This window comes from Ramlibacter sp. G4-7, from assembly GCF_057784995.1.
Genome location: NZ_JBYNTT010000007.1, coordinates 1 through 53,682, shown reverse-complemented (window position 1 = coordinate 53,682; position 53,682 = coordinate 1). Strand labels below are relative to the sequence as shown.

The window sequence follows — 53,682 nt, the reverse complement described above, 5'->3', positions numbered from 1 at the left end:
CAAAGCTTGCAACGATCCGTGATCAGAGTGCGTCCAGCGCCCCAGCCCGGCCCTACATTCCGTGTCTATGAAGATCACCTACGCCAGCCTCGGCGGTCACGGGCCGAGCTATGAGATCGAGTCGGATCGGCACGGAAGTTACACCGTGCGATACGAAGGCCGTGTCGTCAAGCGCGTGACCGCCGTGAGCAACTACGTCGGCCGCCCGCGCTTCGGCAGCCGCAAGATGGAGCTTTCCGCCATCGAGGAAGCCAAGGCGGCGATCGACGCGCACCACGCGATCGAAAGCTGAAGCGCCTTCGCCGCGCCGGCCGGTGGCGGTCAGCGCCGCGCCTTGGGCACGAAGCCCACCTCCAGCCCGTCCTCCAGCACCCGCACCGGCCCCGGCTCGAAGCCCATGGTTTCGGGCAGCGCCAGCTCGCGCGGCGTGAACCGGTGCAGCACCACTTCGCCCAGGTCGCGCGTGAGCCGCGGCAGCAGGGCGCGAAGTGCCTGCAGCGCATCGGCGGACGCATCCGGCACGCGCAGGTCCAGGATTTCCGCGTCCAGCGCGCGCAGCGTCTGGTCGCCGGCCTCGTAGCGCAGCGCGAACACCAGGTCCACTTCTCCCGCCAGCGCCTTCTGCAGCGCGGGCCCGCTCGCCTCCAGTTGCAGCGAGGCGCCCAGCTTGTTGCGCGCGGGCAGCAGCAGCAGGCCGGGCGCGCGGACCACCAGTTCGAGCAGGTTCGCCACGCCGCGCCGGATGGGAAAGCGCGTGGAGAGCGCTTCGTAGAGTTGCGCGGCGGACACCTTGTGGCGGGGCAGTGGCGGCGTCTCCTGGGACCACGCACGCAGGGCGGGCGCACAGGCGAGGGCGCCGATCAACAGGCGGCGATTCATCATGTCAGGCGTCCAGTTCGCGGTAACGGCGGAAGATGCCTTGCTCGTTGAACGGGATGCGCCGCTCGCTGGCGAGATAGGCCGCCAGGCGCCGGTGCTGCGGCACGCCGGCGTGCAGCGAAGCTACCAGCGGCGTCTTGCGCAACACGCGCCGGGTCGCCCGGGGAAAGGCGTACAGCAGGCCGTCCACCACCTGGAACAGCGAGAGGTCCACGTAGCTGAGCTTGCCGCCCACCAGGCGCGGCACCTCGCGCCCGGCGTTGCCCGCATTCCGGGCGAGCACCGTTTCGCACCAGCCCAGGAACTTGGGCAGGCGGGCGCGGCGGAAGTCCTCGGCCCGGCGCAGGGCCGCGTCCTTCTGGTCCTCGTAGTAGAGGGCGCTCGCCACGGGGTGGTGGGTGTCGTGCACTTCCGCGACGAGGTCGGCGAGCGTGAGCTGGACTTGGTGCGCCCAGAGCTGGTCCGCCTCGCTGGCGGGCACCAGCCTCAGCCGCGGACCGAGGTACAGCAGGATCGCGGCCGTCTGGCCGATCACCTTGCGGCCGTCGACGAGAAAGGGGCAGGCGAAGGGCGGCCGCTTCACGTCCCCGCCTTCGAGGTAGGCCAGCATGGCATCCACCCCGCCTTCGCCGCGCGCCACGTCCTCGTACTCGGCACCGGCCGCCTCGAGCGCCAGCCGGACGAACTCGCCGCGGCCCTGGATGGTGGGCCAGTAGTGCAGTTGGTAGGGCATGGCAGCACTCTAGCGAGCTCGGATGATTCCGTGATGAACATATCCGGACGACAAGGCAACACTGCGTCGTTCCTGCTGGACCTCGCCGGGTCCCGCCCGCCCGGCCAAGCTCTGGCGCAGCGCGACGCCGTAACATTCCGGCTCCGACAAAGGAGACAGAATGAACGGCGCCAGGAGCCTGGTCGAGACGCTGGTGGCGGCAGGGGTGGACACCTGCTTCGCCAACCCCGGCACCAGCGAGATGCATTTCGTCGCGGCACTCGACCAGCATGCGGGCATCCGTTGCGTGCTGGGGCTGCAGGAGAACGTGGTCACCGGCATGGCCGACGGCTACTTCCGCATCACCGGCAAGCCCGCATGCACGCTGCTGCATTGCGGACCGGGCCTCGCCAACGGCCTGGCCAACCTGCACAACGCGCGCCGCGCGCGCAGCGCCATCGTCAACATCGTCGGCGACCAGGCCACCTACCACCGCCCGCACGACCCGCCCCTCACGGCCGACACGGAGGGCTTCGCCCGCGGCGTGTCGGGCTGGGTGCGCGCCAGCACGCGCTCGGCCGACGTGGGCCGGGATGCCGCGGCGGCCGTGCAGGCCGCGCGCAGCCATCCGGGCCAGGTCGCCACGCTGATCCTCCCCGCGGACGCGTCCTGGGACGAGGGCGGCGCGGCAGCGCAGCCGCTGCCGACGCTTTCGCCCCTGCCACTGGACCCGCACGCGGTGGAGCAGGCAGCGCGCGCGCTGCGCGCGAAGGGCGGCAAGGTCCTCCTGCTGCTTGCCGGGGCGGCCGTGCAGGCCGAGGGCCAGGCGCTGGCCTGGCGCATCGCGCAGGCCACGGGCGCGCAGCTCCTGGCGGACTTCGTCAATCCCAAGGTCGCCCGCGGCCGCGGACGCCTGCAGCTCGAGCGCGTGCCGTACAAGACCGAACTGGCGATGAAGGCGCTCGCCGGCTTCGAGCACATCGTGCTGGTGAATGCGAAAGCGCCCGTGGGCTTCTTCGCCTATCCGGGGCTGCCTTCGATCCAGTACCCGCGCGAGGCGCAGCTGCACGTGCTCTCGCGGCCCGAGCAGGACGCGGTGGCTGCGCTGCGTGCGCTGGCCGAGGCGCTGGACGCACCGCAAGCCGTCCTGCCCGATCCCGGCCCCCGGCCCCAGCCGGCCACCGGCGAGCCCACTTCCGACAAGCTCGCGCAGACCGTGGCGGCGCTGATGCCGGAGCACGCCATCGTGTCCGACGAAAGCGTGTCCTATGGACGCGGCTTCTACAAGAACTCGCACGCGGCGCCGCCGCACGACTGGCTGCATCTGGCCGGCGGGGCCATCGGCGACGGCCTGCCGGTGGCCACCGGCGCGGCGATCGGCGCCGGCGGCCAGCGCCGCGTGATCGGCCTGCAGGCCGACGGCTCGGCCATGTACACGCTGCAGGCGCTGTGGACCCAGGCGCGCGAGAAGCTGCCAGTCACCACGATCGTGCTGAACAACGGCAGCTACAACATCCTGGTGGGTGAATACAAAGGTGTCGGTGCGCAGCCCGGTCCCACGGCGATGCGGATGCTGGACTTGGGCGACCCCGGGTTGTCGTTCGTCAAGCTGGCGCAGGGGATGGGGGTGGAGGCGGCGCGGGCGACGACGATGGAGCAGTGCGCGGATCTGATGCGCTCCAGCTTCTCGCGCGAAGGCCCGTTCGTGATCGAGCTGATGATTTGAGGGCGATGCATGCCACGCCCAGGACCGGCGGTTCCGATACCCGCTCTCCGGTCCACGCTCGCGGTTGATGTAGCGGCTGCTGCCAGCGCCCCGTGTGCAATGACGGGCGGTGAACAAGCGGCCCCGAGGGGTCGATGGTCCGGGTATCCGATCGCAGGGACCATTCGCGGCCCCTGATGCCTTCGTGTGGCGCTTGCCGGCTTCCGAGGCGGGCCCTTCGTTCCGGAACGGACGCTTCATCGCGAGCGTGGACCGGAGAGCGGGTACCCGGACCGTCGGCCCTTGGCGCAGCCGTCGATCAGCAGCGACCCCCCCGAGGGTCTGCCCCAAGAACGTCAACCCCGATTGACGCGCCCGCGGCCCGCTCGCTAGTCTCGCTGCCTTCCACCGGCTAGGAGACAAGATGCGCCTGCTGTCACGACTCGTCCCTGTTCTCGCCCTCGCCTGCGCCACGATCGCGCTGCCCGCGGCGGCCCAGTCCGACTTTCCCAACAAGCCGATCAAGTGGGTCGTGCCTTACCCGCCCGGCGGCAGCACCGACCTGCTTGCGCGCCTCATGGGACAGTACCTGTCCACCAAGCTCGGGCAGCAGATCGTCATCGAGAACCGCGCCGGCGGCGGCAACAACATCGGCACCGAGTTCGCGGCCAAATCCGCGCCCGACGGCTACACCTGGCAGCTGGTGAACCCCGCCAACGCGATCAACGCCTCGCTCTACCCGAAGCTGAACTTCAACTTCCTCGAGGACTTCGCGCCGGTGGCCGGCTTCATCCGCGTTCCCAACGTGATGACCGTGACCAAGAACTTCCCGGCGAAGAACATCCAGGAGTTCATCGAGTACGGCAAGAAGAACCCCGGCAAGATCAACATGGCCTCGTCCGGCGCCGGCACCTCGGTGCACCTCTCGGGCGAGATGTTCAAGCACATGGCCGGCGTCGACATGAAGCACGTGCCGTACAAGGGCGCGGGCCCGGCCATCACCGACCTGATCGGCGGCCAGGTGGACGTGCTGTTCGACAACATGCCTTCCATCATTTCCCACATCCGCGGCGGCTCCGTGCGCGCGCTGGGGGTCACGAGCGCGCAGCGTTCGCCCGCGCTGCCCGAGGTGCCGGCGGTGGGCGAAGTGGTGCCCGGCTACGAAGCGAGCGCCTGGTTCGGCGTCGCGGTGCCCAAGGGCACGCCGCGCCCCATCATCGACCGCATCAACCGCGAGGTGAACGCCGCGCTCGCCGACCCCGCGATGAAGGCCAAGCTCGCGGAGCTGGGCGGCGTCCCCATCCCGGGCACGCCCGAGGACTTCTGGAAGATCCACCGCATGGAGACCGAGAAGTGGGCGAAGATCGTCCAGGTCTCGGGCGCGAAGGCGGAGTGATCAGGCGCGCGCCCACAGGGCGCGCATCACTTGCGTGAAGGGCGCCGTGGGCGGCGCCAGGTCCACGTCCCGTCCGGCAACCACCACGCGCTGCATCCGCGTGGCGGGGGACGAGAAGACCAGCGCGTCGAGCAGGTGATCGTCGGGGATGCCGGCGAGCGCCGGTGCGCTCGTGTCGACCACGCACAGGTCGGCGCGTTGCCCGGCCTGCAGGCCGGCAGCGGGCAGGCCGCAGGCCGCACTCCCTCCCGCCAGCGCGCCTTCGAACAGCACCGCCGCCGTGCTTTGCGCGCGTGCCGCACGCGCGGCCACGTTGCGCTGGCGCAGGACGAACCGCTGCGAGTACTCCAGCAGGCGCAGTTCCTCGCGCCAGCTGCGCGTGACGTGGCTGTCGGAGCCCACGGACCAGCGTCCCCCGGCGGCGAGCCAGGTCGGCAGGTCGAAGACGCCGTCACCCAGGTTGGCCTCCGTGCTCGGACACAGCACGATCGACGCACCGGTGCGCTGCAGCGCCTGCAATTCGGACGGCGTCGACTGCGTGGCATGGACCAGGTTCCAATGCGCGTCCACGTCGGCGTGATGCAGCAGCCATTCGATCGGCCGCAGCCGGTGCGCGCGCAGGCACTCCTCCACCTCCAGCTGCTGTTCGGCGACGTGGATGTGCACGGGCAGTCCGGCCGCACGGGCGGCGCCGGCACATTCGCGCAGGGCGCCTTCCCCGGCGGCGCGCAGCGAGTGCAGCGCGACGCCGGCCGCCAGGCGCGGCGAGGCTTGCGCGCGGATGCCTTCCGCGATGCGCAGCACCGAGTCCGGCGTGGAGGCGAAGCGGCGCTGGTCCGGCCGCAGGCCGCTCGCGCCGAAGCCGGAGCGCATGTACAGCGTCGGCAGCAGCGTCAGGCCGATGCCGGTGCGCTCCGCCGCACGCACCAGCGCGTGCGACATTTCCGCCGCGTCCGCGTAGGCCCGGCCCTCCGCGTCGTTGTGCAGGTACTGGAATTCGCACACCTGCGTGTAGCCGGCAGCGAGCAGCTCGGCGTAGAGCAGGGCGGCGATCGCCTCGAGTTGTTCCGGGCTGATCCGCAGCGCCACGGCGTACATGCGATCGCGCCAGCTCCAGAAATCCTCGCGGCCGGCGGCGCTGCGCTCGGTCAAGCCTGCGATGGCGCGCTGGAAGGCGTGGCTGTGCGCGTCGACGAGTCCGGGCAACACCGGGCCGGACAGCGGTTCCGCACCCGCCGCCTCCGCGCCCGTGCGCACTTCCTGCCAGAAGCCGTCTTTGGCCACCAGCAGCACGTCGCGCGCCCAGGCGCCGTCGACCCAGGCCTGCGCGGCGAAGAAGCGGCGCGCTTCAGCCATGAAGCTTGTTGCAGGCGTCGAGCGCCGCTTCCACCATGCCGCGCACCACCGGCTGCACGCGCGCGGCCTGATCCGGCTCGTAGTTCCAGGGCGGCGCCTCGCGCATGTAGACGTACTGGCACATCTCCAGTTGCACGGCGTGCACGTGTTCCGCCGGCCGGCCGTACTGGCGCGTGATGTAGCCGCCCTTGAAGCGGCCGTTGAGGACGTGCGTGAAGCGGGGATCGCGCACCGCCGCGGCCTCGACGGCGCGTGCGATGGACGCGTCGGCGCTGCGGCCGTCCGCCGTGCCTATGTTCAGGTCCGGCAGGCGCCCTTCGAACAGCCAGGGGATCTCGGCGCGGATGCTGTGCGCGTCCCACAGCAGCACGTGGCCATGCTGGCCCCGGATGCGCTCGAGCTCCGCGCGCAAAGCCTGGTGGTAGGGCTGCCACCAGGCCGTGCGGCGGCGCGCCTTCTCTTCCGCGGTGAGCGCATGGCCTTCGCGATACAAGGCGTCGCCGGTGAAGAAGCGCGTGGGACACAGCTCGGTGTTCGAGGCGCCCGGATACATGGGCGTGTCGTCCGGCGGCCGGTTCAGGTCGATGACGTAGCGCGAGACGGTCGGCTGCAGGATGCTCGCGCCGAGATCGCGCGCGAAGGCGTACAGGCGGTCCAGGTGCCAGTCGGTGTCTTCCACCTCCAGCGCACGCTCGACGTAGTCGCCGCGCAGCTCCTGCGGGATCTCGGTGCCCATGTGCGGAATGCTCACCAGCAGCGGTGCGTTGCCGCGGTGCAGGTTGAAGGTCATCGTTCGGTTCCTTGGACGAAGGTGGCCAGGCGCGGGTTGGCGCCCAGGGCGTAGGCGAGTTCGGCCGGGGAGCGTGCGTCCCACAGCACGAAGTCGGCGCGCAGGCCGGGCGCCAGCACGCCGCGGTCCGCGAGGCCCAGCGCGCGCGCGGCATTGCGCGTGACGCCGGCGAAGGCTTCCTCGGGCGTCAGCCGGAACAGCGTGCAGGCCATGTTCAGCATCAGCAGCAGCGAGGTGCAGGGCGAGGTGCCCGGATTGCAGTCGGTGGAGACGGCGATCGGCACGCGGTGCTCGCGCAGCAGCGCGATCGGCGGCAGCTTGGTTTCCCGCAGGAAATAGAAGGCGCCGGGCAGCAGCACGGCGACGGTGCCCGCATCGGCCATGGCACGTGCGCCGCGTTCGCTGAGCCACTCCAGGTGATCGCAGCTGAGGGCGGCGAAGGAGGCGGCGAGTTCGGCGCCGGCGCTGTCGCTCAGCTGCTCGGCGTGCAGCTTCACCGGCAAGCCCAGCGCGCGCGCCGCCTCGAACACGCGCCGCGTCTGCGCCGGCGTGAAGCCGATGTTCTCGCAGAACGCATCGACCGCATCCACCAGGCCTTGCGCGTGCAGCCGCGGCAGCATCCGGCAGACTTCGGCGATGTAGTCATCGGCGCGGCCGCGGAATTCCGGCGGCAGGGCGTGGGCGCCCAGGAAAGTGGTGCGCACCGCCACGTTCTCCTGCTCGCCCAGGCGGCGCGCCACGCGCAGGCACCTGGCTTCCGCTTCCTCCGACAGCCCGTAGCCGGACTTGATCTCCAGCGTGGTGACCCCTTCGGCGAGCAGGGGACGCAGGCGCTTGGCCGACTGGTGCAGCAGCTCCTCTTCGCTCGCTTCGCGGGTGGCCTTCACCGTGGCGACGATGCCGCCGCCGGCGCGTGCGATCTCCTCGTAGCTCGCGCCCTTCAGCCGCGCTTCGAATTCGCCGGCGCGGTCGCCGGCCCAGACCAGGTGCGTGTGGCAGTCGACGAGCCCGGGCGTGAGCAGCGCGCCTTGCGCGTCGTGTTCGACCGCGCTGCTGCGCCAGCGGGAAGGCAGGTCCGCGCGCGCACCGACCCAGGCGATGCGGCCGTTCTCCGTCACGAGGGCGCCGTCTTCCACGAGGCCGTAAGGCGTTGCGGCGTCCGCCGCCATCGTGGCGATGCGGGCATGGGTCCAGAGTTGCAGGCTCATGTCAGCGCTTCCATCCAGAGGGCGTCGCTCGCCTGCACGTTGGCGTGCACGGCGTCGGCCGCCAGGGTCCAGGCGAGGTGATAAGGCGGCAGCTCGACCTGCTGTCCGCCGCAGCGCAGCCGCGCGCCGTCCCCGTGCGTGTAGAGGGCCAGCAGCGCGCGCGCCGCGCCATGCACGCGCGTGTCGCCGCGCAGGCGTTCCATGCGTGACAGCCCGGGGCCGGCCATCAGGTTGAAGTCCCGCGTCGGCCCGCCCACCAGGGTGCAGTCGATGGGCAGGGCACCGTCGAAGCGGAAGGGATCGCCGTCCTCGGTGAGGTGGTGCTCCGCGAAGGCGCTGCGCAACACCACGCCGTCGCCTTCCAGCACGGCGAACCAGCGCTCGATGCCCTCGAAGCGCGAGAACGGGCCGGAGGCCCGCACGTCGGCCACGGACAGGCGGACGCGCCAGTCCGCGGCGCCGGGCCACGCGAGCAGTTCGCGCGTGATGCCGCCGCCGTTGCGCCAGGACTGCGCCGGCTGCGCCTCGAGCGAAACGCGCTGCCAGTTCATGCCTGGAACTGCCCGCTGAAGCTGTAGCGCGTGCCCGGATAGAGCTGGCGGGCGACGCTGGCCACGTTGCCGCCGCTGACGGTGCGGCGCATCATCACCAGGCAGGGCTCGCTGGTGCGGATCTCCAGTGCCCGGGCTTCCTCCGCGCTGGGCAGGCAGGCCTCTATCGTGTAGCTCGCCTCCGTCAGGGGCGCGTGCTCCAGCAGGTGCAGCGTCGGCGAGGTGCGCGCGAAGTCGGTCTCCAGGTAGGACGGCGCGGCCTGGGGGTTCACGTAGCGGTCCTCGTACTGGATGGGGACGCCGTTTTCCAGGTGCACGAGCACGCTGTGGAAGACCCGCGCGCCGCGCTTGAGGCCCAGCGTGCCGGCCAGCGCGGCCTCGGCCTTTTCCTGCACCGCCTTGATCACGCGCGTGGTGTGCACGTGGCCGCGTTCGGCGACCTCCTCGTGGATGTCGCGGATCACGAGCTGCGAAGAGATGCGGTGCAACTGCGCCACGCGCGTGCCGGAGCCCTGCACCCGCGTGACCAGCCCCTCGGCGGACAGCTCGCGCAGCGCGCGGTTCGCCGTCATGCGGCTGATGGCGAAGCGGCCCATGAGCGCCGCCTCGCTGGGCACCACGTCGCCCGGCTTCCATTCGCCGCTGGCGATGTGCTGCCGGATCCAGCCCTTGACCTGCTCGTACGCCGGGCGTTCGTCCTTTGCCATGGCATCGAGCATAACCCGGTTGACACCGCTTGTATAGACAACTATGCTCCGCCGCCAGACAGCTTGTATAGACAACTCGGCCGTATTTTCCGTCCCTCACCGGAGCTTCCATGTCCGATCTTTCCCAGGCCAAGACCTTCGCCTCCGGCCCCCGGCCGGTGCGCGCCCCGCAGGGCAGTGAGCGCAACTGCGCCGACTGGCAGCTCGAGGCGGCTTTCCGCATGATCCAGAACAACCTGGATCCGGCCGTCGCCGAGAACCCCGACGCGCTGGTGGTCTACGGCGGCATCGGCAAGGCGGCGCGCAACTGGCCGGCCTTCGACGCGATCCTCGCCACCCTCAAGCGCATGCAGTCCGACGAGACCCTGCTCATCCAGTCGGGCAAGCCGGTGGGCGTCTTCCGCACGCATGTGGGCGCGCCCCGCGTGCTGATCGCCAACTCCAACCTGGTGCCGCGCTGGGCGACCTGGGAGCACTTCAACGAGCTCGACCGGCAGGGGCTCATGATGTACGGGCAGATGACGGCCGGCAGCTGGATCTACATCGGCACGCAAGGCATCGTGCAAGGGACCTACGAGACCTTCGTGGAAGCGGGCCGCCAGCACTTCGGCGGCGACCTGGCCGGCCGCTGGGTGCTCACCGCCGGCCTGGGCGGCATGGGCGGCGCGCAGCCGCTGGCGGCGTCCTTCGCCGGCGCCTGTTCGCTGAACATCGAATGCCAGCAGTCGCGCATCGACTTCCGCCTGCGCACGAAGTACGTGGACCGGCAGGCGAAGGACCTGGACGAGGCGCTGCAGCTGATCGCGCAGCACACCGCGCGCAAGGAAGCGGTGTCCATCGCCCTGTGCGGCAACGCCGCCGAGATCGTGCCGGAGCTGGTGCGCCGGGCGCAGGCCGGCGGCATCCGGCCGGACATCGTCACCGACCAGACCTCCGCGCACGACCTGATCAACGGCTACCTGCCGCAAGGCTGGAGCGTGGAGCAGTGGCAAGCGGCGCAGAAGGACCCGGCGCAGCACGAGGCCTTGCAGAAGGCGGCTGGCGAGTCCTGCGCGCGGCATGTGCGCGCCATGCTGGCCTTCCACGCCATGGGCATTCCGACGGTGGACTACGGCAACAACCTGCGCCAGGTGGCCAAGGACTTCGGCGTCGCCGATGCGTTCGCCTATCCCGGTTTCGTGCCGGCCTACATCCGGCCGCTCTTTTGCCGCGGCGTGGGGCCGTTCCGCTGGGTCGCGCTGTCCGGCGATCCCGAGGACATCCGCAAGACGGACGCGAAGATGAAGGAGCTGTTCCCGGACAACAGGCATCTGCACCGCTGGCTGGACATGGCCGGCGAGCGCATCGCCTTCCAGGGCCTTCCTGCGCGCATCTGCTGGATTGGCCTGGGCGAGCGCCACCTGGCGGGCCTGGCCTTCAACGAGATGGTGCGCACCGGCGAGCTGAGGGCGCCCATCGTGATCGGCCGCGACCACCTGGACAGCGGCTCGGTGGCCTCGCCCAACCGCGAGACCGAAGCGATGCGTGACGGCAGCGACGCGGTCAGCGACTGGCCGCTGCTCAATGCCTTGCTCAACACCGCCAGCGGCGCGAGCTGGGTGAGCTTCCACCACGGCGGCGGCGTCGGCATGGGCTATTCGCAGCACGCGGGCGTGGTGATGGTCTGCGACGGCAGCCGGGAAGCCGACGAGAAGATCCGCCGCGTCCTGTGGAACGATCCGGCCACCGGCGTGATGCGGCATGCGGACGCGGGCTACGAGATCGCGATCGAATGTGCGCGCGAGCAGGGGCTGGACCTGCCGATGGTGAAGTGAGATTCACGGTGGGGTTCGCATGCGCTCACCGTCCGCGGCGTTGCCGCGCCACCCTGCATTCGGCCGCGTTGCCGCCTGGGCGCACCTGTAGGGTGGCGCGCGGCAGCGGCGGACGGTGAGCGAAGCGAACCCCACCGATCCCGACTCATGACTCCCACCGAACTCCTCCCTCCCGGCGAACTCACCCTCGCGCAACTGCGCCGCCTGGTCGACACGCCGGACCTGCAGGTCGCCCTCGACCCCTCCTGCCGCGCCGCCGTGCGCGCCAGCGCCGAAACCGTGCGCCGCGCCACCGCCGGCGACGCGCCCGTGTACGGCGTCAACACCGGCTTCGGCAAGCTCGCCACGCAGCGCATCGCGCGCGAAGACCTCGCGCTGCTGCAACTGAAGCTGCTGCGCTCGCACGCGGTCGGCGTCGGCGAACCGCTCGCCCCGCGCGTGGTGCGGCTGGTCCTTCTGCTCAAGGCCACGAGCCTGGCGCGTGGCTATTCGGGCGTGCGCGAGGAGGTCATCGACGGCCTGGTCGCGATGCACAACCGGGGCGTCCTTCCCGTGGTTCCGGCCCAGGGCTCCGTCGGCGCCAGCGGCGACCTCGCGCCCCTGGCGCACCTGTGCCTGCCCCTGATCGGCGAGGGCGAGGCCTTCCACGACGGCGTGCGCATGCCGGGCGCCCAGGCGCTGGAACGCGCCGGCCTGCGGCCGCTGCAACTCGGCGCCAAGGAGGGCCTGGCCCTCATCAACGGCACGCAGGTGTCCACGGCGCTGGCACTCGATGCGCTGCTCTCGGCGGACAAGCTGTTCGAAGCCGCGGTGGTCGCGGGCGCCATCACGCTCGATGCGGCCCGGGGCAGCGACGCACCGTTCGATCCGCGCATCCACGCCGTGCGCGGCCAGCCGGGGCAGATCGCCTGCGCCGCCGCGTATCGCGCGCTCACGGCGGGCAGCGCGATCCGCCGCTCGCACCTGGACGAGGACGACCGCGTGCAGGACCCGTACAGCCTGCGCTGCCAGCCGCAGGTGATGGGCGCCTGCCTGGACCAGATGCGCTACGCGGCGCAGGTGCTGGTGCGGGAGGCGAATGCCGTGACCGACAACCCGCTGGTCTTCGCGGCCGATGGCGCCATGCTGTCCGGCGGCAATTTCCATGCGGAGCCGGTGGCGCTCGCCGCCGACGCGCTGGCGGTCGCCATCGCCGAGATCGGCGCGATCTCCGAGCGCCGCGTCGCCATGCTGGTGGACACGGTGGTGTCGCGCCTGCCGCCCTTCCTCACCTCGGAGCCGGGGCTCAACTCCGGATTCATGATCGTGCACGTCACGGCCGCCGCGCTCGCCTCGGAAAACAAGTCGCTCGCGCATCCCGCCAGCGTCGACAGCCTGCCCACGTCCGCCAACCAGGAAGACCACGTGAGCATGGCCACCTTCGCGGCGCGGCGCCTGCGCCCCATGCTGGCCAACACGGCGCACATCGTCGCCATCGAGCTGCTCGCGGCCGCGCAAGGCATCGAGTTCCTGCGCCCGCTCACCAGCGCACCTGGCCTGGAGGGCGTGCTGCGCCTGGTGCGCAGCGTGTCGCCCGCGATGCCGGCCGATCGCAGCCTGGCGCGCGACATCGAGGCCATGCACCACCTGGTCGCGGCGGGCGACATCGGGCACGCGATCGAGCAGCAGATCCCGGAGTTGCAGGCATTGCGCCTGGCATGAGCCGTGCATAGAGTTCCTTCACCATCCCTTGAACGGAGAGCGTCCATGAACAAGCTGTTCCCCCTCGCCCTGCTGGCCTGTGCCGCGGTGGCCGCCCAGGCCCAGGAGGCCAAGGTCGCAGTCGGCATATCCGGCTGGACCGGCTTCGCGCCGCTGACGCTCGCCAAGGAGGCGGGCATCTTCAAGAAGAACGGACTGGACGTCACGCTGCGCAAGATCCCGCAGAAGGACCGCCACCTCGCCATCGCTTCGGGTGACGTGCAGTGCGCCGCGACGACGGTGGAGACCTGGATCGTGTGGAACGCCAACGGCGTGGCCACCACGCAGATCTTCCAGCTCGACAAGTCCTATGGCGCCGACGGCATGGTGGTGAAGACGGGCATCGGCAAGATCGCCGACCTCAAGGGCAAGACCGTCGCGGCCAGCGCGCCCGGCACGGCGCCTTACTTCACGCTGGCCTGGATGCTGAAGAAGAACGGGCTGTCGCCCAAGGACGTGAAGGTGGTGAACCTGGAGCCGCAGGCCGCCGCCAACGCCATGATCGCCGGCACCGCGGACCTGGACGCCGCGATGACCTACGAGCCGTATCTGTCCGCCGTGCGCGCCAAGCCCGAGGCTGGCAAGATCATCGCGACCACCCTGGACTATCCGATGGTGATGGACACCTTCGGCTGCACGCCCAAGTTCCTCGCCGAGAACCCGAAGGCGGCCAAGGCGCTCGCCGACAGCTACTTCGAAGCCGTCGACATGATCCGCAAGGAGCCGAAGAAAAGCTTCGAGATCATGGGCGCGGACGTGAAGCAAAGCGGCGAAGCCTTCGAGGCGAGCCAGAAGTTCCTGCGCTGGCAGGACCGCGAAGCCAACCAGAAGTTCTTCGCCGGCGAGCATGCGGCCTTCAGCAAGGAAGCGGCCGACCTGCTGCTGGAAGCGGGGATCATCAAGCAGATGCCCGACCTCGCGAAGCTGGCGGACACGCGGTTCCTGAAGTGACGGCGGGGCAGGGGCAGCCATGATGAAGCCACTCGTTCCCGTCGCGCCCGGCCACCGTGCCGTCCTCGGCATCTCGTTCTTCGTGGTGTTCTTCGCGCTCTGGGCGGCCGTCACCTTCAGCGGCGCGGTGTCGAAGACCTTCCTGGCCGACCCGCTGACGATGGTGCAATCGGGCTGGGCCCTGCTCACGCAGCAGGGCTTCCTGAAGGACATCGGCGTGACCGTGTGGCGCGTGCTCGGCGGCTTCCTCATCGCCGCCGCGCTCGCGGTGCCGCTGGGCGTGGTGATGGGGGCGTACAAGCCGGTGGAAGCGTTCTTCGAGCCCTTCGTCAGCTTCGCGCGCTACCTGCCGGCCTCGGCCTTCATCCCGCTGCTGATCCTGTGGGCCGGCATCGGCGAAGCACAGAAGCTCGCGGTGATCTTCATCGGCTCCTTCTTCCAGCTGGTGCTGATGGTCGCGGTGAGCGTGGGCAACACGCGGCGCGACCTGGTGGAGGCCGCCTACACGCTGGGCGCCGGCGACGGCGGCATCGTCAAGCGCGTGCTGCTGCCTTCGAGCGCGCCGGAGATCGCCGAGACCCTGCGCATGGTGCTGGGCTGGGCCTGGACCTACGTGATCGTCGCGGAACTGATAGGCGCGTCCAGCGGCATCGGCCACATGATCACCGACAGCCAGGCGCTGCTGGCCACCGACCAGATCATCTTCGGCATCATCGTCATCGGCCTGATCGGCCTGGTGACCGACTTCGCCTTCAAGGCGGGCAACAGAAAGGTCTTCCCGTGGGCGCAATTGAGATGAAGCTGGAGGCCGACCAGGGCGTCCCGGGCCTGGCCCGGCATCCCCAAGCCGCCGGATCGAACGCCGAAAGAGGTGCGGGTGCGGCCCGCAACGACATCCTGACGGTGACCGGTGTCAGCAAGACCTTCCCCGGCGGCACCGTCGCCCTGCAGGCCACGGACCTGTCCGTGCAGGAGAACGACTTCATCACCATCCTCGGGCCCTCGGGCTGCGGCAAGAGCACGCTGCTGCGCATGGTGGCGGGCCTGGATGCGCCCTCCAGCGGCAACATCACGCTCGATGGCCGCACGGTGTCCGGCCCCGGCGCGGACCGGGGCATGGTGTTCCAGAGCTACACGCTCTTCCCCTGGCTCACGGTGCTGGAAAACGTGTGCTTCGGCCTGCGCGAGAAAGGCCTGGCGCGCGCGCAGCAGGAAGCGATCGCGCATCCCTTCCTGGCCAAGGTGGGACTCAAGGGCTTCGAACAGCACTACCCGAAGCAGCTATCCGGCGGCATGCAGCAGCGCACCGCGCTTGCCCGGGCGCTGGCCAACAATCCGCGCATCCTGCTGATGGACGAGCCCTTCGGCGCGCTCGATCACCAGACGCGCGAGCTGATGCAGGAGCTGCTGCTGGGGGTCTGGGAAGCCGAGCGCAAGACGGTGCTCTTCGTCACGCACGACATCGACGAGGCGATCTTCATGGGCAACCGCGTCGTCGTGATGAGCGCGCGGCCGGGGCGCATCAAGTGCGACCTGCCGGTGCCGCTGCCGCACCCGCGGCACTATGCGATGAAGACCATGCCGGCCTTCACCGAACTGAAAGCGAAGCTGACGGAGGAGATCCGGGTCGAGGTCCAGCGCGCGGCCGGCCTGCTGCCGGCCTGAGCCCGCGCGCCCTGGCGCTCAGAGGCGGAAGGTGGAATCCGGCCGCTTGGGCAGGTCGCCGTAGGCTTCCTTGGCGCGCTGCACGCGGTCGATGTCCTTGAGCAGGGTCTCCAGGGCCGACCTGGACCCTTGCCCGCTGCGCCCCCGGGGCACGCGGTAGTCGGGAGGCTTGACCTCCGGATCCAGGTAGGGGATGGACTGCGTCATGGCTGGAGGGCAATGGTAGCCAGTCCGCCTTGGGCATGCCAGTCGTCGTCAGGGCTTCCCAAAAAAGGGCGCAGGGCTATGATCCGCCCATGCTCGCGCTTCGCCGCTCCCGCCGCCTCGCCGCCGTCGTGCTGGCGTGGTTCGCGCTGTGGCTGGGCGCGACGCTGGCCGCCCCCATGGTGGCCGACGCGGGCCTGCAACTGGTCTGCTCAGGCGGTTCGTTCAAGCTGGTGACGGGGGACAACGACTCGCCCGCCACGCTGTCGGGCCACCTGGGCCAGTGCCCGGCCTGCGTGAACGCGGCGGCCGCCCCGCCGCCGGAGTTCGCCCTCACCGTCTCACCCGGCCCGGCCCACGAGGCGCCGGAAGCCATCCTCGCGCACGGCTTCGTGCGCGATTCGGCGGCCCCACCGGCCGCGCGCGGTCCGCCGCAGCTCTCCTGATCGCTGGCCTTCCCTCCTGCCGCATGCCTGTGCGGCGGGCGCTGGTTTCGAACTGGAGATCCTGATGAACACCGTTGTCCGTGCCGCGGCATGCGCCGCCGCCCTTGCGCTTTCCTTCGCCCCTTCCGCCCACGCCAGCTGCGGCTCCGCCTTCTGCGCCGTCAACGGCGACTGGGCTTCCGACGCCCTCGGCCTGCAGGAGGGTTCCGTCTTCGACATCCGCTACGAGTACATCCCGCAGGACCAGCCGCGCGCCGGTTCGCGCCGCGTCGGGGTGGGCGAGATCCCGCACCACCACGACGAGGTGGAGACGATCAACCGCAACCTGCTGCTCAGCTACAGCAGGAATTTCGAACACGGCTGGGGCTTTTCGGTCGCGCTGCCGCTGGTGGACCGCCACCACGTGCACGTGCACAACCACCACGGCGCGAAGATCCCGGAGCAGTGGGACTTCCGCGAGCCCGGCGACATGCGGGTGACCGGCCGCTACCAGATGCCCTGGTTCGACCAGTCCGCGGGGCCGGCCAACGCCGGCCTGATCTTCGGCCTGAAGCTGCCCACCGGCCGCACCAACATCGCCAACGGCGACGGCGACGTGGCCGAGCGCAGCCTGCAGCCCGGCACCGGCACCACGGACGCGATCCTCGGTGCCTTCTTCCACCAGCAGCTCACCTCGCAGCCGGCGTCCTGGTTCGCGCAGGTGCAGTTGCAGGCGCCGGTCAATTCGCACGACGAGTTCAAGCCCGGCGCGCAGTTCCTGGCCGACGTCGGCTACGCCCACCACTTCACCGACAAGTTCACCGGCCTGCTGCAGCTCAATGCGGTGTTCAAGGCGCGGGACAAGGGCGCCAACGCCGAACCCAACGACAGCGGCGGCAACTTCCTCTTCCTCAGCCCCGGCTTCAGCTACGACCTCGGCGAGCGCTGGCGCCTGTATGGCTTCGTGCAGCTGCCGCTGTACCAGTACGTCAACGGCGTGCAGCTGACGGCGGACAAGGCGCTCATGATCGGGGTCGCGACGCGGTTCTGAGAGAATCACCCAAGGGAAGCGTGGCAGAGCGGTTGATTGCACCGGTCTTGAAAACCGGCGACGCTGCAAGGCGTCCGCGAGTTCGAATCTCGCCGCTTCCGCCAACGGCAGGCATCCGCGACGCAACCGCGGTTTGGCCGGCACGCCTATCGCGCAGCGATGTGATGGGCCTGCCGAAACCGGCGATGCTGCAAGGCATCCGCGCGTTCGAATCCCGTCACTTACGCCAGGACGGGCGACTATCATGGGATGGCCGGAGGGTTCCATGAACCTCGCGTCCCGTTCCATCCCCGCTGCATCCCCGCAGGATCCTGTCGAGCGATTCCGCGGCAGCCACCTGGCCATCCTCGAGGGGCTTGCGGAACTGAGGCGATTGCCCATGTTCCTCGAGGCGCTGAAACAGGCGCGCCTGACCGCGGAAGCAACGCTCGCGCTGTTCGAGCGCCAGGTCCTTCCGCACCACCTCGACGAGGAACAGAAGTTGTTCACCGCGGCGCTGGCGCAGGCCGCCAGCGGCGCCGAACGGCAAGGGGTGGAAGAACTGCTGGCCCGCCTGGTCGCACAGCACCGCCACGTCGAGCAGCTGTGGTCGCAGTTGCGCCCTTCGCTCGTGGCCATCGCCGCCGGCCAGGCCCCGGCCTCTCCCACGTTCCGGGAAGACGTCGTCAACCTGGTGGAGGCCTGCCTGGACCACACGCGGCTGGAAGAAAGAGCCTTCCTGCCCCTGGCGCAGGAGATCCTGTTGCGGCAGCCCGGCGGCCACCCGCCACTGGACCCCGCGCAGCATGTGCGCGGCGTCGGAGGTCCGGCAGCGCCGGCCAACGAGGCGGAGGCCGCCGCCATGCTGGAACAGCTGGTGAACCTGGAACATGGCCTGTCAAGCGACCCGATCGCTCGGGAGCCACGCGGTCCCGGCTGACGGGTAGCACGAAGGTTCGATCGCCGACTTTGTGTCGCCCGCGCAAAGTCGGAGCCTTCCTACAGCCGTCCTCTACCGTATCAGACAGACTTCGTGGCTCGGGTCCTGCAATCTCCCAGCTTTGCAGGGCGGGCGCCGCTGCGCAGGATGTGGAGGTGGTATGGGAGTACGCGTGTTGATCGTCGAAGATGCCAGGCCGATGCAGGAATTGCTGCGCGGCCTGCTCGATTCCGTGGGCGGCTTCGATCTGGTCGGCATGGAAGGCAACGAGACCGCCGCGACCGACTGGCTGCTGCGCCACCGCGGCGGCTGGGACCTCGCCATCGTCGACCTGCTGCTGGCCGAAGGGTCGGGCTTCACGCTGCTCTCGCGCCTGCAGAAGGAGCCCTCGGGGGCGGTCGTCGTCTTCAGCGACTTCGTCACGCCCGTCGTGCGCGATCGCTGCCTGCGCCTGGGCGCGGACGGCGTGATTTCCAAGGCCCAGTTCGGCGAGCTGCGGGCCTACCTGCAGGCCTTTCCCGGCCGGCTCGGCCAGCAGATCGAGACGGCCTGATGTCCGTCCTCGCGCGCAACAACGTCCAAGTCCACGGCAAGGGGCCGCCGATCGTCTTCGTCCACGGCTTCGGCTGCGACCAGGCCATGTGGCGGCTGCTGGTGCCGCACTTCGCCGAGAGCCATACCTGCATCCTGCTGGACCTGGTGGGCAGCGGCCAGTCCGACCTGTCGGCGTACGACAAGGAGAAGTACGCGACGCTCCATGGCTACGCCTCGGACCTGTGCGAGGTGCTGGCCGCGGTGACCAGCGCGCCGGCGATCTGCGTCGGCCACTCGGTCAGCGCCATGATCGGCATGCTGGCCAACCTCCGGTCGCCGGACCAGTTCCTCGCCCAGGTGATGGTGGGGCCGTCGCCCTGCTACATCAACGACGGCGACTACGTGGGCGGCTTCGAGCGCGCCGACATCGATTCGCTGCTGGAAACGCTGGAGAGCAACTACCTCGGCTGGTCCAGCAACATGGCACCGGCCATCATGGGCGCACCCGACCAGCCCGAGCTGGGGGTGGAACTCACCAACAGCTTCTGCCGCACCGACCCCGAGATCGCCAAGCAGTTCGCGCGCGTGACCTTCCTGTCCGACCACCGCGCCGACCTGCCCAGGCTGCAGGCGCCCACGCTGGTGCTGCAATGCAGCGAGGACCTGATCGCGCCGCTGGCCGTGGGCGAGTACCTGCGCAGGAACATTCCCAACTGCACGCTCACCATCATCGAGAACGTGGGCCATTGCCCGCACTTGAGCGCGCCCAGCGCGAGTGCCGACGCCATCGAGCGCTTCCTGGAAAACCTCTAGATGGACACGGCCCCCTTGCCCGGGGCGGAGGCTTTGTACGACGCCGCCTCCTGCGGCCTGCTGCTGGCGCAAGCCGACGGCCACCTCGCCGCCGCCAACACGACGCTGTGCCACTGGCTGAAGTACGACCGCGCCGAGCTCGTGGGCCGCATGCGCTTCCAGGACCTGCTCACGATGGGCGGGCGCATCTTCTGGCAGACGCACCTGCAGCCGCTGCTGCGCATCCAGGCATCGGTCGCCGAGGTGAAGCTGGAACTGCGCCGCAAGGACGGGACGTCCATCCCCATGATGGTGAACATCGCCGAGCGTCCGTGGAACGGCAAGGCGCTGCTGCACGTGGCGGTGTTCCTCGCGGAGGACCGCGACAAATACGAGCGCGAGCTGCTGGCGCAGCGCCGCCGGGCCGAGGAACTCGCGGCGCAGGTCGCGCGCGACCAGCAGGAACTGGCCGCGGCGCGTGCCGAGGCCGAGGACCGCGCCCTGTTCGCCGAACAGCTCGTGGGCATGGTGAGCCACGACATCCGCAACCCGCTGTCGGTGATCCACATGAGCGCCGTCCTGCTGGAGCGCGGCCTGACCCCGACCCAGCACACCCAGGCCGTGGCGCGCGTGGCCCGTTCCGTGCAGCGCGTGCAGCACCTGGTCGGTGACCTGCTCGATTTCACCCAGGCGCGCCTGGGCGGCGGCCTGAGCATCAGGAAGGAGGAGTGCGACCTGCACGAGGCGCTCGCCGACAGCGTCGCCGAACTCGCCGTCGCTTTCCCGGACCGCGGCCTGAACCACCAGGGCAGCGGCGACGGACGCTGCGTGGCCGATGCGGACCGGATCGTGCAGGCGGTGGGAAACCTGGTGGCGAACGCGGTGGCCCATGGCGACGCGCAGCGGCCGATCACCGTGCGCAGCGAAGGGGGCGAAGGGCGCTTGCGCGTCAGCGTGCACAACCATGGTCCGGCGATTCCGCCCGAGCTGCTGCCGCGCCTGTTCGAGCCCATGGTGCGAGGCGCCGAACCGAGCGGTGCCGGCGTGGGGCTGGGGCTTTATATCGTGCGCGAGATCGTGCGGGCGCACGGGGGAACGGTGGCCGTGCAGTCCGACGCCAGCGAAGGGACCACGGTGGTCCTGGACTGGCCTTGCGCCTGAGTCAGTCGGCCGGCGCGTTGCCGCCGGCGCGCGACGGAGGGCCGGCACTGCGCAGGCGCCGCAGGCGCCCGACCTCGAAGGTGCCTTGCTGCAGCCGCCCGTCCGCCAGCCAGGCGCAGTAAGCGAGGTTCTGGGAGCGGGCCTGGACCGTCATTTCCGGGCCGCCGCCCACGGGGGTCACGAGGTCGCCGACCTGGAGGTGTTCTTCTTCCGGCACGGCGCGATTATCATCGGATGTGCATCGCCGGCCAGCCCGGCCGTGGGTAATCCGCTACCGCTGGCCCTCCGCTTTCCCATAAGCGTAACGGTCAACGTCCTACATCTGCGCGGCAGTTCAGCGGCGACCATGCGGCAAGCAAAAGGTTTCTCCGAATGTCCCAACAGCAAGAGCAGATGCCCGAGGACGGCGAAGGGTCGCCCACGGACGAGGTGCAGCAGCAGCAACAGCAGCCGCAGCCGGAAGGCCATGGCGGCCAGGGCTCCGACAGCGCCATGAAACAGATGCGGATCTGGGAACAGCGCCGTGCCAGCAACTCGGGTGGCAAGCGCCGCCAGGGTCCGAGCTGAGCGAACCCGCACGCCACTGCATCAAGCGGCCTGCGGGCCGTTTTTCTTTGGGGGAGCCGGCAGCGCTCAGGTTCGCGGGTGCGGCTCGCAGCCGCCCAGCGGGCGGTCGTCGTGGCCGCGCGGCTCACGGCCTTCCGCAGCAGGCGCGGGCTTGGCCTGCAGCGACTTGGTCAGGTAGGGCAGCACGCTCTGCGCGCCCGCGCCCCAGCGGCGGCCGGGCGGCGGCAGCTCCGGTTCGTCGTGGGCTGAGGCCTGCGCGTCAGCCATGGTTCTCCGGCCACAGCTCGACCGGCGCCCGACGAATGAACGAAGGGTCCTCGTCGTCCGCGCGGGTGCGCTCCGTGGGCCAGGAGAACAACATGTCGCAGCCGAACATCTCGTCGTCCCCGCCCAGCAGGTGCTCGCGCCATCCGTGGTCGCGCAGGTGCTCGGCCAGGAAATTGACCTGCCGGTAGCCATCGAGATTGGCGTGCGCGAAGAGCGCGCCGTCGTGGGCCAGGCCGATGCGCAGGTCCATGCGGTGGGTCGACGGCAGGAGCCGGGCCATCTCGAACAGGCGCGCGACGCCCTCGAAAGCCGTGGGCGGATCCTTCAGCAGTTCCATGGTGGGCGACGGTAGGCCCCCTGCGGCCCAAGCGCTGTAGGACGGCACGCCGTCGCGCTACACCTCGTGACTAAGCCTGTAAATGCTGTTGCAGCATGCCGCGCGACTCGATGAAGCGCACCACGTCCTGCAGGCCTTCCCGGGTCTTGAGGTTGGTCATCACGAAGGGCTTGTCCTTGCGCATGCGCTTCGTGTCCGCTTCCATGACGCCCAGGTCGGCGCCGACGTACGGTGCCAGGTCGGTCTTGTTGATGACGAACAGGTCGCTCTTGGTGATGCCGGGGCCGCCCTTGCGCGGGATCTTCTCGCCCGCGGCCACGTCGATGACGTAGATCGTGAGGTCGGACAGCTCGGGGCTGAAGGTCGCGGCCAGGTTGTCGCCGCCGGACTCGACGAACACGACGTCCGCCTCCGGGAACTCGACCAGCATGCGGTCGATGGCTTCCAGGTTGATCGACGCGTCCTCGCGGATCGCCGTGTGCGGGCAGCCCCCGGTTTCCACGCCCAGGATGCGCTCGGCCGGAAGGGCGCCGCTGACGGTGAGCAGGCGCTGGTCTTCCTTGGTGTAGATGTCGTTGGTGATGGCGACCAGGTCGTAGCGCTCGCGCATCGCCTTGCACAGCATCTCCAGCAGCGTCGTCTTGCCGGAGCCGACCGGCCCGCCTATGCCCACGCGCAGCGGCGGCAGCTTTTTCGTACGGTTGGGGATGTGGTGGAGGAGGGCGCTCATGATCGGAAGAGTCGGGAATACTGGGTTTCGTGCCGCGCCGACAGGATGGCCAGCATGGGGGTGAAGGACTGGCGTTCGTCGTCGCCGAGCGCGGAGGCGTGGTCGACGGCGGCGGGGATCTCGCCGGCGAGCCGCGCCAGGATGCGCTGCCCCGCCGACTGTCCGAGCGGCACCGCCTTGATCGCGGCCTGCATCATGTTCTCGCACCAGCCGAAGGCGTAGGCCAGGGCGACCTGGCGCACGGGTGCGCCCGAGCTGCTCGCGGCCAGCGCGAACGCGACCGGATAGGTCCGACTTTGGGTATTCGCAGGGTGGTGGTGAGCGAAGCGAGCCCCACCGCTCTCCCCCAACGCCTTCATCCAATCCATCAAGGACTTGCCCATCTGCTCCGTCTGCTGCCGCATCTCGCTCGTCTCGCGTGTCTGTCGCACCCAGTCGTCCAGTGCCTGCAGCCGGTCGGCGTTCCCGGCCCGCGCTGCAAGCACCGCCTGCACCACCACCGCGACATCCGCGCGCGCCAGGCTCGCGTGCAACTGCTGCAGCAGCCAGTCCCCCGCACTCGCCTCGTCGTGCACCAGCCCCGCCTCCACGGCCGGCTCCAGCCCTTCCGAATAGGAGAAGCCGCCCACCGGCAGGGCCGGCGAGGCGAGCCACACCAGGCGCAGCAGGGCCGCGTCAGTGTCCGTGCCCGTGGTGGTCGTGGGAGTGCTCGTGAGATCCATGGGCGTGCCCGTGCTGGTGCGGAGCGGCAGCCGCGTTGCCGTACGCGCCGCCCTCGGGCTCGAAGCCCTCGTTCGCCTCGCGCACGATCAGGTGCATGGAGCGCAGCATGTCCGCCAGCACGTGGTCGGGTTCGATCTTCAGGTGGTCCGGCTTGAGCTCGATCGGCACGTGCCGGTTGCCCAGGTGGTAGGCCGCGCGCAGCAGGTCGAAGGGGCTGCCGTGCTCGCCGCAATGCGTGATGACCAGCACCGGCTGCGGCGCGGCCAGCACGCGCACCATGGAGCCGTCCTCCGCCACGAGCACGTCGCCGCCGCGCACCACCGTGCCGCGCGGCAGGAACACGCCCAGGCTGCGGCCCAGGGAGTCGGTCAGCTCGAAGCGGCTCTTCTGCCGCAGGTCCCAGTCGAGTTCGACGGTGGCGGCGCGCTTGAGCAGCACGGGCGCGAGGCCCTGCCCGCCGGGAAGGATCTTGTTGACGGCCAGCATGTCAGTGCGAAGGCTTGTGGCCGAGCGCGGTGAGCACGCCCAGGCCGATGAAGGAAGTCCCCGCGATGCGGTTGCCCCAGGCGGCGTGGCGCCCCGCGCGTGCGAGGCGCGGACCAACGATGCTCGCCGCCAGCACGTAGCCCAGGTCCGTGCAGCTGGCGATGGCGCAGAACACGAAGCCGAGCGACACCGTCTGCAGCAGCGGGCTGCCGTTGGCGGAAAGGAACTGCGGCAGGAAGGCGGCGAAGAACAGCGTGGTCTTGGGATTCAGCAGCGCGACCAGGAAGCCGTCGCGGAAGATGCGGCGCAAGGGCTGCGCGACCGGCCGCGGCACGCCCGCCGCGCTGGCCGAGGGGGTGCGCCACAGGCGGATGCCCAGGTACACGAGGTAGCCAGCGCCGGCCCACTTCACCACCGTGAAGGCAGCGGCCGAGACGGCGAACAGCGCGGCCAGCCCCAGCGCCGCCCCCACCGCGTTCGCCAGGTTGCCCAGCGCCACGCCGCACACCGACGCCAGGCCGCTGGCGCGACCCTGCGCCACGGTGCGCGCGATGATGTAGACCACGGCCGGGCCGGGCGTGAGTGCCAGCGCGAGGCTGGCGAAGACGAAGGCGAGCAGCAGCGGCAGGTCGGGCAGCATGGAGCCGACTCTAGAACAGGAAATAGCGCTGCGCCATCGGCAGCACCGTGGCCGGGTCGCAGGTGAGGAGATGGCCGTCGGCGCGCACCGCGTAGGTCTGCGGATCGATCTCCATCTTCGGCAGGTAGTCGTTGTGCACCAGGTGCTGCTTGCGGATGCGGCGGATGTCGCGCACGGCGGCCACGTTCTTGTGCAGGCCGAATTTCTCCTTCACGCCGGCGGCCAGGCCGGCCTGCGACACGAAGGTGATGGAGCTGCGGTGCAGCGCGCCGCCGAAGCTGCCGAACATCGGCCGGTAGTGCACCGGCTGCGGCGTCGGGATCGACGCGTTGGCGTCGCCCATGGCCGCCATCGCGATGCTGCCGCCCTTGAGGATCAGCGCCGGCTTGACGCCGAAGAAGGCTGGCTTCCACACGACGAGGTCGGCCCACTTGCCCGCGGCGATGCTGCCCACCTCGTGGCTGATGCCGTGCGCGATCGCCGGGTTGATCGTGAGCTTGGCAACGTAGCGCTTGGCGCGGAAGTTGTCGTGGCGCTCGCTGTCGCCCGGCAGCTTGCCGCGCTGCAGCTTCATCTTGTGGGCCGTCTGCCAGCAGCGCAGGATCACCTCGCCGACGCGGCCCATGGCCTGCGAGTCGGAGGAGAACATGCTGATCGCGCCCAGGTCGTGCAGGATGTCTTCCGCGGCGATCGTCTCCTTGCGGATGCGGCTCTCGGCGAAGGCCAGGTCTTCCGGGATGCCGGCGTCCAGGTGGTGGCACACCATCAGCATGTCGACGTGCTCGTCGAGCGTGTTGACGGTGTAGGGCATCGTGGGGTTGGTGGAGGAGGGCAGGAAGTTCGCCTCGCCGACCACGCGCAGGATGTCGGGCGCGTGGCCGCCGCCGGCGCCTTCGGTGTGGAACGCGCACAGGCCCCTTCCCTTGGTGGCGGCGATCGTGTTCTCGACGAAGCCCGATTCGTTGAGCGTGTCGGAGTGGATCGCCACCTGGATGTCCATGGCGTCGGCCACGTCCAGGCAGTTGCTGATCGCCGAGGGGGTGGTGCCCCAGTCCTCGTGCAGCTTCAGGCCGATCACGCCGGCCTCGACCTGCTCGCGCAAGGCCTGCGGCAGGCTGGCGTTGCCCTTGCCCATGAAGCCGAGGTTCATGGGGAAGGCGTCGGCCGCCTGCAGCATGCGCTCGATGTGCCACGGGCCGGGCGTGCACGTGGTGGCCAGCGTGCCGGTGGCCGGCCCGGTGCCGCCGCCGAACATGGTGGTGATGCCGGAGGCCAGCGCTTCCTCGATCTGCTGGGGGCAGATGAAGTGGATGTGCGTGTCGATGCCGCCCGCGGTGACGATCGCGCCTTCGCAGCTGATGATCTCCGTGCCCGGGCCGATGACGATGTCCACGCCCGGCTGCGTGTCGGGATTGCCGGCCTTGCCCAGGGCCGTGATGCGTCCGTCCTTCAGGCCGATGTCGGCCTTGACGATGCCCCAGTGGTCCAGGATCAGCGCGTTGGTCAGCACGGTGTCCATCGCACCTTCGGCGCGCGTGCGCTGCGACTGCGCCATGCCGTCGCGGATCGTCTTGCCGCCGCCGAACTTGACCTCCTCGCCGTAGCCGCCGGCGCGCAAGGTGTAGTCGTCCTCGACCTCGATCACGAGCTCGGTGTCGGCCAGGCGCACGCGGTCGCCCTTGGTGGGGCCGAACATGTCGGCATAGGCGCGGCGGGGGATGGTTGCCATTGTCGTCCTAGATCTTTCCCTGCACCAGGCCGCGGAAGCCGTGGACCTGCCGCCCGCCGGCGTAGTCGACGAGTTCCACGGTGCGTTGCTGGCCCGGCTCGAAGCGCACGGCCGTGCCCGAAGGGATGTTCAGGCGCATGCCATGCGCGGCGGCGCGGTCGAAGGACAGCGCGCCATTGGTCTCGGCGAAGTGGTAGTGCGAGCCCACCTGGATCGGACGGTCGGCGGTGTTCTGCACCACCAGGGTCGCCGTGCGGCGCCCGGGGTTCAGCACGTGGTCGCCGGGTTCGGGAAACAGTTCGCCCGGGATCATGGGCGTCACTGCCCGCGCGAGAACCAGAGCGCGAGCGCCGCCAGCGCGGCGACGGCGAGCAAGCCGAAGGTGTCGCTGGCGTGCCAGTGCCAGGGTGCGCCGGCGCCGTGGCCCGGATGGGCGTGGACGCTGGTGGCCAGCGGGAGCAGGGAGGCGGTGAGGGCGGCGGGAAGCAGGCGCATGTTCTTCTTTTCCTCAGACGATGGGCTGGTGGACGGTCACCAGCTTGGTGCCGTCGGGAAAGGTGGCTTCGACCTGGATCTCCGGGATCATCTCCGCGACGCCTTCCATGACGTCGGCGCGCGTGAGCACCGTGCGGCCTTCGCTCATGAGCTGCGCGACCGACTTGCCGTCCCGGGCCCCTTCGAGGACGGCGGCCGAAATCAGCGCCATCGCCTCCGGGTAATTGAGCTTCAGCCCGCGCGCCCTGCGGCGCTCCGCCAGCAGGGCCGCCGTGAACAGCAGGAGCTTGTCTTTTTCGCGGGGCGTGAGTTCCATTCGACGGACTTTATTGCAAGAGCCGGGCCCGGCAAGCCCGTCCCGGCACGGAACCTGCCTCTCGGCTCCGTGAGCCGCACCATCCCCATCCTTGCGCTGGACCCTGCCAGCGCCCCCCAGCGCGTGGTCAAGGTGCGCCGGGACTACAACAGCTGGGTGGCCAGCGAGACGATGGAGGACTATGCGCTGCGCTACACGCCGCAGCGCTTTCGCAAGTGGTCGCCCTGGCGCGTGGCCAACACGGCGTTCGGCGCCGCCTCCTTCCTCATCCTGGAAGCGGTCGGCGCCACCCTGCTGGTGCAGTACGGCTTCCTCAACGCCTTCTGGGCCATCCTCGCCACCGGCCTGATCATCTTCCTGGCCGGCCTTCCGATCAGCATCTACGCCGCCCGCTACGGCGTGGACATGGACCTGCTCACCCGCGGCGCGGGCTTCGGCTACATCGGCTCGACGCTCACCTCCCTGATCTACGCCTCCTTCACCTTCATCTTCTTCGCCCTGGAAGCGGCCGTCATGGCCTACGCGCTGGAACTCGCGCTGGGCATCCCGCCCACCTGGGGCTACCTGGTTTGCGCGCTGGTCGTGATCCCGCTGGTGACGCACGGGGTGTCCGCCATCAGCCGGCTGCAGATCTGGACGCAGCCCTTGTGGCTGGTGATGCTGGTGGTGCCTTTCGTGTACGTCCTGGTGCGCGATCCTGGTGCCTTCACCGGCATCGTGCACTACGCCGGTGAAAGATCGCAGGCCGCCGGTTTCGACCTGCACTTGTTTGGTGCTGCGTTGACCGTGGGCATCGCCCTCATCACGCAGATGGGCGAACAGGCGGACTACCTGCGCTTCATGCCGGCGCGCACCGCGGCCAACCGGGGCGCATGGTGGGCGGGCGTCCTGGCCGGCGGGCCGGGCTGGGTCGTGCTCGGGGTGCTCAAGATGCTGGGTGGCGCCTTGCTCGCCTACCTGGCGATCCAGCACATGGTGCCTTCGGACCGCGCGGTCGACCCCAACCAGATGTACCTCGCGGCCTACGAGTACGTGTTTCCGCACTACGGGTGGGCGGTCGCCGCGACGGCGCTCTTCGTCGTGGTGTCGCAGCTGAAGATCAACGTGACCAATGCCTATGCGGGCTCGCTCGCCTGGTCCAATTTCTTCTCGCGCCTCACCCACAGCCATCCGGGGCGCGTCGTCTGGGTCGTGTTCAACACGCTCATCGCCTTCATGCTGATGGAGATGAACGTGTTCCAGGCACTCGGCGACGTGCTGGGCCTGTACTCCAACATCGCCATCGCCTGGATCATGGCGGTGGTCGCGGACCTGGTGGTGAACAAGCCGCTGGGGCTCTCGCCGCGCGGCATCGAGTTCAAGCGCGCCTACCTGTATGACGTCAACCCGGTGGGCGTGGGGTCCATGGCGCTCGCCTCCACGCTGGCCATCGCCGCCTACCTGGGCGTGTTCGGTCCCGGTGCGCAGGCCTTCTCCGCACTGATCGCGATGGGCGTCGCCTTCGCCAGCGCGCCGCTGATCGCGTGGTTCACGCGGGGCCGCTACTACATCGCGCGCGCCCCCGAGGGCGGCCACCAGCGCCAGGCCACGCGGCGCTGCGTGGTCTGCGAGCGCACCTACGAGGCGCCCGACATGGCGCACTGCCCGGCCTACCAAGGGTCCATCTGTTCCCTGTGCTGCACGCTGGACGCGCGCTGCGGCGACCTGTGCAAGCCGCACGCGAGCCTGTCGGCGCAGTGGTCGGGCGCGCTGCGCTGGCTGCTGCCGCGGCGCGTCTGGCCCTACCTCGACACCGGGCTGGGGCACTTCCTGCTGCTGATGCTGGTGATCGCGCCCTTGCTGGCGGCGCTGTTCGGCCTGCTGTACCACCAGGAGCTGCAGGCCGCGCAGCACGTGGCGGTGGAGACCTTGCGGGCCACCTTCCTCAAGGCCTATCTGGCCTTGCTGCTGGTCGCCGGCATCGTGTCCTGGTGGCTGGTGCTGGCCCACAAGAGCCGCCAGGTGGCGCAGGAGGAATCGAACCGGCAGTCGCACCTGCTGATGCGCGAGATCGAGTCGCACCGCCAGACCGACGACGCCCTGCAGCAGGCGCGCCAGCTGGCGGACCAGGCGCGCCACGCCGCCGAACAGGCCAACCAGGCCAAGAGCCGCTACATCAGCGCGATCAGCCACGAGCTGCGCACGCCGCTCAACTCCATCCTGGGCTACGCCCAGCTGATGGGCGACGACGCCGCCATCCCGGCGCACCGCAAGCACGCCGTGCACGTGATCAAGCGCGGCGGCGAACACCTGCTGTCCCTGATCGAAGGCACCCTGGACATCGCCCGCATCGAGTCCGGCAAGCTCACGCTGGACGTCAAGCCCACGCGCTTTGCCGACTGCGTGCACGAACTCGCGGACCTGTTCGAGGTGCAGGCGGCGGCCAAGGGGCTGGCCTTCCGCTTCGAAGTGGAAGGCACGCTGCCCGAGGTCGTGCGCGCCGACGAGAAGCGCGTGCGCCAGATCCTGATCAACCTGCTGGGCAACGCGATCAAGTTCACGGCGGCGGGCCAGGTCCTGTTCCGCGTGCGCCATGCGCGCGAGATGGCCGTGGTGGAAGTGGAGGACACCGGCCCCGGCATCGCCGCGCAGGAGCTGGCGCACATCTTCGAGCCCTTCGCGCGCGGCCAGGGTTCCGCGCCGGGCGCGGGCCTGGGCCTCACGATCGCCAAGATGCTCACGGACATCATGGGCGGCGAGCTGTCGGCCACCAGCACGCCGGGGCAGGGCTCGGTGTTCCGGGTGCGCCTGTTCGTGCCGGAGGTGCATGCGCCCGCCGCCGCCGTGCCCCGGCTGCGCCGGCCGCGGCGCGGCTACGAAGGCCCGCGACGGCGCATCCTCGTCGTCGACAACGAGGAGGCCGACCGCGAGCTGCTGGTGGCGCTGCTGCAGCCGCTGGGGTTCGAACTGCGCACCGCCGCCAGCGGCCACGACGCGCTGGACCTGCTCGCCGCCGGACTGCAGCCCGACGCCATCTTCATGGACCTGGCGATGCCCGGCATCGACGGCTGGGAGACGATCCGCCGCATCCGCCGCCTGCCCGGGCCGCAGGCGTGCATCGCCGTGGTGTCGGCCAACGCGTTCGACAAGGGCCTGGACAACGACGCGGGCCTGCGCGCCGAGGACTTCCTGCTCAAGCCCGTGCGCCACAGCGAACTGCTGGACTGGCTGGAGCGCCGGCTCGGCCTGCGCTGGCTGCACGAAGCCGCGGCGCCCGCGCCCACGGCGGCGCCGGCGGGCACGCCGCCTGCCTGGCCGCGCGCCGAGCTGCTCGTTCCCTTGCACAACGCGGTCCAGCTCGGCTACTACCGCGGCATCCTGAACCAGCTGGATGCGATCGAGGCGGCCCAGCCCGAGTGCGCCGCCTTCGCGCGCGCGATGCGCGAGCTGGCACGCCAGTTCCAGTTCGAGGCCATGGGCCGCGCGCTGGACCGCCCGCAGCCCGAAGGAGTCCTGCGATGAAGTCACTGCTGGACCGCGGCGACAGCGACGTCGTGCTGGTGGTCGACGACGTGCCGGACAACCTGTCGGTGCTGCACGATGCCCTGGACGAATCCGGCTACACCGTGCTGGTGGCCACCAGCGGCGAGGCGGCCTTGCAGCGCGCCGCGCAGGCCCTGCCCGACATCGTGCTGCTCGACGCGATGATGCCGGGGCTGGATGGCTTCGAAGTCGCGCGCCGCCTGAAGGCGCAGGCACAGACGGCGCACATCCCGATCATCTTCATGACCGGGCTCACGGAAACGGAGCACCTGGTCGCGGCGCTGGAGGCCGGCGGCGTCGACTACGTCACCAAGCCGATCAAGCCCAAGGAGGTGCTGGCGCGCATGGGCGTGCACCTGCAGAGCGCCCGGCAGGCGCGCCAGACCCGCAATGCCCTGGACGCCTTCGGCTACGCGAGCATCGCCGTGCGCGCGAGCGACGGCCGCCTGCTGTGGCAGACGCCGCTCGCCCGCGAGCTGCTGCACACCTACTACGGCACCAGCGCGCCCGAAACGCCGGCGCCCATCCTGGAGTGGTTGCGCCGCCACCTGGCCGACGCGGAACGCCAGATCGAGCCGCCGCGCCTGGGCGCGGAGCTGGGCGCCCGGCGCCTGTCCATCCGCCTGCACCAGCAGACCGGCGACGAGGACTGGCTGATCGTGATGCGCGAGGTGTCGGATGCGGCGATCATCGAGTCCATGAGCCTCGCCTTCAAGCTGACCGCGCGCGAGGCCGAGGTCCTGTACTGGGTGGTGAAAGGCAAGATCAACCGCGACATCGCCGACATCGTGGGCGCCAGCCCGGCCACCGTGAAGAAGCACCTGGAGCGCGTGTTCGCCAAGCTGGGGGTGGAAACCCGCACGTCCGCCGCAGGCATGGCGATGAACCGGATCCGGCAGCTGCATCCGCAGTTCGAGGGTTGAGGAGGCGGCTGCCGTACCATGGCGCGGTCAGGAGAGAACGTCTTGGCAGCTCCGAACCTGCTCGCCGGCCTCTTCGCCGCGGCCTGCCTCTGCGGCCATGCCGCGACGCCCGTCCCGCTGCCCCCGGGCGAATACGAGCTGACCACCGAGACCGTGCTTCCCCATCTGGAGGAGGCCCTGCGCTATGCCACGACACGTGCGCGCCAGTGCCTGCACGCGCCGCAGGCGTCGGCCCTGTTCCCCCTGCTGCGGCACCCGGCCTTGACCGGCTGCGGCCTGCTGCCGGACGCGCAGGCGGACGATGGCCTGCACTTCAAGCTGCAGTGCGCCAATCCGGAGGCAGCGAGCGGGTCGGCCGTCTTCGAGCTGGACGGCGGCCGCCTCGCCGCCGTGCTCGCGCTCAAGATGGGCGGCAAGAACATGACGCTCTCGCAGAGGGTCCACGGTCCGCGCGTCGGTCCTTGCGCGGAGGCGGGCATGAGGTGACGCGGCGCCGCAAGAAGCCTAGCATCGCGACGAAGGAGGTAGCCGATGGACACAGCCGTTCTCGTCATCGACGTCCAGCAGGCGTTCTGTGCCGGACCGCAGGCGGTCCACGACGCGCAGGGCCTGCTCCAGCGCATCAACATGGTCACGCGCAATGCGCGCCAGGCCGGCGCGCCCGTGATCTTCATCCAGCACGAAGGCGACGGCACCGTGCTGGAACACGGCAGCGCCGGCTGGCAGTTCGCCGACGGCCTGCGCATCGAGACCGGCGACCTGCGGGTGCCCAAGACGACGCCCGACGCGTTCCTGCGCACCAACCTGCAGGAGCTGCTGGAGTCGCGCCACGTGCACCACCTGGTCGTGTGCGGCCTGCACACGGAGTTCTGCATCGACACGACGGTGCGGCGGGCGCTGGCGCTCGGCCATCCGGTGACCTTGGTCGCGGACGGGCACGCTCCGGCGGGCAATGCCTTCCTCACGCCGCAGCAGGTCGTCGCCCACCACAACGCCACGCTCACCAGCATCCGCAGCTTCGGGCCGCGGGCCGTGGCCGTGCCCGCCGCGCAGCTGCGGTGGCGGGAACTCAGCCCACTGCCGTCGGCCTGATCTCCAGCCCGGCGAGCTCGATCAGGCCGCGCAGCACGGACTCCGCCGCCGCGATCAGGTAAGGATGCCGGTCCTGGCCGACATAGGTGCACTCGTGCACGATCAGGTCGCGGTAGCGCGCCGCGACTTCGAACAGTTCCCAGGTCTCGCCGTCGAAGTGCTGCAGGGGTGGGCGCGTGCCGCGCAGGCGCAGCACTTCCTCCACCAGTTCCACCGGGCCGGTCTGGCGGAACTGCTTGTGCCGCATTTCCGCCGTGCTGGCGGGCCGGCCGGCGGCGTGCACGACCAGCGAGCGCGCGAGCGCCTCCACGGCGGACACGATGGTCACCAGGCGCGTGGACCCCATCTCGCCGTGCGCGCCGGCCAGGCGCTGCTTGATCGCGCGCAAGCGCGCCGCCGGGGTCGCCGTCGCGTAGGTCCGCTGCAACTCGTCGGGATGCTGGAGCAGCTCATTCATGCGCCCAGTGTAAGAAGGCGTAAGCGCAGATGCTGCGGATTCCGCACGAATCGGGCTCCGGAAGCACGCGGCTGTCGCGAGGCGGTGACAGCCGCGGGCCAAACAGGGCCTAAACCCCGTCCGCCTTGATGTTGGCGTCCTTGACCAGTTTGCGGAAACGTTCGAACTCCTGCCGGTTCATCTCCGCGAAGCCCTCGCCCGTGAGCGTTCCCACCTCGCCGCCCATGCCCTTGATGCGGGCCTGCACGTCGGGCAGCTTCAGCACCTTCACCAGTTCCGCCGTCAGCGTGTCCACCACGGGCTTGGGCGTGCCGCCGGTGACATAGAGGCCGTACCAGGTGGCGACGTCCACGCCCTTGATCCCGAGCTCGGACATCGTCGGCACGTCCGGCATCTCGGCGGTGCGCTTGTCCGCCATCACGGCCAGCGGCCGGAACTTGCCGGCCTTGATCTGCCCCATGGCGGAGGAGGCCGAGTCGAACATCATCGTCACGTCGCCGCCGATGATGTCCACGTGCGCCTGGGCGCTGCCCTTGTAGGGGATGTGGATCGCCTTGGTGCCCGTGGCCATCGTGAAGGCCTCGCCGGCGATGTGCTGCGTGCTGCCGATGCCGGAGGAGGCGTACTTCATGTTGCCCGGCTTCTCGCCCATCGCGGCCACCAGTTCCTTGACGGACTTGTAGGGCGAGGCGGCCGAGACCACCAGCACGTTGGGCATCACGGCCACCAGGCCGATCGGCTGCAGGTCCTTCAGCGGATCGAACTTCAGCTTCAGCAGGTGCGGTGCGATCGCCTGCGCGGTGTTGGTCGCCAGCAGCAAGGTGGTGCCGTCGGCCGTGGCCTTGGCCGTCATTTCCGCGGCGATGGTGTTGGACGCGCCCGGGCGGTTCTCGATCACCACCGACTGCTTCAGGTCGGCCGCGAACTTCTCGCCCAGCATGCGCGCGAGGATGTCGGTGCCGCCGCCGGCCGAGGCGCCCACCATGATGCGCACGGGCTTGTCGGGCCAGGACTGGGCGAAGGCGGGACTCGCGCCGGCGCAGGCAAGCGCGAGCAGCGACAGGGCCGCCTGGCGGCGGGTGGGGAACGGCATGGGGTGATCTCCTGCGGCGGGTCGTTGCGCCCGCGCTGCCGCCGACGGTAGCGGGCGGCGGGCCGACTCCCTCCCCTGAACTTCCCCGATGGACGCGCCCAGCCCGGCGCGCTAGTGGGCGCCGCTCTCCCGCACGTGCATGTGCTGGTCGTGGGCCTCGTGCAGTTGCTCCGGCTCGCCGGTTTCGTCCCAGGTCTGGCCGTCCAGGCGGGCCTGCATCTGCGCGACGTCCAGGTCGCCGGTCCACTTCGCCACGACCAGCGTCGCGACGGCGTTGCCGATCAGGTTGGTCAGCGCGCGGGCTTCGGACATGAAGCGGTCGATGCCCAGGATCAGCGCCAGCCCCGCCACCGGAACGTGGCCGACCGCGGACAGCGTCGCCGCCAGCACGATGAAGCCGCTGCCGGTGACGCCCGCGGCCCCCTTGGAGGTCAGCACCAGCACGGCCAGCAGCGTCAGCTCCTGCGTGAGCGTCATGGGCGTGTTGGTCGCCTGCGCGATGAACACGGCCGCCATGGTGAGGTAGATGGAGGTGCCATCCAGGTTGAAGGAGTAGCCGGTCGGGATCACCAGGCCGACGGTGGTGCGGCGCGCGCCCAGGTTCTCCATCTTCTCCATCATCCGCGGCAGCACCGACTCGGAGGAGGAGGTGCCCAGCACGACCAGCAGCTCCTCCTTGATGTACTTGATGAGCTTCCACACCGAGAAGCCGTGGAAGCGCGCGATCAGCCCCAGCACGCCGAAGATGAAGATGAGGCAGGTCAGGTAGAAGGACCCCATCAGCTTGCCCAGGGAGAACAGCGAACCCAGGCCGTACTTGCCGATGGTGAACGCCATGGCCCCGAAGGCACCGATGGGGGCGACCCGCATGATGTAGCCCACCATCGTGAACAGCACGTGCGAGGACTTCTCGATCCAGTCGAACACCAGCGTGCCGCGGCCGCCGAAGCGGTGCAGGGCGAAGCCGAAGAGCACGGCGATCAGCAGCACCTGCAGGATCTCGCCCTTGGCGAAGGCGTCGACGATGGTGCTGGGGATGATGTTGAGCAGGAAGTCGGTGGTCGACGTCATCTTCCCGGGCTCGGTGTACGCGGCGATGCCCTTGGTGTCCAGCGAAGCGGGATTCGCGTTCATGCCGGCGCCCGGCTGCAGCACGTTCACCAGCACCAGGCCGATCAGCAGCGCAATGGAACTCACCACCTCGAAGTACAGCAGCGCCAGGCCGCCGGTCTTGCCCACCTTCTTCATGTCCTCCATGCCGGCGATGCCGGTCACGACGGTGCAGAAGATGATGGGGGCGATCATCATCTTGATCAGCTTGATGAAGCCGTCGCCCAGGGGCTTCATCGCAGCGCCGGTCTGCGGCGCGAAATATCCCAGCAGCACGCCGATCAGGACCGCGACCAGGACCTGGACGTACAGGGAGCGATAGATCGGCCGGCGCGCCGGCACGGAGGGTGGCGTGGTGGTCATGGGAAGCCCCCGAAACGAACCCCGGATTCTGGACGGCACGCCCGGCGATGTCGCGCGCGGTTACTACTTATGTGGACGAGTGGGTCGCGCCGGCTCTACAGCACGCGCCCGAAGCGCTTGCGCGCCGCGGCGAGCCGGTCGCCGTAGCGGTGCCGCGTGAGCATGTACGCGCCCGCCAGGGCCGTGCTGCCCGCTGCGAAGATGGAGCCCAGGCTGAGTGCGCGAGCCATGCTGCTGGCAAGTTCCGGGGCGCGCGGGCCGGCCAGCTCCACGCGGCGGCGCGTCATCTGAGCGCCCAGCTCGGCCAGCTGCTCGGGCAGCAGGCGTTCGGCTGCGGGCAGCAGCAGCGTCTCCTCGTCCGCCACGTGGTGCATGACGTGGCGCATCAGCTCGTAGAAGGTGTCGTCGAAGGCGGGATCTTCCACCGGCATGTTGCGCAGGCGCGAGATCAGCGCGCGCATCTCGTCGTGCTCGGGGGTGCTCTTGCGCAGGATCTCGGTGTCCGCCACGGCGCGCAGGGCCGGATAGAAGATTTCCTCTTCCAGCTGCGCGTGGATCTCGATGGCGAGGCACACGTTGTCCACGATGCCACGCTTCAGCCGCGCCGAGGCGCCGACCTCGTACTGGTGGAACGCGCCGAGCACGTGCGTGTGGTCCAGCCGGATCTGGTTGGTCACGCTGGGGGACAGCTGGGACATCAGGGATGGCATGGTCGCGACCTCACGCGCTTGTCTGTTCGTTGCTCGATTGGGCCGTGGGCGCGGCAGCGTGGCTGTCGGACGCAGGCGCCGACTGCTGTCGGCCCGCCCAGCCCATCGCGCGGCCGTACGCCATGTGCCGTATGTCCCCCGTAGGACGTCATCCATAGCATGGGCCTGCCTCTTTCCTACCAACCCGGAGCCCCCATGCAACGTCGTTTCACCCTCCAGGCACTGACCGCCGCCGTCGCCCTCGCCGGCGCCGGCCTGCCCGCCTTCGCCGCCGATGACACCATCAAGGTCGGCATCCTGCACAGCCTGTCCGGCACCATGGCGATTTCCGAGACCGTGCTGAAGGACACCGCGCTGATGGCGATCGAGGAGATCAACGCCAAGGGCGGGGTCCTGGGCAAGAAGCTCGAGCCGGTGGTGGTCGACCCCGCTTCCAACTGGCCGCTCTTCGCGGAAAAGACCAAGCAGCTGCTCACGCAGGACAAGGTCGCCGTGATCTTCGGCTGCTGGACCTCGGTGTCGCGCAAGTCCGTGCTCCCGGTGGTCGAGGAACTCAACGGCCTGCTGTTCTACCCCGTGCAGTACGAGGGCGAAGAGCTGTCCAAGAACGTGTTCTACACCGGCGCCGCGCCCAACCAGCAGGCGATCCCGGCGGTCGAATACCTGATGTCCAAGGACGGCGGCGGCGCCAAGCGCTTCGTGCTGCTCGGCACCGACTACGTCTACCCGCGCACGACCAACAAGATCCTGCGCGCCTTCCTCAAGTCCAAGGGCATCGCCGACGCGGACATCATGGAGGAGTACACCCCCTTCGGCCACGCCGACTACCAGACCATCATCGCCAAGGTCAAGAAGTTCTCCAGCGAAGGCAAGAAGACGGCGGTGATCTCCACGATCAACGGCGACTCGAACGTGCCCTTCTACAAGGAGCTGGGCAACGCCGGCCTGAAGGCCAAGGACGTGCCGGTGGTGGCGTTCTCGGTCGGTGAAGAGGAACTGCGCGGCGTCGACACCAAGCCGCTGGTGGGCCACCTGGCCGCCTGGAACTACTTCATGTCGGTGAAGAATCCGACGAACGACGAGTTCACCAAGAAGTGGGGCGCCTATGCCAAGACCAAGGCCATCGCCGGCCACAAGGACAAGCCGCTGACCAACGACCCGATGGAAGCGACCTACATCGGCGTCTACATGTGGAAGCAGGCCGTGGAGAAGGCCAAGTCCACCGACGTGGACAAGGTGATCGCCGCGATGGGCGGCCAGACCTTCAAGGCGCCGTCCGGCTTCACGGCCAAGATGGACGAGAAGAACCACCACCTGCACAAGCCCGTGTTCATCGGCGAGGTGAAGTCCGACGGCCAGTTCAACGTGGTCTGGAAGACCCCCGGCCCGGTCAAGGCCAAGCCCTGGTCGCCCTTCATCGAAGGCAACGACAAGAAGAAGGACGAGCCGGACGGCAAGACGAAACTCTGACGCCCTCGGAAGCGGCCTGCGGCCGCCTCCCCCCACTGGGAGGAGGCCGGGCGCGGCGCGCCTTCGACCGAGGCAGTTGAACGGTGGGCAGCGTGCTGCCCACCCTCCAGGTTCCTCATGCTCCACAGACTCCTCCTCCTGCTCGCGCTGCTCGCGGCCGGCGCGGCGCACGCGCTCACGGCCGAAGAAGCGAAGGCCATCGCCGTCGGCGAATCGGGCGACCGCATCGCGGCCCTCAACCAGGCCGTCGCCAACGCCGACGACCGCACCGCGGCGTTCCTGCAGGCGCTGGCCGACGACGCCGTGAAGACCGCGGCCGGCCGGGTCTACGTGGTGCGCGACGGCAAGGGCCGCGACCCGGTCACGGGTGCCGAGCTCGCCGTGCCCGCCGACGCCGAGGACGTGATCAACAACAACCGCATGCGCGGCGAGCTGGACACGGCGATGGCCGCCCTCAAGCTCTTCTCCAAGGACGCGAAGCTGCGCGCCGCGGCGGTCACCGAACTGCAGAAGGACACCGACGAATCCAAGCTGCCCCTGATCGAGAAGGCCTGGGCGGCCGAGACCGACGCCGACATCAAGGAGCGACTGGGCCTGGTGCGCGCCGCCGTCCTGCTTTCCAGCAGCGACAAGGGCAAGCGCCTGGAAGCCGCCCGCCTGCTGGCCGGCAGCCGCAGCCCCGCCACGCGCAGCCTGCTGCTGCAGCGGCTGAAGGAAGAACAGGACGCCGAGGTGCAGGCTGCCCTGGCCGCCACCGTGCGCGGCGTGGAAGCGTCCCTGGCCTGGGGCGAGCGCGCGGCCGCGGTGTTCTCCGGCATCAGCCTGGGATCCATCCTCCTGCTGGTGGCACTGGGCCTGGCCATCACCTATGGCCTCATGGGCGTGATCAACATGGCCCACGGCGAGCTGATGATGATCGGCGCGTACGCCACCTACGTCGTGCAAGGCCTGTTCCGCAGCTACCTGCCGGGCGCGTTCGACTGGTACCTGGTGGCCGCCGTGCCGGTCGCCTTCCTCGCGTCCGCCGCGATGGGGGCCATCCTGGAACGCGGCGTCATCCGCTTCCTCTACGGCCGCCCGCTGGAGACGCTGCTGGCCACCTGGGGCATCAGCCTGATGCTGATGCAGCTGGTGCGCTCCACCTTCGGCGCGCAGAACGTGGGCGTGGAGAACCCCAGCTGGATGAGCGGGGGCCTGGTGCTCGGCAACCTGCAGCTGCCCTGGAACCGCATCGTGATCGTCGCCTTCGCCTTCGCGGTGCTGGCCGGCATGGCGCTGCTGATTTCCCGCACGCGGCTGGGCCTGTTCGTGCGCGGCGTGACGCAGAACCGGCCGATCGCTTCCTGCATGGGCGTGAACACGGCGCGCGTGGACACCTATGCGTTCGCCCTGGGCTCCGGCATCGCGGGGCTCGCGGGCTGCGCGCTCAGCCAGATCGGCAACGTGGGGCCCGACCTGGGCCAGGCCTACATCGTCGACTCCTTCATGGTGGTGGTGCTGGGCGGCGTGGGCCAGCTCGCCGGCACGGTGTACGCGGCCCTCGGCCTGGGCATCCTCAACAAGTTCATCGAAGGCTGGGCCGGCGCCGTGCTGGCCAAGATCGCGGTGCTGGTCTTCATCGTCGTCTTCATCCAGAAGCGGCCGCAAGGGCTGTTCGCGATGAAGGGAAGGAGCGCCGAAGCATGAGTGCGGTGCTTCCTCCCGATGGTCTCGTGGCCATGAATGAACCCTCCCCCGCTGGGGGAGGGCAGGGTGGGGGCGCTGCGACGGGCGCTGCGTCCGGGAGCGCCCCCACCCCGACCCTCCCCCAGGGGGGGAGGGAGGGAAAAGATATCTTGCCCAAGCGTTCCCCGCTGCTCACCAGGACCGGCTGGACCGCCTTCCTGGTCGCCCTGATCGCCGTCTGCGCTCTCGCCCCGGCGCTGAACCTGCTCGTTCCCGCCTCCAGCGCCTTCCACATGAGCGACTACGCCGTGGCGCTCGTCGGCAAGATCATGTGCTACGCCATCTGCGCGCTGGCCATGGACCTGATCTGGGGCTACACGGGCATCCTGTCCCTCGGCCACGGGCTGTTCTTCGCGCTCGGGGGCTACGCGATGGGCATGTACCTGATGCGCCAGATCGGCCGCGACGGCAACTACCACAGCGACCTGCCGGACTTCATGGTGTTCCTGGACTGGAAGGCGCTGCCCTGGCACTGGGCGCTGTCGGACAGCTTCCTCGCCACCTGCCTGCTGGTGGCGGCGGCGCCGGGGCTGGTCGCCTTCGTGTTCGGCTACTTCGCGTTCCGCTCGCGCATCAAGGGCGTGTACTTCTCCATCATCACGCAGGCGATGACCTTCGCCGCCATGCTGCTGTTCTTCCGCAACGAGACCGGCTTCGGCGGCAACAACGGCTTCACCGACTTCAAGCGCATCGTGGGCATCGCCATCGCCACGCCGCAGATGCGCATGACGCTGTTCGTGCTCACGGGGCTCACGCTGCTGGGCTTCTTCCTGTTCGCGCGCTGGCTGGTGCGCAGCAAGTTCGGGCGGGTGTTGCAGGCGATCCGCGACGCCGAGACGCGCGTCATGTTCTCCGGCTACGACCCCATCGCCTACAAGCTGGCGATCTGGACCCTGAGCGCCGTGATGTGCGGCGTGGCTGGCGCCCTCTACGTGCCGCAGGTGGGCATCATCAACCCGGGCGAGATGAGCGCGGCCAACTCCATCGAGATCGCGATCTGGGCGGCGGTCGGCGGCCGCGGCACGCTGGTGGGGCCCATCCTCGGCGCCTTCATCGTCAACGGCGCCAAGAGCTGGCTGACCGTGGCGGCGCCCGAGTTCTGGCTGTATTTCCTCGGCGGCCTGTTCATCGCGGTGACCCTGTTCCTGCCGGACGGCGTGGTCGGCCTGCTGAAGAAACGCAGGAAGTCCGCATGACGCCCGACCTGATGGAAGAGGGGGCGCGGCGCGCTTCCGCCTACGCGCAGCTCGCGGCCAGGGGCAGGACGGAGTCCGGCGGGCGCCACGCTGCGTCCGGCCGCCCCGTGGTGCCGGGAGAGGTGGACGTCGCGCACGGCCGCATCCTGTACCTGGACGACGTCACCGTCAGCTTCGACGGCTTCCGCGCGATCAACAAGCTCTCGCTGGACATCGCACCGGGCGAGCTGCGCTGCATCATCGGCCCCAATGGCGCCGGCAAGACCACGATGATGGACATCATCACGGGCAAGACCCGGCCGGATGCCGGCACCGTGTTCTTCGGCAGCACCATCGACCTGCTGCGCTACAAGGAGGCGGAGATCGCCCAGATGGGCATAGGGCGCAAGTTCCAGAAGCCCACGGTCTTCGAGCAGCTCACGGTCTACGAGAACCTGGAGCTTGCGCTCAAGACCGACAAGGGCGTGCAGGCGTCCCTGTTCTTCCGCCCCGACTCGGCCGACAGCGACCGCCTCGCCGGGATGCTGCGCACGATCCATCTCGCGGATGCCGCCAACCGCCTCGCCGGCACCCTGAGCCACGGCCAGAAGCAGTGGCTGGAGATCGGCATGCTGCTGATGCAGGACCCCAGGCTGCTGCTGCTCGACGAACCCGTGGCCGGCATGACCGACGAGGAAACCGAGCGCACCGCCGAACTGTTCCTCACCCTCAAGGGCCAGCACTCGCTGATGGTGGTGGAGCACGACATGTCCTTCATCAAGGCGATCTCGGAAAAGGTGACCGTGCTGCACGAAGGTGCCGTGCTCGCCGAAGGCACGCTGGAGCAGGTGCAAGGGGATGAACGGGTGATCGAGGTGTACCTTGGACGATGAAAGGCAAGCAACCCGGCGCGCAAGTCGCTCGTTGCGTCCGACATGCTGAGCATCAGGAACATCAACCAGTACTACGGCGGATCGCACATCCTGCGCGACGTGAGCCTGGAGGCGAAGGCCGGGCAGGTCACGGTGATCCTGGGGCGCAACGGGGTGGGCAAGACCACCTTGCTCAAGGCGCTGATGGGGCTCGTTCCCATCAAGACCGGCAGCATCGACTTCGACGGCAAGGCCCTGCAGGGCCGCACGCCTTACGAGCGCGCGCGCGCCGGGATCGGCTTCGTGCCGCAGGGCCGCGAGATCTTCGCGCGCCTGACGGTGGAGGAGAACCTGCGCATGGGGCTGGCCACCCGGGCCGGCGGCACGCCCGTGCCGGCGGAACTGTTCGAGCTCTTTCCGGTGCTGCGGCAGATGCTGCACCGGCGCGGCGGGGACCTCTCGGGTGGCCAGCAGCAGCAGCTCGCCATTGCCCGCGCGCTGGCGGCCGGGCCCAGGCTGCTGGTGCTGGACGAGCCGACCGAGGGCATCCAGCCCAGCATCATCAAGGACATAGGCCGCGTGATCCGCATGCTGGCCGATCGCGGCGACATGGCGATCGTGCTGGTGGAGCAGTACTACGACTTCGCCCGCGAGCTGGCGGACAGCTATGCGGTGATGGAGCGCGGCGAGGTGATCGCGCGCGGGCAGGGCAAGGACATGGAAGCGCACGGCGTGCGGCAGCTCGTCGCGATCTGAGCCCGCTGCCCTGTAAATCCGGCCTCTTCCTACCCGGGCTTTCTCTCCCGCCCCGTTTTCCGCAGGGGCCGTGGTGCTTAAGGTGGACCCAGTACCACCTTCAAGGAGACCACCATGCCCGTCATTCTCTGGCTTCTCGGCGTACCGCTGATCGTCATCCTGCTGCTGATGTTCCTGCACATCCTCTGAAGCCCGCGCACGCAGCGCGCCCGATCAGGTCCGGCGGGGTGACTCGCTCGCGTCCCGGTCGGGTTTGCGCTTGACCTCCTCCAGGTCCTCGAGGTTCCTGCCGGCGGTCTCGCCGGCATTGCCGGCCTCCGGCGCCGGCATCGCATCGGGCGATTGCTCCACCTCGCCCCGGTTCGCATAAGGCTGGCGGCCCTTGCCCTCGTCCCAGCTCACCTCGTTGCGGTAACCATGCAACGCGCCTCCATCGCCGGCGGCCTCGCCCGGACCCTTCTTGCTGTCGTTCATCGTGTGCTCCAGAAACGGCTGACCCGCCCAGCTTATGCGGCCGGGCGGGCCAGGATGGTAGGACGGGGTCGCGGTGCTTAGCGCGACGGCACCAGGACCACGGGGCCGGCGTCGGTCTGCGGCTCCACGGTGATGGAGTTCTGGCCCGCAGGCAGGACCACGGTTTCCACTTCGCGGATCAGGCCGCCACCGGCGACGCTGCCGTCGACGCTGCCCATGCCCATCACGCGGGCCTGGCAGGCGGCGCGGTCTTCGCCGGCGGGATGCACGTCGCAGCGCGCGACGGCGTGCTGGTCGTTGGCGCCATAGGTTTCCAGCCGGCCGCGGCTCTTCTCGGCGGCGGCGTTGCGGGCTTCCTTCATGCAGGTCTCGCGATCCTGCTGCGTCTTGCCGCTCATGCAGGATTGCATTTCGGAGCGGAAGCTGCCGGAGGAATCGATGGAGGAACCGCCGGGGAAGCTGGCGTCCGTCCCTGCCGTCGCGACCTGGGCGGTGGCGGCACCGACCGCGAGCAGCGCGGCGGCAGCATAGGACAGCATGCTCGTGAGCGATCGGTCCGTCTTTTTCATGGGAGAACTCCTTGGGTTCGTCAGATGCACCCAGTGTGGGCGACGGACCGTCCGGGCGCTGCCGGAGAGGGGCGTCGGCGGCGGGCCGCAGCGCGCCCATGGTCGGGTAGGACGGAGCCTTGCAGCCGAGGCGGCGCGCGCGACGGGGGCTAGATCGTCCAGCCGCGCGGCTCGTCCGGCGGCAACTGCCAGAGCAGCGGCCGCCAGGCCCGCCGCACCGCCTTGAGCAGCTGCATGGCGGGTTCCACCAAGGGGGCCAGCACGCGCACGACCACCACGCGTGGGCCCGGCGCCGTGGCGCCCGCACTGCCGGCGAGGCCATGCGGCTCGATCACGGCGCGCGCCGCATCCAGCAGGGCTTCGCGCTGCGCCCGCGCGATCTCGCTGCCGCTGGCGAAGAAGAGGCTGGCCAGGCAACGATGGCCGGCCAGACCCAGCGGCCCGTCCAGCAGCCGCGCGTCGTCCGCCGCGATGCGGCCACGCTCCAGCCATGCACCGGCAAGCTCCAGGTGCTGCAGCACGCTCCCGCGCACGAAGGGCTGCCCCGCTTGCGGCAGGCCCAGCGCGGCGACGTCCCATCCCAGCAACTCCGCACCCGGGGCGAGTTCCATCCGCAGGCGGTTGTCGGCGCGGCAGCCGCTGTAGTACAGCGCTTCGAGCGGCAGCCATTCCAGCCGGGCGCCGCTTTCGACGCGCACCTGCACGTCCTGCGCCGCGAGCGCGCCCTCGCTGCGGTAGAAGCGCGATGCGCCGGGCGTGGTCACGAGGCCGTGGCTTCCTTCTGCCGCCCGCACGGCGATCGCCAGCGTGTCGCCACCCACCAGGCCGCCCGGAGGGTGCACCAGCACGTTGTGGCACACGCCCGCGCCTTCGGGCCACAGGCTTTGCAGGATGCGCAGGGGCCCGTCGTGCGCGAAGCGCGCGACGCTGCGCCCGCCTTCGCGCGTGTAATCGAGCTGCAGGCTCGCATGCCAGGTCATCGGGCCACCTTACTGCGCCTGCGAACCCCGGTGCGCCCAGCCCGTGGTGTGCTTCTCGATCGCGCTGAACAGCTCGTACATGGCCATCGCCATGATGCTGATCACCACCAGGCCGGCGAAGGCGAGCGGCATGCGCTGCTGGCTGCCCGCGGTCTGGATCAGGTTGCCGATGCCGCTGTCGCCGGCCGTCATCTCCGCCAGCACGGTGCCGACGAAGGCCAGCGTGATCGCGATCTTGAGCGAGCCGTAGAAGTAGGGCATGGCGCGCGGCAGGCCGACCTTCACCAGCACGTCCCAGCGGCGGGCGCCCAGCACGCGCAGCACGTCCTCCAGCTCCGGCTCCAGGGTCGCCAGGCCGGTGGCGATGTTGACCATGATGGGGAAGAAGGAGATCAGGAAGGCCGTCACGATGCCGGGCCCCAGGCCGATGCCGAACCACACCACGAGGATGGGCACGATGGCCGCCTTGGGCACCGCGTTGAAGCCCACCATGACCGGGTACAGCGCTGCGTACGCCAGGCGCGAGGAGCCGATCAGGAAACCGAGCAGCACGCCCACGACGATGGCGATCGCGAAGCCCACCATGGTCACCCAGAACGTGCTCCAGGACGCGGCCAGCAGCGGGCCCTTGAACTCCGCCATCTGCTGCGCGATCTGCCACGGGCTGGGAAAGAGGAACTCGGGGATGCCGAAGGCCGACACCACGACCTGCCAGAGGACCAGCAGCGCCAGCACCAGCAGCAGCGGCGCCCAGCGCTCGAAGTGCGCGTGCTTCATGGCGCCGCCTCCGCCTTCTGCCCGCGCATGGCGCCGATGTGGCCGCGCAGTTCGTGGACGATGTCGCTGAACTCCTTGGTGTAGGTCAGCTCCAGCTCGCGCGGCCGCGGCAGTTCGATGTCGCGCCTGACGATGAAGCGGCCGGGGCTCTTGCTCATGACGTAGACCGTGTCCGCGAGGAACACCGATTCGCGCAGGTCGTGCGTCACCAGCACCACGTTGAAGCGCTGCTCGGTCCACAGGTCGCGCAGGATGCACCACAGCTCCTCGCGCGTGAAGGCATCGAGCGCGCCGAACGGCTCGTCGAGCAGCAGCATCTTGGGTTCGTGGACCAGCGCGCGGCAGATGCTCGCGCGCTGCTGCATGCCGCCCGAGAGCTGCCAGGGAAACTTGTCCTCGTAGCCGGCGAGCCCCACCTTGGCCAGCAAGGCGCGGGCGCGCGCCTCGTACTCGGGGCGCTTTTTCTTGAACTGGCTGCGGTACGGCTCGACGATCTCCAGCGGCAGCAGCACGTTGTCCACCGTGGTGCGCCACGGCAGCAGCGAAGGCGCCTGGAACGCCATGCCCGAGATCTTCAGCGGCCCGGTGACCGGCTGGCTGTCGATGAGGATGCGCCCGCGCGACGGCGGCCGCAGCCCCGTCGCGAGCTTCATGAACGTGGACTTGCCGCAGCCCGAAGGGCCGACGATGGCGATGAACTCGCCCTGGCGCACCTGCAGGTCGATCGCCTCCACCGCGAACTGCCCCGCGCGCAGCAGTTCGTCGTTGTAGGCGAGCCAGACCGCCCGGAAATCGATGAAGGCGCTGTCGGTCCCGGCGCTCACTTCTTCGCCGCGGGCAGCACGTTGAGGTCCGCCTTGGCGGGCAGGAAGGCGCCGTTCCACACGGCGTCGGCGTTGACCCGGGTCTTGGTGTTGAAGGCGTCCGAGACCTGCGAGGCCATGAGCGACAGGCGCGAGGGATTGACCGTGCCGAAGCCTTCGGCGCGCGCGTCGGGGCTGGCGATCACGTCGTTGATCGCCATCTTCAGCCGGCGCGTCTCCAGCTTGGTGTCGATGATGCCGTCGCGCTGCTTGATGAACTCCACCGCGGCGTCGGGATTGGCCATGACCTCCTTCGCGCCCCTGGAGAATGCGGTGAGGAAGGCCTTGATCGCGTTCGGGTTCTCGCGGATCAGCTTGGGCGAGGCGATGATCACGTTGCCATAGAGCTTCACGCCGTGCTGCGCATAGGGCAGCGTGACGATGTCCTCCGGCTTGACGCCGCGCGCCTCGAGGTTCAGCAGCGAGGTGAAGGAAAAGCCGGTGATCGCGTCGATGTCCCCGCGGGCCAGCATGGTCTCGCGCAGCGGCGGGTCCATGGACACCCAGGTGACGTTCGGGACGTTGTTCGCCTTCTGGAAGATCGGGAAGCCGCGCCGGCCGGCATCGAACACCGGTGCGCCCAGCTTCTTGCCATTGAGGTCCGCGGGCGACTTGATCCCGGATTTCTTGAGCGCCATCACCGCGGCCGGCGTGTTGTTGTAGACCATCATGACGGCCACCGGCTTGTTCGGCGCGTCGGGGTTGTTGGCGTGGAACTCCATCAGGGCCGCCATGTCGGCGAAGCCCATGTCGTAGGTGCCGCTGGCCACGCGCTGCACGGCGGCGCCGGAGCCGGTGCCCGCGTCGACCTGCACGTCCAGGCCGGCGGCCTTGAAATAGCCCTTCGCCACCGGTTGCAGGAACAGCGCCGCCGGACCTTCGAAGCGCCAGTCCAGCAGGAACTTGATCGGCGTGGCGGTCTGCGCCTGGGCGGGGAAGCTGGCGGCGAGCGCCAGGGCGGCAACGGTGTGGAGGAAGGCCCTCTTGTGCATACGAACTCCGGGTTTCTCGGGAAGACGAAGGCTGCAAAAGCAAGAACGGTGCCGCCGAGCTGGGGCGGTGCCCGGCCGTATTTTGCGCGCCACGGGGCAGGGCGTTTGAGCGGACTAACCCGTGAATAAGGCTGGGCCAGTAGGGGTTGTCCGACGCGCCCACGCGCCGGGACCGCACCGATTCGCTTTACGCGTGACTACGCCCGCGCTTGGACGGGCCGCCCATAGTGAGCAGCACCCGCCCCGGATGGGGCAGGTGGGAGGTGACCCGGACCGGGTTGCGGCCCGACCTTCAACAACTCGCCGTTCGCGGCTTTAGGAGTGCACTATGGGTTTTCTGATTTGGTTGATCATTGGCGGTATCGTGGGCTGGCTCGCGAGCTTGGTGATGCGCACTGATGGCCAGCAGGGCATCCTGCTGAACGTCGTGGTGGGTATCGTCGGCGCGTTCCTGGGTGGCTGGCTGATTTCCCCTCTGGTGGGCGTCGGCACCATCAACCAGGGCATCAGCATCGGCTCCGTGGTCGTGTCGCTCGTTGGCGCCATCATCCTGCTGGCCATCGTGAACCTGTTCCGCCGCGGCCGCGTCCGCTAAGCGGTAGCCAAAAAAATCGAATCCGCGGGTCTGCCGCCCGCACGACTGGAGCGCCTCTGGCGCTCCTTTTCTTTTGGCGGAGCGCAGAGCGCGGCTGCGCGTGGACGCGCCAGGGCCGGCCGGCGCCCGCCAAGCCCTGCTACTCCACGCGCACCCCCGCCGCGGCGACCAGGGCCGTCATGTTCACCACGCGCCGCACCGTCGCCGACGGCGTGAGGACATGCACCGGCGCTTTCGCGCCCAGCAGCATCGGCCCCACCGTCACGCCCGACCCACCCGTCATCTTCAGCACGTTGAACAGGATGTTGGCCGAGTCGAGGTTGGGGCAGATCAGCAGGTTGGCTTCGCCGGCGAGCGTGCTGTCCATCAGGCTGTCGCGGCGCACCTTTTCCGACAGCGCGGCATCCCCCTGCAGCTCCCCGTCGCTCTCGATGTCGGGGCACATGCGGGCGAACAGCTCGCGCGCCTGGCGCATCTTGCCGGCCGAACCGCGGCGCGATGATCCGTAGTTGCTGTGCGAGAGGAAGGCCACCTTGGGCGGCAGGCCGAAGCTGCGCACCTGGGCGGCGGCCATGCGCGCGATGCAGGCCAGCAGTTCCGCGCTGGGGTCCTCGTTGACGTAGGTGTCGGCGATGAACAGCGTGCGGTTCGGCAGCATCAGCGCGTTCAGCGCCGCGAAGCCTTCGCCCGGGCGGGCGCCGATCACGTCGCGCACGTGCTCCAGGTGGTGCTCGAAGCGTCCGACCAGGCCGCACAACATCGCGTCCGCGTCCCCGAGATGCACGGCCAGCGCCCCGATCAGCGTGTTGGAGCGGCGCACCGCCGCCTTCGCGGCCTCCGGCGTGATGCCGTTGCGGCCCATCATGCGGTGGTAGGTTTCCCAGTACTGGCGAAAGCGCGCATCGCTCTCGGGATTGACGCACTCCACGTCCTGGCCCAGCTTCATGCGCAAGCCGGCCTTGGCGATGCGCGCCTCGATCACCGGCGGCCGGCCGATGAGGATGGGCTGCGCCAGCTTCTCGTCCAGCGCGAGCTGCGCGGCGCGCAGCACCCGGTCGTCCTCTCCCTCGGCGTATGCCACGCGCTTCGCGTTCGAATTGCGGGCGGCGACGAACACCGGCCGCATGATCATGCCCGTCTGGTAGACGAAGCGCGTGAGGTTCTGGCGGTAGCCGTCGAAGTCGGTGATCGGCCGCGAGGCGACGCCCGATTCCGCCGCCGCCCGCGCGACCGCCGGGGCGATGCGCAGGATCAGGCGCGAGTCGAAGGGCGTGGGGATGATGTAGTCCGGCCCGAAGGACAGCTCCTTGCCCGCATAGGCGTTGGCCACCTCCTCGCTGATGTCCGCCTTGGCCAGATCCGCGATTTCCCGCACGCAGGCGAGCTTCATCGCCTCGGTGATCTTGGCGGCGCCGCAGTCCAGCGCGCCGCGGAAGATGTAGGGGAAGCACAGGACGTTGTTCACCTGGTTCGGATAGTCGGAGCGTCCCGTGGCGATGATGCAGTCCGGCCGCGCCTGCTTGGCGGTCTCGGGCCGGATCTCCGGCTCGGGATTGGCGAGCGCCAGGATGATCGGCTGCGCCGCCATCGTCTTGACCATCTCCGCGGTCAGCACGCCGGCGGTGGAGCAGCCCAGGAACACGTCGGCGTTCCGGACGACGTCGGCGAGCGTGCGTGCCGAGGTGTCCTGCGCGTACTTCGCCTTGGACGGGTCCAGTCCGCCCGCGCGGCCCTGGTAGACCACGCCCTTGGAGTCCACGACGTAGATGTTGCGCGGGTTGATGCCCAGTCCGACCATGAGGTCGAGGCAGGCGATCGCCGCCGCGCCCGCGCCCGAGGACACGAGCTTGACCTCGGCGATCTTCTTGCCCACCAGCTCCAGCCCATTGAGCAGCGCCGCGCCCGAGATGATCGCGGTGCCGTGCTGGTCGTCGTGGAACACGGGGATGTTCAGGCGCTCGCGCAGCTTGCGCTCGATGTAGAAGCACTCGGGCGCCTTGATGTCTTCCAGGTTGATGCCGCCCAGCGTGGGCTCCAGCGCGGCGATGATGTCGACCAGCTTGTCCGGGTCGCGTTCGGCCAGCTCGATGTCGAACACGTCGATGCCGGCGAACTTCTTGAACAGGCAGGCCTTGCCTTCCATCACCGGCTTGCCGGCCAGCGGGCCGATGTCGCCCAGGCCCAGCACCGCCGTGCCGTTGGTGATCACGCCGACGAGGTTGCCGCGCGACGTGTACTCGGCGGCCAGCGACGGGTCGGCCTGGATGTCCAGGCAGGGGTAGGCCACGCCCGGCGAATACGCGAGCGACAGGTCGCGCTGGTTCGACAGGGGCTTGGTCGGGGTGACCGAGATCTTGCCCTTGCCGGGCGTGCGGTGGTATTCGCGGGCGGCATCGCGCAGCGCGAGCTCGGCCTGGGAAGAGGGCTCCTTCATGGCGGTTCTCCTGTCGTTCTCCGGGATGCCGCCACGCTACGCCGATCGTGCGCGGCAAGGATGCGGGCAACTACGCGGTGCCAGCTCGTGCGCAGGGAATTGGCTGCAGCCCGGCTGGGCGTTTTGCGTTAAGGTCGCGCTAGTTTCCAAGCGATGCGGCCATGTTGTTTCCAGAAGAGATCCACGCCCTTTCTCCCCTCGGCGAGGCCGAGCTGCGCGGCGGCGCCACGCGCCTGACGGCCGCGCAGATCAACGTGCTCGTGCGCATCGACGGCACCCTCGACGTCGCCCAGCTCACGCGCGGCATGGACGCCGCGCAGCGCGCGGCCTTCACCAGCACGCTGAAGGACCTGCGCGACCTGCGGCTGGTGCAGCGCCTGGAGGTGGATCCTTTCACGGCGCAGTGGAACGCCGATGTCAAGCAGCTCTCGCGCGCGGCCGGCAAGGAAGAGGCGGACGCGAGCCTCGCCTCGCTGCAACGCGCCGGCTTCTTCGTCGAGATCGCGCGCCAGCGCGGCGCGCCGCCCCAGCGCCAGCCCGGCGAAGCGCTGCAGGTCGTGGTGGTCGAGGACGACCCGCAGCTAGCCAGCTTCACCGCGACGCTGCTGTCCCTGTCCGGCTTCGCCGTGCGCCAGGCGGGCACGCGCGAGCAGGTGGTCCACGAGATCCGCCGCCCGCCGCGCCCCGACCTCATCCTGCTCGACGTGGTGCTGCCCGATGCGGACGGCTTCGACATCCTCATGCGCGTGCGCCAGCATCCGGTGCTCAAGGAAGTGCCGGTGATCATGCTCACCGGCAAGGCCACGCGCGAGGCCGTGCTCAAGGGCATCGCCGCCGGCGCCGACGGCTACATCACCAAGCCCTTCGAGCCGCACGCGCTGCTGCGCGCCGTCCGGGCGGTGCTGGGCCTGCCTGAACAGGGCGCCGGAGACACCTGGAGCAAGTCCGGGGAGCGCGGCAAGCCCGGCTGATCCTGCGCACGGCTGAGGAGGCTGCCCCTACCCGCGGCGGCGTCCGTCTCCGACGGCTCCTGCCGGACCGTCCCGGCCAGCCATTGCACTGCCCTGCAGCACCATGGCTGCAAGGAGTGACCAATGAACAAAGAGGACTCACTGCAGTTCGTCAACGAACGGCTGCGCCACAACCACCCGCTCATGCGCGAACTCCGGCTGCGGCCGGCGCCGCGCGTGACCCGCCGCTTCGCCATCGAGATCGACAAGGGCGAAGCCCACGTGTTCGACACCGTGGACGACACCTTCGCGCTGCGCTGCCACTCGGGCAGCGTCTGGATCACGCACGACAGCGACCCGCGGGACGTGATCCTGGTGCCCGGCGAGACCTACCGGGCCGACCGCACGGACGCCTTGCACCTGTTCGCACTGGCCCCGTCCGTCCTCGAGATCGAATTCGAGGACGAGGTGACGCAGCACTGATCAGGGCGCGGGTGCGCGGCTGGGCATCTCGCGGCCCGCGAAGAAGGCGTCCAGGTTGTCCAGCACGCGCTGCGCCATCGCCTGCCGCGTCTGCACGGTCGAACTGGAGATGTGCGGGGCCAGCACCACGTTGTCCAGGGCGAAGAGCTCCTGCGGCACCTGCGGCTCGTTCTCGTACACGTCCAGGCCGGCGCCGGCGATGCGCTTTTCCAGCAGCGCGCGCACCAGGGCGGCCTCGTCGACGACGGTGCCGCGCGCCACGTTCACCAGGTAACCCTCGGGCCCCAGTGCGTCGAGCACGCGCGCGTCGATCAGGTGGCGGGTCTGTGCTCCGCCCGCGGTGATCACCACCAGGAAGTCGGCCCAGCGCGCGAGTTCCAGCAGCTGCGGCTCGTAGCTCCAGGCCACGCCTTCCACCGGGCGGCGGCTGTGGTAGCGCACGTCCATGTCGAAGCCGCCGGCGCGCCTGGCGATCGTGCGGCCGATGCGCCCCAGCCCCACGATGCCGAGCTTCGCGCCGCTCACCTGGCGTCCGAGCGGGAAGGGCGTGGGCGGCTTGCGCGCCCATTGGCCGGCGCGCACGAAGCGGTCCGCTTCCGGAATCCGGCGTCCGGTGGCGAGCACCAGCGCGAACGCCATGTCGGCTACGCAGTCGTTGAGCACGTCGGGCGTGTAGCCCACGGGGATGCCGCGCTGCGCCGCCAGCGGCAGGTCCAACTGGTCCAGCCCGACGCCGAAGCTGGAGATCACCCGCAGCCTGGGCAGGGAGGAGAGCAGCGCGCTGCTTGCGCCACCCTGCGCGGAGGTGACCACGCCGTCGAATTCGCCGCCGCGCTGGGCGAGGAAGGCCTCGCGCTCGGGGCCGGCGGGCGGCAACTTGTGGACGCTGTAGCGTTCGGCGAGCCCGCGTTCGAGCACGGGCAGCAGGGGGAGGACTTGCAGGAGGACGGGCCGCTGTGGCATGGGGACTTCAGTTCACGGTGATCTTGCGCTCGCGGATGATCTGGGCGTAGCGCTTGCGGTCATTGTCGATCAGCGCAGCGAACTGCGCCGGCGTGGTGGCGTTGGGCACGGCCCCGAGCTGCACCAGCTTGTCCTTCACGTCCTCGCGCGCCACCACCTCGCGCACGTCGGCGGAGATCTTGTCCACCAGTTCGCGCGGCGTGCCGGCCGGCGCCAGCAGGCCGATCCAGGAGATGCTGTTGAAGCCCGGCACGGCCGCTTCGGCCAGTGTGGGCACGTCGGGCAGGGCGGGCACGCGCTTGTCGCTGGTGACGGCCAGCGCGCGCAGCTTGCCCGCCTTGATCTGGCCGCTGGCCTCCAGCACGGTCATGAAGGACAGCTGCACGTGGCCGGCGAGCAGGTCGGCGATCGCCGGGCCGCCGCCGCGGTAAGGCACGTGCAGGATGAAGCTGCCGGTCGCGTCCTTGAACATCTCCGCCGCCAGGTGCGGCCCGCCGCCGGCGCCGGAGCTGCTGTAGGTCAGCTTGCCCGGCTGCGCCCTGGCCAGCGCGATGAACTCCTTGACGCTTTTCGCCGGCACGTTCGGGTTGACCATCATCGCCAGCGGCAGGTCCGCGACCAGCGCCACCGGCGCGAAGGCCTTGTCCGGGTCGTAGGGCATCCTGCCGTACAGCGAAGGATTGATCGCCTGCGTGCCGATGTTGCCCATGAGCAGGGTGTAGCCGTCGGGCCTGGCCTTGGCGACGACGTCGGCGCCGATCTGGCCGGCCGCACCGCCCTTGTTGTCGATGAGGACCGGCTTGCCCCATTTGCGCGAGAGCTGCTCGGCGACGATGCGCGCGCCCGTGTCGGTGCCGCCGCCCGGGGGGAAGGGCACGACGACGGTCACGGGGCGGGCCGGCCAGCCGGCGGCCGCGCCTTGGGCCAACGCCCCGGTGGCAGCGAGCGCCAGCACCAGCGCGGAAGCGATCCTGTTCATGGCTTGTCTCCTGTTCGGGCCGAGTGTAGGCAGGCGATCGATCCGCGTCCAAGCCAGATCGTGGATCGATCGATGCAGAATGTGGATGGATGCTCGACCTGTTCCAGCTTCGCTGCTTCGTGGCCGTCGCCGAGGAACTGCACTTCGGCCGCGCGGCGGCGCGCCTGCACATGACGCAGCCGCCCTTGTCGCGGCAGATCCAGCTGCTGGAGCACGCGGTGAAGGTGCGCCTGCTGGAGCGCACCAGCCGCAGCGTGCGCCTGACCGCCGCCGGCGCCGTGCTGTACCGCGATGCCGCGGCCATCCTGCGGCTGGCCCGGGATGCGGCCGACGCGGCGGAGCGCACCGGCAAGGGGCTGGCCGGACGCGTGGTGGTGGGCTACATGTGGAGTGTCAAGAGGTTCTTTCGAGGAATCGAAAGACGAGACACGGGAGGCATCAGGCTGATGCCGTGGTGGGGCCGGTGCCAGTTGTAGAAGTGAGTCCAGGCGGGCAAGGCCTGGCG

General features: G+C 69.6%; 58 protein-coding genes, 1 tRNA gene and 3 pseudogenes. 29 read left to right on the top strand and 33 right to left on the bottom strand.

Features of this window, described 5'->3' with window-relative positions; all coding sequences use genetic code 11:
- The first annotated feature begins 67 nt into the window (after positions 1-67).
- Positions 68-292, top strand: coding sequence for a hypothetical protein (locus AC3EGR_RS11235; RefSeq protein WP_488546565.1), 225 nt, complete (start codon positions 68-70; stop codon positions 290-292).
- A gap of 29 nt (positions 293-321) precedes the next feature.
- On the opposite strand, the gene AC3EGR_RS11230 is transcribed toward AC3EGR_RS11235, so the two are convergent.
- Both AC3EGR_RS11230 and AC3EGR_RS11225 read right to left on the bottom strand, forming a co-directional pair.
- A complete protein-coding gene (locus tag AC3EGR_RS11230) occupies positions 322-882 on the bottom strand; it encodes a DUF1439 domain-containing protein (protein ID WP_488546564.1) in 561 nt (186 codons plus the stop codon).
- A 1-nt stretch (position 883) separates the two neighbouring features.
- Positions 884-1,612, bottom strand: a complete 729-nt coding sequence (locus AC3EGR_RS11225; RefSeq protein WP_488546563.1) for a glutathione S-transferase — start codon at positions 1,610-1,612, stop codon at positions 884-886.
- 160 nt (positions 1,613-1,772) lie between these two features.
- Here AC3EGR_RS11225 and AC3EGR_RS11220 point away from each other — a divergent pair, with 160 nt between their 5' ends.
- Positions 1,773-3,317 carry an acetolactate synthase large subunit gene (locus tag AC3EGR_RS11220; protein ID WP_488546562.1) on the top strand — a complete coding sequence of 515 codons (1,545 nt, stop codon included), beginning with the start codon at positions 1,773-1,775 and terminating at the stop codon, positions 3,315-3,317.
- A gap of 403 nt (positions 3,318-3,720) precedes the next feature.
- A complete protein-coding gene (locus AC3EGR_RS11215; RefSeq protein ID WP_488546561.1) occupies positions 3,721-4,692 on the top strand; it encodes a Bug family tripartite tricarboxylate transporter substrate binding protein in 972 nt (323 codons plus the stop codon).
- Here the strand turns inward: AC3EGR_RS11215 and AC3EGR_RS11210 are convergent, their stop codons facing one another.
- From AC3EGR_RS11210 to hutC, 5 genes are read right to left on the bottom strand one after another with little or no spacing between them, the layout of a single operon-like run.
- Positions 4,693-6,048, bottom strand: coding sequence for a formimidoylglutamate deiminase (locus tag AC3EGR_RS11210; RefSeq protein ID WP_488546560.1), 1,356 nt, complete (start codon positions 6,046-6,048; stop codon positions 4,693-4,695).
- Positions 6,041-6,838: an N-formylglutamate deformylase gene (gene hutG, locus AC3EGR_RS11205; protein ID WP_488546559.1), complete on the bottom strand. Its 798-nt coding sequence runs from the start codon at positions 6,836-6,838 to the stop codon at positions 6,041-6,043. Before hutG ends, AC3EGR_RS11210 begins: the two co-directional genes overlap by 8 nt.
- Complete coding sequence (hutI, locus tag AC3EGR_RS11200; protein ID WP_488546558.1) at positions 6,835-8,046, bottom strand: imidazolonepropionase; 1,212 nt, start codon at positions 8,044-8,046, stop codon at positions 6,835-6,837. Before hutI ends, hutG begins: the two co-directional genes overlap by 4 nt.
- On the bottom strand, positions 8,043-8,597 hold the full coding sequence (locus AC3EGR_RS11195; protein WP_488546557.1) for a HutD/Ves family protein: 555 nt from the start codon (positions 8,595-8,597) through the stop codon (positions 8,043-8,045). Before AC3EGR_RS11195 ends, hutI begins: the two co-directional genes overlap by 4 nt.
- Entirely contained in the window at positions 8,594-9,304 is a 711-nt protein-coding gene (gene hutC, locus AC3EGR_RS11190) for a histidine utilization transcriptional repressor HutC (RefSeq protein WP_488546556.1), read from the bottom strand. Before hutC ends, AC3EGR_RS11195 begins: the two co-directional genes overlap by 4 nt.
- 110 nt (positions 9,305-9,414) lie before the next feature.
- Between hutC and hutU the strand changes: the two genes are divergently transcribed.
- The 5 genes from hutU to AC3EGR_RS11165 all read left to right on the top strand — a co-directional run bounded on the left by hutU (position 9,415) and on the right by AC3EGR_RS11165 (position 15,474).
- A complete protein-coding gene (hutU, locus tag AC3EGR_RS11185; protein WP_488546555.1) occupies positions 9,415-11,118 on the top strand; it encodes a urocanate hydratase in 1,704 nt (567 codons plus the stop codon).
- A gap of 147 nt (positions 11,119-11,265) precedes the next feature.
- On the top strand, positions 11,266-12,819 hold the full coding sequence (hutH, locus tag AC3EGR_RS11180; RefSeq protein ID WP_488546554.1) for a histidine ammonia-lyase: 1,554 nt from the start codon (positions 11,266-11,268) through the stop codon (positions 12,817-12,819).
- Between the two features lie 45 nt (positions 12,820-12,864).
- Positions 12,865-13,809, top strand: a complete 945-nt coding sequence (locus AC3EGR_RS11175; protein ID WP_488546553.1) for an ABC transporter substrate-binding protein — start codon at positions 12,865-12,867, stop codon at positions 13,807-13,809.
- A 22-nt stretch (positions 13,810-13,831) separates the two neighbouring features.
- On the top strand, positions 13,832-14,608 hold the full coding sequence (locus AC3EGR_RS11170) for an ABC transporter permease (protein ID WP_488546764.1): 777 nt from the start codon (positions 13,832-13,834) through the stop codon (positions 14,606-14,608).
- Positions 14,590-15,474, top strand: coding sequence for an ABC transporter ATP-binding protein (locus AC3EGR_RS11165; protein WP_488546552.1), 885 nt, complete (start codon positions 14,590-14,592; stop codon positions 15,472-15,474). The genes AC3EGR_RS11170 and AC3EGR_RS11165 overlap by 19 nt, the downstream gene beginning before the upstream one ends.
- Before the next feature lie 18 nt (positions 15,475-15,492).
- Here AC3EGR_RS11165 and AC3EGR_RS11160 read toward each other — a convergent pair whose 3' ends face one another.
- A complete protein-coding gene (locus AC3EGR_RS11160) occupies positions 15,493-15,681 on the bottom strand; it encodes a hypothetical protein (RefSeq protein ID WP_488546551.1) in 189 nt (62 codons plus the stop codon).
- An 89-nt stretch (positions 15,682-15,770) separates the two neighbouring features.
- Between AC3EGR_RS11160 and AC3EGR_RS11155 the strand changes: the two genes are divergently transcribed.
- The 7 genes from AC3EGR_RS11155 (at position 15,771) to AC3EGR_RS11125 (ending at position 20,560) form a co-directional block, all read left to right on the top strand.
- The gene (locus AC3EGR_RS11155) at positions 15,771-16,124 is read left to right on the top strand and encodes a hypothetical protein (RefSeq protein WP_488546550.1); all 354 of its coding nucleotides are present in this window, start codon (positions 15,771-15,773) and stop codon (positions 16,122-16,124) included.
- Positions 16,125-16,188: 64 nt separating this feature from the next.
- Positions 16,189-17,154 carry a transporter gene (locus AC3EGR_RS11150; RefSeq protein ID WP_488546549.1) on the top strand — a complete coding sequence of 322 codons (966 nt, stop codon included), beginning with the start codon at positions 16,189-16,191 and terminating at the stop codon, positions 17,152-17,154.
- A 14-nt stretch (positions 17,155-17,168) separates the two neighbouring features.
- Positions 17,169-17,258, top strand: a tRNA-Ser gene (locus tag AC3EGR_RS11145).
- Positions 17,259-17,419: 161 nt separating this feature from the next.
- Positions 17,420-18,073, top strand: a complete 654-nt coding sequence (locus tag AC3EGR_RS11140; RefSeq protein WP_488546548.1) for a hemerythrin domain-containing protein — start codon at positions 17,420-17,422, stop codon at positions 18,071-18,073.
- Between the two features lie 172 nt (positions 18,074-18,245).
- Positions 18,246-18,626, top strand: a complete 381-nt coding sequence (locus AC3EGR_RS11135) for a response regulator (RefSeq protein ID WP_488546547.1) — start codon at positions 18,246-18,248, stop codon at positions 18,624-18,626.
- A complete protein-coding gene (locus AC3EGR_RS11130) occupies positions 18,626-19,420 on the top strand; it encodes an alpha/beta fold hydrolase (RefSeq protein WP_488546546.1) in 795 nt (264 codons plus the stop codon). Before AC3EGR_RS11135 ends, AC3EGR_RS11130 begins: the two co-directional genes overlap by 1 nt.
- Positions 19,421-20,560 carry a PAS domain-containing sensor histidine kinase gene (locus tag AC3EGR_RS11125; RefSeq protein ID WP_488546545.1) on the top strand — a complete coding sequence of 380 codons (1,140 nt, stop codon included), beginning with the start codon at positions 19,421-19,423 and terminating at the stop codon, positions 20,558-20,560.
- 1 nt (position 20,561) lies between these two features.
- Here AC3EGR_RS11125 and AC3EGR_RS11120 read toward each other — a convergent pair whose 3' ends face one another.
- Positions 20,562-20,777 carry a DUF2158 domain-containing protein gene (locus tag AC3EGR_RS11120; protein WP_488546544.1) on the bottom strand — a complete coding sequence of 72 codons (216 nt, stop codon included), beginning with the start codon at positions 20,775-20,777 and terminating at the stop codon, positions 20,562-20,564.
- Between the two features lie 155 nt (positions 20,778-20,932).
- On the opposite strand from AC3EGR_RS11120, the gene AC3EGR_RS11115 reads away from it, so the two are divergent.
- Positions 20,933-21,127, top strand: coding sequence for a hypothetical protein (locus AC3EGR_RS11115; RefSeq protein WP_488546543.1), 195 nt, complete (start codon positions 20,933-20,935; stop codon positions 21,125-21,127).
- A gap of 66 nt (positions 21,128-21,193) precedes the next feature.
- Here the strand turns inward: AC3EGR_RS11115 and AC3EGR_RS11110 are convergent, their stop codons facing one another.
- From AC3EGR_RS11110 to AC3EGR_RS11065, 10 genes and pseudogenes are all read right to left on the bottom strand, one after another.
- Complete coding sequence (locus AC3EGR_RS11110; RefSeq protein WP_488546542.1) at positions 21,194-21,394, bottom strand: hypothetical protein; 201 nt, start codon at positions 21,392-21,394, stop codon at positions 21,194-21,196.
- Positions 21,387-21,731 (bottom strand): hypothetical protein, encoded by a 345-nt coding sequence (locus AC3EGR_RS11105; protein ID WP_488546541.1) that lies wholly within the window; start codon positions 21,729-21,731, stop codon positions 21,387-21,389. Before AC3EGR_RS11105 ends, AC3EGR_RS11110 begins: the two co-directional genes overlap by 8 nt.
- 70 nt (positions 21,732-21,801) lie before the next feature.
- A complete protein-coding gene (gene ureG, locus AC3EGR_RS11100; RefSeq protein WP_488546540.1) occupies positions 21,802-22,461 on the bottom strand; it encodes an urease accessory protein UreG in 660 nt (219 codons plus the stop codon).
- A complete protein-coding gene (locus AC3EGR_RS11095; protein WP_488546539.1) occupies positions 22,458-23,183 on the bottom strand; it encodes an urease accessory protein UreF in 726 nt (241 codons plus the stop codon). The genes ureG and AC3EGR_RS11095 overlap by 4 nt, the downstream gene beginning before the upstream one ends.
- Positions 23,140-23,670 (bottom strand): annotated as a pseudogene (ureE, locus tag AC3EGR_RS11090) (urease accessory protein UreE); the annotation flags it as partial. The gene AC3EGR_RS11095 and the pseudogene ureE, both read right to left, overlap by 44 nt.
- 1 nt (position 23,671) lies before the next feature.
- Positions 23,672-24,310 carry a LysE family translocator gene (locus AC3EGR_RS11085; protein ID WP_488546538.1) on the bottom strand — a complete coding sequence of 213 codons (639 nt, stop codon included), beginning with the start codon at positions 24,308-24,310 and terminating at the stop codon, positions 23,672-23,674.
- 10 nt (positions 24,311-24,320) lie between these two features.
- A complete protein-coding gene (ureC, locus tag AC3EGR_RS11080) occupies positions 24,321-26,039 on the bottom strand; it encodes an urease subunit alpha (RefSeq protein ID WP_488546537.1) in 1,719 nt (572 codons plus the stop codon).
- Positions 26,040-26,046: 7 nt separating this feature from the next.
- Positions 26,047-26,352 carry an urease subunit beta gene (locus AC3EGR_RS11075; RefSeq protein ID WP_488546536.1) on the bottom strand — a complete coding sequence of 102 codons (306 nt, stop codon included), beginning with the start codon at positions 26,350-26,352 and terminating at the stop codon, positions 26,047-26,049.
- Between the two features lie 5 nt (positions 26,353-26,357).
- A complete protein-coding gene (locus AC3EGR_RS11070; protein ID WP_488546535.1) occupies positions 26,358-26,534 on the bottom strand; it encodes a hypothetical protein in 177 nt (58 codons plus the stop codon).
- A gap of 13 nt (positions 26,535-26,547) precedes the next feature.
- Entirely contained in the window at positions 26,548-26,850 is a 303-nt protein-coding gene (locus AC3EGR_RS11065; RefSeq protein WP_488546534.1) for an urease subunit gamma, read from the bottom strand.
- 69 nt (positions 26,851-26,919) lie between these two features.
- On the opposite strand from AC3EGR_RS11065, the gene AC3EGR_RS11060 reads away from it, so the two are divergent.
- The 4 genes from AC3EGR_RS11060 to AC3EGR_RS11045 are packed head-to-tail and all read left to right on the top strand — an operon-like array spanning position 26,920 to position 32,387.
- The gene (locus AC3EGR_RS11060) at positions 26,920-30,351 is read left to right on the top strand and encodes a hybrid sensor histidine kinase/response regulator (protein ID WP_488546533.1); all 3,432 of its coding nucleotides are present in this window, start codon (positions 26,920-26,922) and stop codon (positions 30,349-30,351) included.
- Positions 30,348-31,295: a response regulator gene (locus AC3EGR_RS11055; protein ID WP_488546532.1), complete on the top strand. Its 948-nt coding sequence runs from the start codon at positions 30,348-30,350 to the stop codon at positions 31,293-31,295. The genes AC3EGR_RS11060 and AC3EGR_RS11055 overlap by 4 nt, the downstream gene beginning before the upstream one ends.
- A gap of 42 nt (positions 31,296-31,337) precedes the next feature.
- The gene (locus AC3EGR_RS11050) at positions 31,338-31,781 is read left to right on the top strand and encodes a DUF3617 domain-containing protein (protein ID WP_488546531.1); all 444 of its coding nucleotides are present in this window, start codon (positions 31,338-31,340) and stop codon (positions 31,779-31,781) included.
- 45 nt (positions 31,782-31,826) lie between these two features.
- On the top strand, positions 31,827-32,387 hold the full coding sequence (locus AC3EGR_RS11045; protein WP_488546530.1) for a cysteine hydrolase family protein: 561 nt from the start codon (positions 31,827-31,829) through the stop codon (positions 32,385-32,387).
- On the opposite strand, the gene AC3EGR_RS11040 is transcribed toward AC3EGR_RS11045, so the two are convergent.
- From AC3EGR_RS11040 to AC3EGR_RS11025, 4 genes are all read right to left on the bottom strand, one after another.
- Positions 32,365-32,844: a hypothetical protein gene (locus AC3EGR_RS11040; RefSeq protein WP_488546529.1), complete on the bottom strand. Its 480-nt coding sequence runs from the start codon at positions 32,842-32,844 to the stop codon at positions 32,365-32,367. The two genes, AC3EGR_RS11045 and AC3EGR_RS11040, sit on opposite strands and share 23 nt — an antisense overlap.
- Positions 32,845-32,953: 109 nt before the next feature.
- Complete coding sequence (locus AC3EGR_RS11035) at positions 32,954-33,937, bottom strand: Bug family tripartite tricarboxylate transporter substrate binding protein (protein WP_488546528.1); 984 nt, start codon at positions 33,935-33,937, stop codon at positions 32,954-32,956.
- 111 nt (positions 33,938-34,048) lie between these two features.
- Positions 34,049-35,410 (bottom strand): dicarboxylate/amino acid:cation symporter, encoded by a 1,362-nt coding sequence (locus AC3EGR_RS11030; RefSeq protein WP_488546527.1) that lies wholly within the window; start codon positions 35,408-35,410, stop codon positions 34,049-34,051.
- A gap of 95 nt (positions 35,411-35,505) precedes the next feature.
- On the bottom strand, positions 35,506-36,120 hold the full coding sequence (locus AC3EGR_RS11025; protein ID WP_488546526.1) for a hemerythrin domain-containing protein: 615 nt from the start codon (positions 36,118-36,120) through the stop codon (positions 35,506-35,508).
- A 195-nt stretch (positions 36,121-36,315) separates the two neighbouring features.
- Between AC3EGR_RS11025 and urtA the strand changes: the two genes are divergently transcribed.
- From urtA to urtE, 5 genes are all read left to right on the top strand, one after another.
- Positions 36,316-37,590 carry an urea ABC transporter substrate-binding protein gene (gene urtA / locus AC3EGR_RS11020; RefSeq protein WP_488546525.1) on the top strand — a complete coding sequence of 425 codons (1,275 nt, stop codon included), beginning with the start codon at positions 36,316-36,318 and terminating at the stop codon, positions 37,588-37,590.
- Between the two features lie 117 nt (positions 37,591-37,707).
- Complete coding sequence (gene urtB, locus AC3EGR_RS11015) at positions 37,708-39,276, top strand: urea ABC transporter permease subunit UrtB (RefSeq protein WP_488546524.1); 1,569 nt, start codon at positions 37,708-37,710, stop codon at positions 39,274-39,276.
- A 146-nt stretch (positions 39,277-39,422) separates the two neighbouring features.
- On the top strand, positions 39,423-40,511 hold the full coding sequence (gene urtC, locus AC3EGR_RS11010) for an urea ABC transporter permease subunit UrtC (protein WP_488546763.1): 1,089 nt from the start codon (positions 39,423-39,425) through the stop codon (positions 40,509-40,511).
- On the top strand, positions 40,508-41,383 hold the full coding sequence (urtD, locus tag AC3EGR_RS11005) for an urea ABC transporter ATP-binding protein UrtD (RefSeq protein WP_488546523.1): 876 nt from the start codon (positions 40,508-40,510) through the stop codon (positions 41,381-41,383). Before urtC ends, urtD begins: the two co-directional genes overlap by 4 nt.
- 42 nt (positions 41,384-41,425) lie before the next feature.
- The gene (gene urtE, locus AC3EGR_RS11000; protein WP_488546522.1) at positions 41,426-42,118 is read left to right on the top strand and encodes an urea ABC transporter ATP-binding subunit UrtE; all 693 of its coding nucleotides are present in this window, start codon (positions 41,426-41,428) and stop codon (positions 42,116-42,118) included.
- Positions 42,119-42,331: 213 nt separating this feature from the next.
- Here the strand turns inward: urtE and AC3EGR_RS10995 are convergent, their stop codons facing one another.
- The 6 genes from AC3EGR_RS10995 to AC3EGR_RS10970 all read right to left on the bottom strand — a co-directional run bounded on the left by AC3EGR_RS10995 (position 42,332) and on the right by AC3EGR_RS10970 (position 46,773).
- Positions 42,332-42,592 (bottom strand): hypothetical protein, encoded by a 261-nt coding sequence (locus tag AC3EGR_RS10995; protein ID WP_488546521.1) that lies wholly within the window; start codon positions 42,590-42,592, stop codon positions 42,332-42,334.
- A 77-nt stretch (positions 42,593-42,669) separates the two neighbouring features.
- A complete protein-coding gene (locus tag AC3EGR_RS10990) occupies positions 42,670-43,161 on the bottom strand; it encodes a hypothetical protein (protein ID WP_488546520.1) in 492 nt (163 codons plus the stop codon).
- A gap of 149 nt (positions 43,162-43,310) precedes the next feature.
- Positions 43,311-44,141 carry an urease accessory protein UreD gene (locus AC3EGR_RS10985; RefSeq protein WP_488546519.1) on the bottom strand — a complete coding sequence of 277 codons (831 nt, stop codon included), beginning with the start codon at positions 44,139-44,141 and terminating at the stop codon, positions 43,311-43,313.
- Between the two features lie 9 nt (positions 44,142-44,150).
- Positions 44,151-44,918, bottom strand: a complete 768-nt coding sequence (locus tag AC3EGR_RS10980) for an ABC transporter permease (protein ID WP_488546518.1) — start codon at positions 44,916-44,918, stop codon at positions 44,151-44,153.
- Positions 44,915-45,742 carry an ABC transporter ATP-binding protein gene (locus AC3EGR_RS10975; protein ID WP_488546517.1) on the bottom strand — a complete coding sequence of 276 codons (828 nt, stop codon included), beginning with the start codon at positions 45,740-45,742 and terminating at the stop codon, positions 44,915-44,917. Before AC3EGR_RS10975 ends, AC3EGR_RS10980 begins: the two co-directional genes overlap by 4 nt.
- Positions 45,739-46,773 (bottom strand): ABC transporter substrate-binding protein, encoded by a 1,035-nt coding sequence (locus AC3EGR_RS10970; protein WP_488546516.1) that lies wholly within the window; start codon positions 46,771-46,773, stop codon positions 45,739-45,741. The genes AC3EGR_RS10975 and AC3EGR_RS10970 overlap by 4 nt, the downstream gene beginning before the upstream one ends.
- Positions 46,774-47,101: 328 nt before the next feature.
- Between AC3EGR_RS10970 and AC3EGR_RS10965 the strand changes: the two genes are divergently transcribed.
- Positions 47,102-47,368 (top strand): GlsB/YeaQ/YmgE family stress response membrane protein, encoded by a 267-nt coding sequence (locus AC3EGR_RS10965; protein WP_488546515.1) that lies wholly within the window; start codon positions 47,102-47,104, stop codon positions 47,366-47,368.
- 139 nt (positions 47,369-47,507) lie between these two features.
- Here AC3EGR_RS10965 and AC3EGR_RS10960 read toward each other — a convergent pair whose 3' ends face one another.
- Positions 47,508-49,802 (bottom strand): NADP-dependent malic enzyme, encoded by a 2,295-nt coding sequence (locus AC3EGR_RS10960; protein WP_488546514.1) that lies wholly within the window; start codon positions 49,800-49,802, stop codon positions 47,508-47,510.
- A 161-nt stretch (positions 49,803-49,963) separates the two neighbouring features.
- Between AC3EGR_RS10960 and AC3EGR_RS10955 the strand changes: the two genes are divergently transcribed.
- Both AC3EGR_RS10955 and AC3EGR_RS10950 read left to right on the top strand, forming a co-directional pair.
- Positions 49,964-50,773: a response regulator transcription factor gene (locus AC3EGR_RS10955; RefSeq protein ID WP_488546513.1), complete on the top strand. Its 810-nt coding sequence runs from the start codon at positions 49,964-49,966 to the stop codon at positions 50,771-50,773.
- 123 nt (positions 50,774-50,896) lie between these two features.
- Entirely contained in the window at positions 50,897-51,235 is a 339-nt protein-coding gene (locus AC3EGR_RS10950; protein ID WP_488546512.1) for a DUF2917 domain-containing protein, read from the top strand.
- On the opposite strand, the gene AC3EGR_RS10945 is transcribed toward AC3EGR_RS10950, so the two are convergent.
- Together AC3EGR_RS10945 and AC3EGR_RS10940 are read right to left on the bottom strand one after the other, a co-directional pair.
- Positions 51,236-52,198 carry a 2-hydroxyacid dehydrogenase gene (locus AC3EGR_RS10945; protein WP_488546511.1) on the bottom strand — a complete coding sequence of 321 codons (963 nt, stop codon included), beginning with the start codon at positions 52,196-52,198 and terminating at the stop codon, positions 51,236-51,238. It lies immediately after the preceding gene.
- Positions 52,199-52,205: 7 nt separating this feature from the next.
- Positions 52,206-53,177, bottom strand: a complete 972-nt coding sequence (locus tag AC3EGR_RS10940; RefSeq protein ID WP_488546510.1) for a Bug family tripartite tricarboxylate transporter substrate binding protein — start codon at positions 53,175-53,177, stop codon at positions 52,206-52,208.
- Between the two features lie 89 nt (positions 53,178-53,266).
- On the opposite strand from AC3EGR_RS10940, the pseudogene AC3EGR_RS10935 reads away from it, so the two are divergent.
- Positions 53,267-53,572 (top strand): annotated as a pseudogene (locus tag AC3EGR_RS10935) (LysR family transcriptional regulator); the annotation flags it as partial.
- Here the strand turns inward: AC3EGR_RS10935 and AC3EGR_RS10930 are convergent.
- A pseudogene (locus AC3EGR_RS10930) lies at positions 53,557-53,682 on the bottom strand (IS481 family transposase); the annotation flags it as partial. The pseudogenes AC3EGR_RS10935 and AC3EGR_RS10930 sit on opposite strands and share 16 nt — an antisense overlap.

Coding starts and splice junctions, on each gene's coding strand:
- AC3EGR_RS11095 (WP_488546539.1), bottom strand. CDS start 23,183: ATGGATCTCACGAGCACTCCCACGACCACCACGGGCACGGACACTGAC.
- hutC (WP_488546556.1), bottom strand. CDS start 9,304: ATGGCAAAGGACGAACGCCCGGCGTACGAGCAGGTCAAGGGCTGGATC.
- AC3EGR_RS10980 (WP_488546518.1), bottom strand. CDS start 44,918: ATGAAGCACGCGCACTTCGAGCGCTGGGCGCCGCTGCTGCTGGTGCTG.
- ureG (WP_488546540.1), bottom strand. CDS start 22,461: ATGAGCGCCCTCCTCCACCACATCCCCAACCGTACGAAAAAGCTGCCG.
- AC3EGR_RS11155 (WP_488546550.1), top strand. CDS start 15,771: ATGCTCGCGCTTCGCCGCTCCCGCCGCCTCGCCGCCGTCGTGCTGGCG.
- AC3EGR_RS11045 (WP_488546530.1), top strand. CDS start 31,827: ATGGACACAGCCGTTCTCGTCATCGACGTCCAGCAGGCGTTCTGTGCC.
- hutI (WP_488546558.1), bottom strand. CDS start 8,046: ATGAGCCTGCAACTCTGGACCCATGCCCGCATCGCCACGATGGCGGCG.
- AC3EGR_RS10990 (WP_488546520.1), bottom strand. CDS start 43,161: ATGAAAAAGACGGACCGATCGCTCACGAGCATGCTGTCCTATGCTGCC.
- hutG (WP_488546559.1), bottom strand. CDS start 6,838: ATGACCTTCAACCTGCACCGCGGCAACGCACCGCTGCTGGTGAGCATT.
- AC3EGR_RS11150 (WP_488546549.1), top strand. CDS start 16,189: ATGAACACCGTTGTCCGTGCCGCGGCATGCGCCGCCGCCCTTGCGCTT.
- AC3EGR_RS10945 (WP_488546511.1), bottom strand. CDS start 52,198: ATGCCACAGCGGCCCGTCCTCCTGCAAGTCCTCCCCCTGCTGCCCGTG.
- AC3EGR_RS11175 (WP_488546553.1), top strand. CDS start 12,865: ATGAACAAGCTGTTCCCCCTCGCCCTGCTGGCCTGTGCCGCGGTGGCC.
- AC3EGR_RS11140 (WP_488546548.1), top strand. CDS start 17,420: ATGAACCTCGCGTCCCGTTCCATCCCCGCTGCATCCCCGCAGGATCCT.
- AC3EGR_RS11130 (WP_488546546.1), top strand. CDS start 18,626: ATGTCCGTCCTCGCGCGCAACAACGTCCAAGTCCACGGCAAGGGGCCG.
- AC3EGR_RS11115 (WP_488546543.1), top strand. CDS start 20,933: ATGTCCCAACAGCAAGAGCAGATGCCCGAGGACGGCGAAGGGTCGCCC.
- urtB (WP_488546524.1), top strand. CDS start 37,708: ATGCTCCACAGACTCCTCCTCCTGCTCGCGCTGCTCGCGGCCGGCGCG.
- AC3EGR_RS10950 (WP_488546512.1), top strand. CDS start 50,897: ATGAACAAAGAGGACTCACTGCAGTTCGTCAACGAACGGCTGCGCCAC.
- AC3EGR_RS11035 (WP_488546528.1), bottom strand. CDS start 33,937: ATGCCGTTCCCCACCCGCCGCCAGGCGGCCCTGTCGCTGCTCGCGCTT.
- AC3EGR_RS11025 (WP_488546526.1), bottom strand. CDS start 36,120: ATGCCATCCCTGATGTCCCAGCTGTCCCCCAGCGTGACCAACCAGATC.
- AC3EGR_RS11210 (WP_488546560.1), bottom strand. CDS start 6,048: ATGGCTGAAGCGCGCCGCTTCTTCGCCGCGCAGGCCTGGGTCGACGGC.
- AC3EGR_RS10985 (WP_488546519.1), bottom strand. CDS start 44,141: ATGACCTGGCATGCGAGCCTGCAGCTCGATTACACGCGCGAAGGCGGG.
- AC3EGR_RS11055 (WP_488546532.1), top strand. CDS start 30,348: ATGAAGTCACTGCTGGACCGCGGCGACAGCGACGTCGTGCTGGTGGTC.
- AC3EGR_RS11225 (WP_488546563.1), bottom strand. CDS start 1,612: ATGCCCTACCAACTGCACTACTGGCCCACCATCCAGGGCCGCGGCGAG.
- hutH (WP_488546554.1), top strand. CDS start 11,266: ATGACTCCCACCGAACTCCTCCCTCCCGGCGAACTCACCCTCGCGCAA.
- AC3EGR_RS10955 (WP_488546513.1), top strand. CDS start 49,964: ATGTTGTTTCCAGAAGAGATCCACGCCCTTTCTCCCCTCGGCGAGGCC.
- AC3EGR_RS10960 (WP_488546514.1), bottom strand. CDS start 49,802: ATGAAGGAGCCCTCTTCCCAGGCCGAGCTCGCGCTGCGCGATGCCGCC.
- AC3EGR_RS11215 (WP_488546561.1), top strand. CDS start 3,721: ATGCGCCTGCTGTCACGACTCGTCCCTGTTCTCGCCCTCGCCTGCGCC.
- AC3EGR_RS11230 (WP_488546564.1), bottom strand. CDS start 882: ATGATGAATCGCCGCCTGTTGATCGGCGCCCTCGCCTGTGCGCCCGCC.
- AC3EGR_RS11160 (WP_488546551.1), bottom strand. CDS start 15,681: ATGACGCAGTCCATCCCCTACCTGGATCCGGAGGTCAAGCCTCCCGAC.
- AC3EGR_RS10995 (WP_488546521.1), bottom strand. CDS start 42,592: ATGAACGACAGCAAGAAGGGTCCGGGCGAGGCCGCCGGCGATGGAGGC.
- AC3EGR_RS11105 (WP_488546541.1), bottom strand. CDS start 21,731: ATGGAACTGCTGAAGGATCCGCCCACGGCTTTCGAGGGCGTCGCGCGC.
- AC3EGR_RS11235 (WP_488546565.1), top strand. CDS start 68: ATGAAGATCACCTACGCCAGCCTCGGCGGTCACGGGCCGAGCTATGAG.
- ureC (WP_488546537.1), bottom strand. CDS start 26,039: ATGGCAACCATCCCCCGCCGCGCCTATGCCGACATGTTCGGCCCCACC.
- AC3EGR_RS10970 (WP_488546516.1), bottom strand. CDS start 46,773: ATGCACAAGAGGGCCTTCCTCCACACCGTTGCCGCCCTGGCGCTCGCC.
- AC3EGR_RS10965 (WP_488546515.1), top strand. CDS start 47,102: ATGGGTTTTCTGATTTGGTTGATCATTGGCGGTATCGTGGGCTGGCTC.
- AC3EGR_RS11065 (WP_488546534.1), bottom strand. CDS start 26,850: ATGGAACTCACGCCCCGCGAAAAAGACAAGCTCCTGCTGTTCACGGCG.
- hutU (WP_488546555.1), top strand. CDS start 9,415: ATGTCCGATCTTTCCCAGGCCAAGACCTTCGCCTCCGGCCCCCGGCCG.
- AC3EGR_RS11030 (WP_488546527.1), bottom strand. CDS start 35,410: ATGACCACCACGCCACCCTCCGTGCCGGCGCGCCGGCCGATCTATCGC.
- AC3EGR_RS11170 (WP_488546764.1), top strand. CDS start 13,832: ATGAAGCCACTCGTTCCCGTCGCGCCCGGCCACCGTGCCGTCCTCGGC.
- AC3EGR_RS11075 (WP_488546536.1), bottom strand. CDS start 26,352: ATGATCCCGGGCGAACTGTTTCCCGAACCCGGCGACCACGTGCTGAAC.
- AC3EGR_RS11040 (WP_488546529.1), bottom strand. CDS start 32,844: ATGAATGAGCTGCTCCAGCATCCCGACGAGTTGCAGCGGACCTACGCG.
- AC3EGR_RS11220 (WP_488546562.1), top strand. CDS start 1,773: ATGAACGGCGCCAGGAGCCTGGTCGAGACGCTGGTGGCGGCAGGGGTG.
- AC3EGR_RS11085 (WP_488546538.1), bottom strand. CDS start 24,310: ATGCTGCCCGACCTGCCGCTGCTGCTCGCCTTCGTCTTCGCCAGCCTC.
- AC3EGR_RS11110 (WP_488546542.1), bottom strand. CDS start 21,394: ATGGCTGACGCGCAGGCCTCAGCCCACGACGAACCGGAGCTGCCGCCG.
- AC3EGR_RS11070 (WP_488546535.1), bottom strand. CDS start 26,534: ATGCGCCTGCTTCCCGCCGCCCTCACCGCCTCCCTGCTCCCGCTGGCC.
- urtE (WP_488546522.1), top strand. CDS start 41,426: ATGCTGAGCATCAGGAACATCAACCAGTACTACGGCGGATCGCACATC.
- urtD (WP_488546523.1), top strand. CDS start 40,508: ATGACGCCCGACCTGATGGAAGAGGGGGCGCGGCGCGCTTCCGCCTAC.
- urtA (WP_488546525.1), top strand. CDS start 36,316: ATGCAACGTCGTTTCACCCTCCAGGCACTGACCGCCGCCGTCGCCCTC.
- AC3EGR_RS11195 (WP_488546557.1), bottom strand. CDS start 8,597: ATGAACTGGCAGCGCGTTTCGCTCGAGGCGCAGCCGGCGCAGTCCTGG.
- AC3EGR_RS10940 (WP_488546510.1), bottom strand. CDS start 53,177: ATGAACAGGATCGCTTCCGCGCTGGTGCTGGCGCTCGCTGCCACCGGG.
- AC3EGR_RS11125 (WP_488546545.1), top strand. CDS start 19,421: ATGGACACGGCCCCCTTGCCCGGGGCGGAGGCTTTGTACGACGCCGCC.